Raw genomic sequence first — 57,671 nt, forward strand, 5'->3', positions numbered from 1 at the left:
GCGGCCGTGAACAAGCACATCGGCAACATCTTCAACAAGCTGGACCTCCCGGTGGCAACGGAGGGACACCGACGGGTGCTCGCGGTGCTGGCGTATTTGCGGGCCTGACACCACGGGGTGGGCCGGGACTGCTGCCGCCCGCGAACGTGACGTCTACGAAGGCCGAGCGGGCACCGGACCGCGTCGCACGCAACTTCGCCGCTGACGCCCGCAACCTCTCAGGAACCCAAGGGAGTTCACTCCACAGCGTTCCGGGGCCGGCGGTGCCCCTGCGCCCCAACGCCCCTGCGGCTACGCCTCGACGACCGCGCCTCCCGCGCCTTCGAGGGCAGCCGCCAGTTCGTCCGGGCAGGGGCCGTCGGTGATCAGCGTGTCGAAGCCGTCCAGGGCGCACACCCGGTGAACCGCGGTGCGGCCCAACTTGCTCGAGTCGGCGAGGACATACCGATGCCCGGCACCTGCGAGCATGGCCCGCTTCGTCGCGACCTCGTCCAGATGGAAGTCGGTCAGACCATACGGAGCGACGCCACCGGACCCGACGAACACCATGTCCGCCCGCAGGTCGCCGAAGAACTGCACCGTCTGCGCGTTGGAGCAGGCCAGGTCCCCGGGGCGCAGTCGGCCACCACTCACGAGGACCTCGACGCGCGGCCGCGTACTGACCTCCGCCGCCACGAGCAGCGAGGGGGTGGCGATGACACCGACATGGTCCGCGGGCAGCGCGCGGGCCACTTCGAGCGCCGTGGTGCCGACATCGATGACCACGGTCTGATGGGGCGCGATGAGCCTGGCGGCCGCCCGTCCGATGGCCTCCTTCTGCACCGTGAGTGTCCCGGTGCGCTCGCTGAAGGGCGCCTCTTCCCCGACCGGGGCCTGCGAGCCGGTCGCTCCCCCGTGCACCCGTGAGATCTCACCCCGCCCTTCCAGCAGCGCGAGGTCACGGCGGACCGTCTCCCGGGAGACCCCCAGCAGCTCGGTGAGGTCGTCGGTCGTGACGAACTTCTGCCGCCCGATTTCGGCCACGATCCTGCGATGACGCTCCGCAGCGAGCACTCCCCACCTCCGCCTAACTGTGACCGTTTCTGTGGATCTATGACTGCATCCTACGGGCAGACAGTCACCTCCACACACGCGACACCGCCTCACGCCGCCTTTGATCCTCGGCTGGATCACTGACAGGCGGCAGTTTCGGCACCCCACTGCCCTGCATTGCCCCCTTGACGCCGCTCGGGCATTGACCCACACTTACAGTCATTCGCAGGCAACATTCCACACATTCGGTCAACCTGATGCGGCCCCGGCGGTCCCCTGAAGCAGGGATACGAGTCATGGCAGACGCAGCTCCCACCGGGACGACACCAGCCGGTCAAGGTGACGCCGCCCCGCCCCAGCAGATGGCACGCGAACTGGGCTGGTACGCCTCGTTCTCCGTCGCGTTCGGCTTCGTGTCGATCGCCACTGGCATCTTCACCGCGTACGGCTCGGTGCTCGCGACCTCCGGACCGCGCGGCATCTGGGCGTGGCCGATCACGGTGATCGGCCAGCTCTCCATCGCCCTCGTCTTCGGCGCGCTCGCCGCCCGGATCCCGATCAGCGGCTACTCGTACCAGTGGGTGTCGCGCATCGTCGGCCCCGTCTGGGGATGGATCATGGGGTGGATCTCGTTCGCGTTCCTGGGGGTGGTCCTGGTCGCCGTGGACTACACGATCGCCTCGACGATCCTTCCCGAGCTGTTCCAGTACGTCGGCACGGTGCAGAACGCCTGGGTGATCACCGCCGTCGTCGTCCTGCTCCAGTCCGTACTGGTCGCCTCATCGACGCGCACGACGCATCGGGTCAACAACGTGGCCGTGACGGTGCAGCTCATCGGCATGATCGCGCTGACCGTGCTGCTGTTCGTGGTGGGCACCGTCACCGGCAAGCTCGACTTCGGCCACCTCTTCGACACCGCCACCGTCCCCGCGAGCGGCTACTACGCACTCGGCGGTGCCACTGAGGTCGGACCTTTCGCGCTCGCGTTCCTGCTGGGCGCGTTCACCATCGTCGGCTTCGAGTCCGCGGCGAACCTGGCCGAGGAGACCAAGAACCCGGCCCGTGTCATCCCCAAGGCGATGGTCCAAGCGGTGCTCTCGCTCGGCGTCTTGGGGTTTCTCTTCCTGGTGGCCATCACCGCGGCGGCCGGCCGGATCGACGGCGTCGCGGACTCGGCCACCCCCGTGGCCACCGTGATCACGGCGGTGCTCGGATCGGTCGTCGGCAAGATCCTGCTCGTACTGGTCGTGGTCTCGATCTTCTCCTGCGGCCTGGTCATCACCCTCAGCGGCACGCGTCTCGTCTACGCCATGTCGCGTGACGAACGCTTCCCCGGCTGGCGGCTGTTGCGCCGCGTCGACCGGCGGACCACCACCCCGTTGAACGCCTCCGTGTTCATGATGCTGATCGCTCAGATCATCCTGGCGGTGTTCAGCCGGTCCACGGACGCCCTGTTCCAGCTGTTCTCGGCGGGCACCCTGCTGCCCGCGCTGATCTACGCGGGCACCGTCGCGATGTATGCCCTCAAGCGCCGTTCGCTGCCCCCGTCGCAGGGATTCTCGCTGGGCCGCTGGGAGATCCCGGTGCTCGTCGTCGCCGCCGTCTGGCTGGTGTACGAGCTGCTGATCTTCCGCGACGCCTCGTTCCGCGCCCCATGGACGTACGTCCTGATCCTCTTCGCCATCGGTGCCGTCTACCTTGTCGGCCTCCTCGTCCGGCGCGGCCGTGCCGGACTGACCATGCCCGACATGGCCGATGTCGACCGCGCACTGGACAGCACGGATACAGCCGGGCCCGAGCCCACCGGCGCGACCGCGGAAGGGGCCGCCCGATGACCGCGATCCTCGCCATCGACCAAGGCACCTCCGGCACCAAGGCCGTCGTCGTCGACGAGGTGGACGGCGTCATCGCCATCGCCGAGGAGACCCTGCGTCCCGCCTACCTCAGCGGCGGCGGCGTCGAGCAGAACCCCCAGGAACTGCTCGACTCCGTTCTCAACGCCGGACGCCGGGCCGTCCACGACGCGGGCCACCCCATCGCCGCCGTCGCCCTGGCCAACCAGGGCGAGACGGTGCTGGCCTGGGACCCGGCCACCGGCACGCCACTCACCCCGGCGATCGTGTGGCAGGACCGGCGCTCCGAGGAGCTCGTCACCGAACTCGCGGCACACGCCGACCAGTTGAGGGAGCGCACCGGGCTCGTCCTCGACCCGTACTTCTCCGCCCCCAAGATGGCCTGGCTACGCCGCCACCTGACGCGGGACGGCGTGGTGACGACCACCGATACGTGGCTCATCCACCACCTGACCGGGCAGTTCGTCACCGACGCGGCCACTGCCAGCCGTTCCCTCCTCCTCGACCTTGACACGGTCACCTGGGACGAAGAACTCGTCGGCCTGTTCGGCCTGGAGGGCGAACAGCTGCCGCGGATCGCGGCCTGCGACGAGATCGTCGGCACCACCCGCGCCTTCGGTCCCGAAGTACCGGTCGCGGGCATCATCGTCGACCAGCAGGCCGCTCTCGTGGCCGAGGGCTGTCTGGAGCAGGGGATGGCGAAGTGCACGTACGGCACCGGGGCCTTCCTGCTGGCCAACACCGGTACAGAGGCGGTGCGTTCCAGCGCCGGTCTGACGACGTCGGTGGGGTGGCGGGCCCGCGGTGAGACCCCGTACTGCATAGACGGTCAGGTCTACACGGTCGCGTCCGCGGTGCGATGGCTCAGGGACCTCGGCCTCCTCCAGTCGGTGAACGACCTGGACTCCGTGGTCGCGACGGACGCCGAGGGAGTGCTGTGCGTGCCCGCGTTCGCCGGTCTGGCCGCCCCCTGGTGGGCTCCTGAAGCGACGGCCGCGCTGACCGGCATGACGCTGTCCACGCGCCGCGAACACCTCGTACTCGCCGTACTCCAGGGCATCGCCGCGCAGGTCGCGGAGTTGGGCACCCGGGTCGGCGCCGACGTGGGCCGTCCCCTGACGCGGCTGCGCGCCGACGGTGGACTCACCCATTCCGCGGCTCTGATGCAGGCGCAGGCGGACATCGCTCAACTCCCCGTCGACATCTATCCGCACGCCCACGCCACCCCGCTGGGCGCGGCCGCCCTGGCCCGCTGCGCCCTCGATTCCTCGCTCAGCCTCAAGGAGGCCGTCGGCGACTGGCAGCCGACCACCGTTTACGAACCGAGGTGGTCCGCCGATCGGGCCGCAGAGTTCCGCACCACATGGGCGCAGGCCGCAACTGCCTGCGCCGCCAAGGGAGAACACGCATGACCCGCACACCCCACCGCCCCCAGGACGGCGTCCATGACATCGCCGTGATCGGCGGCGGAATCGTCGGCGCCGCCATCGCCCGAGACCTGTCCGGCCACGACGTCTCGGTCGTCCTGATCGAGGCACGTGACGATGTGGGGGACGGCACCAGCAAGGCCAACACCGCGATCCTGCACACCGGTTTCGACGCCAAGCCGGGCACCCTCGAATCACGTCTGGTCTCCCGCGGCTACCACCTGCTCAGCGAGTACGCGAAGGCCACCGGCATCCCCGTCGAGCACACCGGCGCCATTCTCGTGGCCTGGAACGACGAGGAACTGGCAGCCCTGCCCGGCCTGAAGAAGAAAGCCGAGGACAACGGCTACGAGCACTGCGGCATCGTCGACGCCGACGAGGTCCACCGCCTCCTGCCCGACCTCGGCGAGGGCGCGCTCGGCGGCCTGACCGTCCCGGACGAGTCCATCATCTGCACCTGGACGACGAACCTCGCCCTGGCCACCGATGCCAAGCGGCGCGGCACCACCATCCTGCTGGAACACCGGGTGACCGGCATCGACCAGGACACGGAGACGACCACACTGCACACCTCGGCCGGTGATGTGCGCGCCCGCTGGGTCGTCAACGCGGCAGGCCTGGGCGCCGACCACATCGACCGCCTCTTCGGTCACGACCGCTTCACTGTCACCCCGCGCCGCGGCGAGCTGTTCGTCTTCGACAAGCTCGCCCGCCCCATGGTCAACAAGATCGTGCTGCCGGTGCCCAGCTCCCGCGGCAAGGGCGTGCTCATCTCGCCCACCATCTACGGCAACGTCATGCTCGGCCCGACCGCCGAGGACCTGGAGGACCGGACGGACACCGCCACCTCCGAAAACGGTTACGACTTCCTCCTCACCAAGGGCGAACGCCTGATGCCGCGCCTGCTGTCGGAGGAGGTCACCGCCAGTTACGCGGGTCTGCGCGCGGCCATCGACCACCCCGACTACCTGATCGAGGCCACGCCCGAGCAGCGGTACCTCCTGGTCGGCGGCATCCGCTCCACCGGACTGACCGCGGGCATCGCCATCGCCGAACACTGCCTCACCGTCCTCAAGGACGCGGGTCTCGCACTGGCCCCGCGCGGCGACCTCCCGGCCCCGCCGCAGATGCCGAACATCGGCGAGGCCGCACAACGCCCTTACCAGGACGCGGAGTTGATCGCCCGTGATCCCGCATACGGCAGCATCGTCTGCTTCTGCGAGCGCGTCACCGAGGGCGAGATCCGGGACGCCTGCCACGCCACCGTGCCCGCCCGCGACCTGGAGGGGCTGCGCCGCCGCACGCGCGCCATGAACGGTCGTTGCCAGGGCTTCTTCTGCGGCGCCGCCGTGGCCGCCCTGCAAGACAAGCACCGCTCCAGCGACGACACGAACAAGACCGACAGCTGCACCGGTTGCGCCGGCCGGCACAAGGACGCCTGATGAACACCCAGCCCCCCACCCTCACCCCCGACGTCCTCATCATCGGCGCCGGACCGGCAGGTCTGACCGCCGCCGCGGGACTCAAGCGCCAGGGCACCAAAGACGTCATGGTCGTCGACCGCGAGGAGAGCGCCGGCGGCATCCCCCGCCACAGCGACCACACCGGTTACGGTCTGCGCGACCTGCGCCGCGTGCTGACCGGCCCCGCCTACGCGCGTCTTCTCGTGCGCCGGGCCACCGAGGCCGGCGCCGACATCCGTACGCGCACCATGGTCACCGGCTGGGCCGATGACACCACCGACCACCTCACGGTGGATGTCACGAGCCCCGAGGGTCGCTACCAGATCCGGCCCCGCGCCATGGTGCTGGCCACCGGGGCCCGCGAACGCCCCCGCACCGCCCGCCGTGTCCCCGGCGACCGGCCGCATGGTGTCTACACCACCGGGCAGCTCCAGAACCTCGTCCACCTCCACCACCAAGAGGTGGGCAGGCGCGCGGTGATCGTCGGCGGTGAACTCGTCAGCTGGTCCGCCGCGTTGACCCTGCGCGAGGCGGGCTGCACCCCCGCTCTCATGGTCAGCCAGTACCAAAAGGCGGAATCCTACGGCGCCTTCAACGCGGCGGGGCGCACCGTCCTGCGCGTTCCGGTCGCAACCCGCAGCCGCGTCACCCGCATCATCGGCAAGGGCCGCTTGCAGGCCGTCGAGATCGAACACCTCGACACCGGCAAGCGCCGGACCGTCGACTGCGACACCGTCGTGTTCACCGGCGACTGGATCCCCGACCACGAACTCGCCCGCACCGGTGGCATCGCGCTCGACGAAGGAACTCTCGGCCCGCTGACCGACACCGCGCTGCGCACCAGCCGCCCGGGCGTCTTCGCGGCCGGAAATCTCCTGCACCCGGTCGACACCGCGGACATCGCGGCCCTGGACGGCAAGCACGTCGCCGAGCAGGTTCTCCACCACCTGCACAGCAGCCGGCCGCTCGACGACGGTGTCCGCCTGATCGCCGACGCCCCCTTCCGCTGGGTCGCGCCGCAGATCCTGCGCCAGGGCGACCCGGCCCCGGCGCGCGATCGCCTCCTGCTGTGGACGGACACCTTCGTGCGCTTCCCGAAGGTGACCGTCCGCCAGGACGGCCGGACCGTCGCGCAGAAGAAGCTGGCCTGGCCGGCGGCCCCCGGACGCGTCTTCCGCATCCCCTCCAGCGTGCTCGCCGAGGTGTCCCCCACCGGTGGCCCGGTACACATCGGCCTCAGCTGATCACACCGAACGACCAAGGTCTCCCCAGGCACCAACCACCCGGGGAGACCACCGCTTTCCCCGAGCGGTCGACCTGTCGACCTCAGTCGGCTTCGTGCAGGATCCCGTCAAGGAAGCCGGACAGCTGCTCAGTGGCGTCCAACGGCAGGATGTGGGCGACGTACTGGTCGGGGCGGACCAGCACCATGCAACCCTGGTCCCGGTCGATTCCACGCAGGTCGAAGACGTCACCCTGCTGCGGGTCGGGACAGAAGGCCTTCTCGTGGTCCGTCAGGGCCAAGCGGCCCTTGCGGGGGCGCAGCACCGCAGGCAGCGCGGTCGGCTCGAGGGTGCGGTGCGGCTGCTGCAGGATCGCGCGGACGTCGAGGACCGCATCCGGTTCGGCGCCCGCGGGGGTGAAGCGGGCCAGCGGGGAGGCAGCGGAGGCGAGATGGTCGCAGAGCCGGCGGAACGGCCCGTCGGCGGCCTGCGGTCCCACCCGGTCGGCGAAGAGGTACAGCCGCCAGGCGCCGTCGGCCCGGGCAGCGTGCCCCAGCTGTACGGGCCGGGCATCGGCGAGCCGCACCACCGGCGCGGAGTGGAAACGCATCCCGATCGGGAAGCCCTTCGCGAGGTGCTGGTGCTCGCCGGTTCCCGTGATCATCGAGGGCTCGTAGCGGACGGAAAGGCCTGCGGTGTAGCGGCCCTGGGCCAGGAAGTAGTCGGCGAACTGCTCCTCGTCGGCCTTCGATGTGACTCCGGGGGTGCCCGCGCCCGCGGCCATTTTGGAGGCGAAGTCGCGGTCGAAGTCGATGAGGTCCTGGGCGACCTGCTGCCGCTCGCCGGAGTAGGTGTGCAGCAGCTCGGGAGCGGCCGTGCCGGTCAGCACAGCGGCGAGCTTCCAGCCGAGGTTGAAGGCGTCGGCCATCGACACGTTCATGCCCTGCCCCGCCTTGGCGCTGTGGGTGTGGCAGGCATCGCCCGCGATGAAGACGCGGGGCAGCCGGTCGGCCGTCTCGGCTTCCGGCACGTCGTCGAACTTCGCGCACAGCCGCTGGCCGACCTCGTACACCGCCCACCAGCCGACGTCCTTCACGTCGACCCTGTAGGGCCGCAGGATCCGGTTCGCGGCCGCTGCCAGGACCTCGGGGGTGACGGCACGCTCCCGCAACAGATCCCCGTACCGCTCCGCGTCCAGCTCGATGTAGAGCCGCACCAGATAGCCGCCCTCGCGCGGAATGATCAGTAGCGCCCCCGCCTCGGACTGGACCACGGACTTCAGCCGGATGTCGGGGAAGTCGGTGTCCACCAGGACGTCCAGGACGCCCCAGGTCTGGTTCAGCGCGTCGCCCTCGAGCCGGCGGCCGATCGCGGTGCGCACCGCGCTGCGCGCACCGTCGCAGCCCACCACGTACTTGGCGCGCACCGTGGACGTGCCGCCGGAGTGCTCCAGGGTCACGGCGACCGGATACTCCCCCGGGTCCTGCCCTGCGTCCGCGCCATCGGTGATTTCCACCGCGCTCACCTGCAGCCCGTAGTGCGGGGCGAGGCGGGCGGCCGAACTTGCCATCTGCTCGCGCAGGAAGTCCAGCAGGCGGGCCTGGTTGACGATCAGATGCGGCATCTCGGAGATGCCGTCCTCGACGTCCTGGATTCGTCCGGTGCGGACGATCGCGGAGCGGTCGGTGGGGTCGGGCTTCCAGAAGGTCACCTCGTTGACCTGGTAGGCCTCCTTCTTCAGCCGCTCGGCCAGGCCGAAGGCCTCGAACATCTCCACGGTGCGGCAGGCGACCCCGTCGGCCTGTCCCACCTGCAGCGGCCCGTCCTTGCGGTCCACCACCACGGTCCGGATCCCGGGGAAGGCGGCCAGTTGCGCCGCCAGGACCAGGCCGGCCGGACCGCAGCCGACGATCAGTACGTCGGCGGTCTCGGGCAGGCCGGCCTCCGGGTCCTGGGCAGCGGGATGCGCCTCCTTCACCGAGGGGTCGCCGGGACGGTATCCGTCGAGATGGAACTGCACGATGTGAACTCCTGGACAGACGGGGCGGGCGGGATGACCACGATTCTCCGCACGTCCCACAATGAGGGATAGACTTTTCTGGTATGCAGAACAAACCCGCCTACGCCGTCGGCTCCGTCGACTCCGCCCTGCTGCTGGCGATCGTGCTGCGCCAGGAAGGCCCGATGCGGGTCACCGACGCCGCGCAGCGGGTCGGGGTGTCCGTCTCGACCGCGCACCGGCTGCTCTCCACGCTCGTGCACCGCGACTTCGCCGTGCAGCTGCCCGACCGCCGCTATGACGCAGGACCGCAACTGGGCCAGGCCCGCTCCCGGGCGCCCGTGGCCCGGCTGCGCGAGGCCGCCCTCCCGCAGCTGCGCGCGCTGCGGGACCACTGGCACGAGACCGCCAACCTTCTGCTGCTGGACGAAGAGGGCACCGGGGTCCGCTTCCTTGCCACCGAGGAGGCCGACCAGGTGCTCCGCGTCGGCGACCGCACCGGGCGCATCCTGCCCGCCTACGCCGCCTCCGGCGGCCGTGCCCTGCTCGCCCGGTACGACGACGCCGCCGTGGAAGCGGTCCTGGAGCGCTGCGGCCTCGACCCGGACCAGCGCGTCGTCCACCGGCGTGCCATCCAACGCGCTCGGCGCGAGGGCCACGCCCTCAACCAGGAGGCCACCGAGACCGGCCTCACGGCGCTGGGCGTCGCCCTGCCCACCGGCACGGCCGGCTACCCACCCGCCGCGATCTCGCTGTCCATCCCGTCGGCCCGCTGGTCCCGAACGCTCCTGCCCTCCTTGTCGACCGCACTCAAGTCCGCCGCAGCCCGCATCGCCGCCGGCTGAACCGGCTGCTGGACCAGCTGCTGAACCGGCTGCTGAACCGGCCCGGATGAGTTGTCGGAACCCGGATCGTCATGCTGGAAAGGTATGGCGGCGAAGGCCGCGGCGACGCGAGCGATGATGGCGCGGGTCTGTGGCTGGTGGGCAATCCAGGTGGGGAGGCGGAACTCCGGCTCGGCCAGGGGATGCCAGGTCCAGCCCGGCAGAAGGCGGTGGGCGCTGGGGCGGGTCAGCAGGGCTGCCGCCGCCTCGCCGGCGGTCGCGCAGGCCAGGGCGTTCTCGGTGAACCATGCAAAGATCCATTGGGGTTGGACTCCGCAGGCCGCCGCCGCGCCGAGTATCTGGTCGTGCTCCTCGGTGACCTGCTCGCGACTGTGGACAAGGACACGTACATCGTCCAGATCCTCAAGCCGGCATACGGTACGTGCCGCGAGGGGATGTCCGGGGTGGACGGCAAGGCCGATCCGCTGCTCGTACAGAAGCCGGGCGGTGAGCTGGGCGGGCGGACGCTGGTGGACCAGGGCGAGGTCGAGGTGGCCCTCGCGCAGCATGCGCAGCTGGCCGGTGCTGTTGGCGTCGGTGAGGACGAGTTCGGCCTCGGGGACCGTCTCGCGGAGCGAGGCCAGGACCCGGGTGAGCCATGGCGTCGGTGTGCCGGGCGGCAGTCCCGTACGGACGGATTCGCGGACCGGCCCGGCGGAGTGGACGACCTCGCGGGTGGTGTCGGCCAGACGCAACAGGAGCCGGGCGTGTCCGTAGAGAGCCTGGCCGGCAGCGGTCGGACTGACGCCCTGGGGCAGGCGCTCGAACAGCGCGGCGTCCAGGGAGCGTTCGAGCTGGCGCAGCTGACGGGTGAGCGCAGGCTGCGAGATGCACAGGTGCTCGGCTGCCCGTGAAACGGAGCGCTGCTCGAAGATCACAGTGAAGTAGTGCAGCTGCCGCAGATCCATCGCCATACCTTCAAGGTATATCCCCTCTGTCCAGTTGATATTGGCGCTCCCGCCCGGCCGCGGTGCCTACTGGTCGCGGTGCCTCCTGTTGCGGACGGCGCCCATACTGAGTGGAGAAGGTGGACGAGGACGATGAGTTCGACGGACATGGGCCGACCGGTGGCGCCGAGCGTCGGCCGTTCCCAACAGGACGCGGACGGCCGCGGCGACTACGACGTGGTCGTTGTCGGTGGTGGCGCGGGCGGCGTCGGGGCGGCGGTCGGCGCGGCGCAGAGCGGGGCGAAGGTGCTGTTGGTCGAGAAGTACCCGTTCCTGGGCGGGGCAGCCACGATCAGTTCCGTGCTGTCTCTGTGCGGCATCTTCGACCAGCGCGGCGAGAAGGTCGTGGCCGGTGTGACCGATCAACTCCTGGACCGGCTGCGTGAACACGGCGCCTACCGCGAGAAGACCATGGGCTGGACCGGCAACCGCATCGTCCTGCTGGACGCCGAGACGACCAAGCTCGCCTACGACGAGGTCACGGCGGCCGCCGGGGTGGACGTCCGCCTGCACTCCACGCTGATCGGCGCGGAGCGGCTCGGGGACCGCGTCACCGCCCTCGAACTTCACCACCGCGGCGGGCGCGAGACGGTTCGCGCCGCGGCGTTCGTCGACGGCAGCGGGGACGGCGCGCTGCTCGCCGAGGCGGGTGCCGAGTTCAGGGTGGAGCCCGTCGAACGGCGTCAGACCAGCTCGCTGGTGTGCCGGTTCGGCGGCGTCGCCGAGGACGCGGACCTGTCCCGCGAAGGCACCCGGACCGCGGTAGCCGAGTACGCCACATCCGGCGGCGTCCAACTCCCGCGCGATTACGGGATCATGGTGCGACTGCCGATCACCGGCGAGATCATGGCGATCCTGGTGGACGAGCAGGTCGACGCACTGGACGCGGCGGCCCTGAGCCGCGACGAGGCCGGCGGACGCCGCCAGTCACGGCAGTATCTGGAGGCGCTGCGCAAGCATCTTCCGGGCTGGTCAGGCGCCCATCTGATCGAGACCGGGCCCCAGATGGGCATCCGCGAGACCCGCCACTTGGTGGGCCGCGCGAGCCTGACCGCCGAAGACGTTCTCACCTCGCGCAAGCAGCCGGACGAGTCGATCGCCCGCTGCGGCTGGCCCGTCGAGGACCACGCCGGCCGCGGCGTCACCCGCTACGCGCCGCTCGCCGAACAGAGCTGGTACGACGTGCCGTACGGCGCGATCTGCTCGTCCGATACGGACAACCTCTGGGCGGTGGGTCGCCTGACCAGTGCCCAGGCCGACGCATACGCGTCGGTGCGGGTCATGGGAACCGCCCTGGCCACCGGGCACGCGGCGGGCGTCGCCGCGGCCCAGTACGCCTCCGGCCGCCCGCACGACCTGCCCGCGATCCGAGCCGAACTGCGCGGCCAGGGCGCGATCGTCTGAACCGGCCCACCTCATGCCACCGGCGGCCCGCCCGCCACGCCTCGCCTCTCGCCTCGCCAGGACCGGGCCCACTTGTCTGTGCCGGGTCCTCCGTAACCTCTCCTGGCCTGCTCCTTCCGTAGTCCCTCTTGCCGATATCGGAGTCTCGACGATGAGTTCCGCTTCTTCTGCCCCGCCTCGCCCTGGCACGGCCGCGCCCTCCCGCTACCGCTGGGTCGTGCTCCTGCTGTGCTGGGCCGGGTTCACCATGACGTCCGTCGACCGCTCGACCTGGGGGCCCGCCTCAGCAGCCGTCAGCGAGTCCTGGGGAGTTCCACTTTCCGCCCTCGGGATCTTCGCCACCTGCTACTTCATCGGCTACGCGGTCTCCAACGCCATTGGTGGATTCCTGACCGACTGGGTCGGCAGCCGCCTTGTGCTCGGCGTCAGCCTGCTGGCCTCCGGCTCGCTCATGGTGGCGTTCGGCTCCACCTCTTCCGTCCCGGTCGGGTTGGCGGTGCAGGCGGCGATCGGGCTGTTCGCCGGGGTGGAATTCTCCGCCGGCATGAAGCTGATCACGACCTGGATGCCCGCCCAGGAGATCGGCCGCGCCAGCGGCATCTTCATGACTGCGACGTCGCTGGGCACCGTCGTCGCCAACGCGGTGGTGCCCACCCTGTCCAGCAGCGCCGGCTGGGGCGCCTCGTACCACTTCTTCGGCTCCGTGACCGTGGTGCTGGCCGTGCTGTGCGCGGTGTTCCTGCGCAACGGCCCCGTCACGGCCGAGCCGGACATGCCGACCGAACAGAGCGTCCGCAGACGGGTGTTGCCCGACATCAGGCCGCTGGCCCGCAATCGGGACCTGCTCCTGCTCGGTGCCGCCGGATTCGGCGGCCTGTGGGGTACGTACGGCTTCGTCACCTGGTCAAACACGCTGATGATCAAGGGAAGCGGAATCGGTCCCGTGGACGCGGGGATCGTCGTCGTGATCTTCTCGTCGATCGCGGTCGTCGTGAAGCCGCTCATGGGATGGGCCACCGACCGACTCGGCTATGGAATGCGCCTGCCGACCATGGCGATCCTGCTGCTCTTCAGCGCCACCCTGCTGGTCTTCGGCTCGCTGCACAGCTACGCGTTGTTCCTCCTCGTCGCACCCCTCCTGGGTATCGGCGCCTATGCCTACTCCGCACTCACCGCCGCGATGATCCCCGCCCTGTCCGGCAAAAGGCTGGCGGGTTCGGCAGCGGGAGCCTGCAACGCCGTCTGGCAGCTCGGCAGTGTCACCGTCCCGGCGGTCATCGGCCCGGTGTTCAGCGCGACGGGCTCGTTCGGTGCGGCCTTCGCCGTCCTCGCCGTCGGCCCGTTCCTCGGGGCGGTGGTGCTGCTGGGCGTTCGCGACGACCGACCTGGTCACACGGCACGGACGAGCGAGTTCTCGGCCAACAAGGACGCTCACGCTTCAGGACCATCTGGCCACTTTTCGCGACGTTGATCAGTCCGGACTCGGCCGCCCGCCCAGCCAGAGGGAGCACACCACCCTTGCGCAGCACTGCTCCCCTGAGCGATCAGGACGGGGCAGAACCGCCATCAACTGCCGTGCGCTGACGCCTGTAGTGGCGAGCCGCCCGGGCGCGGTTTCCGCATGACGGCTTGCACCACTCCTGCCGACCGTGGCTCTTGACGAAGTAGCGGACGCAGCGGGGCGCGGTGCAGGACCGCAACTGTGTGCGCTGCGGGCCACTGAGAAAGTCGATGGAGGCCCGGGCCAGGGCCGCGACAAGCCGAACGTGCGGATCATTCTCCGCCGACAGCAGTCGGGCGGTCGGGATTCCTTCGACGGGCCAGTCGATCTGCGGGGCGACCGGTTCCCGCGCGGCAGCCGCATTGATGTGGGCTGTCGCCTGGTCGGCGGCCATCAGGCGATGGGCGTCCGCCGGGCTGGGGGGAGCGGGACTGACCACTCGGGCGAACAGGGCCCGGACTGCCTGGCGAAGCTCGACGATCCCGAGCCTGAGGTCTTCATCCGCCGCGAGCTTCCCAGCCGGAATGTGACCGGCCAGCAGATCCCCCTGCTCTTGGATCCAGAGCGTTGTTCCCTCGACCGTGGCGAGGTCGTCGGCGACGCCGCCATCTCCGTCGTGGCGAATCGTGCTCGCCAGTTCCAAGGCCAGCCAGCGCTCCACAACGCATCCCCTTCCCTCTCGGTGCCCGGTCGTCAACCACTTGAACACATCCCTGCACACACCCTAAGGTTCCTAACGGAAAATTGAAAACTTCCGTTAGGTGGCTGGGTGCGACACCCGCCCCGACACACGAGGAGACTGCGAAATGACGCTGCTCGCGCACATCAGCGACCTGCACCTGGACGGCAGCCAGAGGGCGACCCGCCGCGCCACCCGCGTCATGGACTACTTGCGAGCCCTGCCCCACCCGGTCGACGCACTCCTGGTCACCGGGGACATTGCCGACCACGGAGAGGAGGCCGAGTACGAGGAGGCAGCCCAGCTCCTGACCGCCCCCTTCCCCGTGCTCACCTGCCCCGGGAACCATGACGCGCGACCGGCCTACCGCAAGGTCCTGCTCGGAGAGGCACCGGAACACGGCCCCGTCAATCAGGCCCACCACATCGCCGGCACCACCATCCTGATGTGCGACTCCACCATCCCCGGCCGCGACGAGGGACGCCTCGACGCCCAAACACTCGCCTGGATCGACACCACCCTCACTGCCCGGACGCAGGACACCCCGGCCCTGATCGCCTTCCACCAGCCGCCGGTCGAGCTCCATCACCCCCTGCCCGACTCCGGCATGCTCGAAGAGCCCGGACAACTGGCCGACTTGCTCGACGCGCACCCGCAGGTCGCCGCCGTCCTCACGGGCCACGCCCACACCGCGGCCGCCTCGACCTTCGCCGCGCGTCCGCTGATCGTCGGACCGGCCATCACCTGGACCCTGCGCATGCCCTGGGAGAGCGATCAGGCCGCAGACCGCGACCAGCCGCCCGGCCTTGCGTTCCACATCCTGTCCGACGACCGGCGCCTGACCACCCACTACCGCGTCGTGCTCTGATCCCCTCGCACGATCGGGAGGCAGTGGTCCATCCCTACGCCGTCGTGCGCCCCCGCAATCGCGAGGGACTATTCGACGGTGCGTGAAAGGATGCCGAGCGTCGCTCGCAGACCGGCCTCCGGGATCACCGGGAAGACCCCCGCCTCGCGGTACTTGTCGTCGATCTGGCTCCAGTCGTAGTACGACGTGACGGCCGTGCCTGAACCATGGGGTTCGAGACGGTATCCGTAGAGGTGACGGATGGGCGGCTGGATGGTGCCCGAGATCGTCCATTCCAGGAGGGCATCGCGTTCGTAGCGTGTGATGATCACGGTCACGTCATAGCGGCCCATGGGCAGGTCCCCCAACGCCTCCCGGTCCATGTGGACAACGAACTCGTCCCCGACCGCCCCCACGGGACCGCCCTCCGCGGACTGCAGCATCCCGGAGCTGTCGATGCTCACATGCCCCTGCGGCGACCGCAGCACATCAAAGATCGCAGAGGGGGACGCGGTGATCTGACGCGTGACTTCAAACCGTTCTGTCGTCATACCACCACCCTTGCACGCCTGCCTCACACGTCGCCCACCCCGGAGCAGAACGGGACCGATCTACGGCGAGGATCGCCGGCGTCACCAGAGGCCACCTGAGTTCGATGCGGCGATATCGCCCTGAGGCTCAGGGGCGTATCTCGCACAGGGACAGCAAGCAGAGGTTGCCGCCCTGGACCAGGCCGACACCCCCCTGAGTGCGATCAGAGGATCCGACGGAACAGCGGGAAAGCAGACACAGGTTGAAGCCCTGCGTTCCCCGGTAGCCGTCTGTCGTCGTGGCGGTCCGCTGGGGCTGGGAGAGCTGCTGGGAACCCGCGGTTTCACCCTTCATCGGCGCCGCGGAGGCCGACGCGGCCGTGGCTCCGGCAAGGCTCAGAATGACCATGCCGCCCGTCACCGCCATGCCGCGAAGGGCCCTGATCCGTCCTGGACGCTGCATCTGAATACGCTCCTCTGTTCTGGAATGTGACGGCGCGTGCGCGCCGATGCCTCAGCTTTGATCCGTAGACCTCCGGGGTCCGGATGGGTGCCCGGAGCCCTGACGAAGCGCACGCCCGAAATGCCCTCCCCGTCAGTAGAAACAGGACTCAATACGCAGTAGTAACAAATGGTGTTCTGAGTCACAGACCAATCCGAAGCCTCACGCGTCACGGATTCCCCACGAAAGCCGATGCATCGAGAACTTCGCGTGTGCATCGATCGTGGCGAGATCGGGAGGGTGGTCGACGGTGTCGGCACGCAGCACGTGGACCAGGAGCGAGCACATGGCTGACGATGGTTCCAAGAGGCTTCCGTTGACCGTCGCGCAGGAGTCGCTGTGGTTCGCCCATCACCTCCACCCCGGGGGAACCGACTTCACCATCGCTGAATATGTCGATGTGCAAGGGGAGTTGAATCTCTTCCAGCTGCGCCGGGCAGTGACTTTGGTGACGCAGGAGACGGATGCCCTGCGCACCACCGTGACCGACGACCCGGACGGCGGGACGGCCAGTCAGGTCGTCCATGCCAATCGGCCCCTCGGTGTCTCCTTTGTCGATCTGTCAGCGAATGCGAACGCGGAAACCGACGTCCACGTGCTGATGCAAAAGGACCTGTCGGTACCCATCGACATCGTCCACGGGCCCGTCACGGCCTTCATGCTGTTCCGGCTCTCCTCCTCTCGCCATGTGCTGTACATGCGTACGCACCACCTGGTCCTGGACGGTTTCGGGGCCGCAGTGGCGCTGAGCCGCATTGCCGAGACGTACGCGGCCCTCGTCGCCGGAGTCGAGGTCGCGGCTGCCCCGCTCCCCTTGGAGCCCCTGGTGACCGAGGCACGGCAGTACGCGACGTCGACAGCCGGTGCCGAGGACGGGGCGTACTGGCGCGGCCAGTTGGACGGCACCGCGAGCGTGGAACGTCTTACGGACAGCGAGGCACGACCGGGTGCGAAAGTCCTGCGGTGCTCGGTCACGCTGGACGGCGTGCGGTGGCGGCGGTTGCGCGACGGGGCACGCCTCGGACGGGTGGCATGGCCGGCACTGTTCGTGGCCGGCATGGCCGTCTACACACACCGGATGCGAGGCGCGGAGGACCTTCTCCTGGGGATGCCGGTGACAGGCCGTCGAAGCAGGGTGGCGCGGCAGACACCGGGAATGATGTCCCAGATAGTGCCGCTGCGACTGCGCCTGACCCCGGCGGACACAGCCCGTGACCTGCTGCGCCAGGTGCACACCACCATGCGCGGCGCGCTGCGTCACCAGCGCTTTCCGACCGAGCAACTGCGCCGCGAGCGTGGCCTGGTGAGGGGCGAGCCGTTGACGGGGCCGTCCGTCAATGTCCTCGCCTTCGAGGAGAATCTCCAGTTCGGGCCCGCGACAGGAACCCTGCACAATCTGAGCCTTGGCCCGGTGGAGGACCTCACCCTCGCCGTTCACCCCGCTCCCGGCGGTCTCGGTGCCCGCGTCGACATGCTCGCCAACGCGGCGCTCTACGACGAGGAGGCGGTGGCCGGACATCTGGAGCGCGTCACATGGCTGGTCGAGCAACTCCTCGACGACCTGGACCGGCCGCTCGGCGGTCTGGAACTCCTCGGCGCCGAGGGGCAAGCCCGGTTGCTGGATCAGGGCACCGGCGAAGGCGCCGCACCGTCCTGTGGAACGGGTCGGAGCGGTCTGACCGACCAGGCCACGCTGCCGGAGGAACTGGCCCGGCTGGCGCGGGAGATACCCGAGGCTCCGGCCGTGGACGACGGCGTACGCACTCTGACCTTCGCCGAGCTGCATCAGGCAGTCGAAGCGGCGGCATCGGCTCTGCGGGCCGACGGGGCCGGTCCCGGCACGACGGTGGCGGTCGCCCTGCCGCGTTCGGTGGACACGGTGGTGGCGTCACTCGCTGTGCTGCGCAGCGGCGCCGCGTACATGCCGGTGGACGTGTCCTACCCGGTCGAGCGCATCGCCTATCTGCTGGCGGACGCCGAGCCCGTGATCGTGGTCTGCGAGCCCGACGCGGCCGTCGCGGGTCTGGCACCCGACAGCACCGTGGTGCGCGGTCCGTCGTGGGACCTCGACGCTGTGCCCGACGGCCCTCCCTTCGCGGGGCCGCGTGGCGGCGATGCCGCCTACCTCATCTACACATCGGGTTCGACGGGCCGGCCGAAGGGCGTCGTGGTCGAGCACCGCTCGATCAGCAACCTGCTGGCTCATCACCGCGGTGAATCGCATGCCCAGGCCGCGGCGGAGAAGGAAGGTCGGCTGCGTGTGGCGCTCACCGCGGCCACGTCCTTCGACGCGTCCTTCGATCCGCTGCTGTGGATGCTGAGCGGCCACCATCTGCACATCGTCGACGATGCCACGCGCCGCGATCCCGAGGCCCTGGTCCACTTCCTGCGCACCACCCGCATCGACGTCATCGAGACCACCCCCAGCTTCCTGCACCAGCTGCTGGCCGCCGGGCTCACAGCCGACAGCGGGGCGTGGGAGCACCGTCCCACGGTCATCGCACTGGGCGGCGAGCCGGTCCATGAGGAGCTGTGGCAACGCCTGGCCGCAGACGGGGAATTGCTGGTCCACAACTTCTACGGGCCGACCGAGACGACGGTGGACGCGGTCACCGCCCGCGTCGTCGGCGGAGTGCCCACGATCGGGCGGCCGGTCGCCGGCACTCGCGCCTACGTGCTGGACGCGGCGCTGCGCCTGCTGCCGCGCGGAGCGACCGGCGAGCTCTACCTGGCGGGCGCCGGAGTGGCGCGCGGGTACGCGGGCCGGCCCGGTCTGACAGCCGACCGGTTTCTCGCGGACCCCTTCGGCGGCCCGGGTGAACGCATGTACCGCACCGGGGATCTGGTGCGCTGGCACGAGAGCGGGTCCCTGCAGTTCGTCGGCCGCAGCGACGACCAGGTGAAACTGCGCGGCCACCGAGTGGAACTCGGTGAGATCGAATCGGCGCTCCTCGCGCTTCCGGGCGTCGCCGGGGCCGCGGTGACGGTGAACGCCGCGCGGCCCGGCGAGGAGTTGCTGGCCGCCTACCTCGTGCCCGCAGCGGACACGTCCGGCGCCCAGGTGCGCGACGACCCGGGTCAGCTGCGCGACGCGCTGTCGGCGCAACTGCCGCCTTACATGGTGCCCGCGGCCTACTCGGTCCTCGATCGGCTCCCTTTGACGCCGAACGGAAAGCTCGACACCGCAGAACTGCCGCAACCGACGGCAGCGGCGGCAGGCCCCCGGATCATGCCTCGCACCGCCTCCGAACAAGCTGTCTGCGCGGCGATGGCGGAGGTCCTCAACCTGACCGCGATCGGTCGGGACGACGACTTCTTCGCCCTCGGCGGTCACTCGCTCCTGGCCACTGGCCTGCTGTCCCGGCTGGCGGCACGGACCGGAGTCCGGCTGCCGGTCCGAGCGCTGTTCGAGGCTCCGACGGTCGCCGCCCTGGCCGAGCGCGTGGACACACAGACCGAACAGAGCCGGCGTACAAGGACGCAGCACGATCCGACTTTCGGGACGCGCCCTGCGCGGCTCCCCCTGTCCGCGGGCCAGCAACGTCTGTGGATGCTTGAGCAGATGGGCGAGGGCGGGGAGCGCTACCACATCCCCGTAACGGTCCGGCTCGACGGCGAACTCGACGTGGCCGCCCTGCGAGCCGCCTTCTTCGATCTGCTCGCGCGGCACGAGAGCCTTCGCACGGTGTACCGGGAGGACGATCAGGGGCCGCACCAGGTCGTACTGCCTGCCGAGGCGTGCGGCATCGAGCTGCTGTGCACCTCAATGCCCCTGGCCGACGGGGCTACACACGTGGCACAGCCCCGGTTCGACCTCGCCCGACAGCCTCCCGTGCAAGCCCTCCTGCTCACTCATGATCAAGGGGACGGCGCCGGCCGCACCCATCTCCTGGTGCTGACGTTCCACCACATCGTCACCGACGGCTGGTCGATGGGTCCCCTGGTACGCGATCTCAGCTCGGCCTACCAGGCGCGGGCCGGCGGAGAGCCGCCGCAGTGGCAGCCGCTGCCCGCCCAGTACCCGGACTACGCGCTGCGCCAGCGCGCCCTGCTCGGCGACCCGGACGCCCCCGACTCCCTCGCCGCGACACAACTGGTGGACTGGCGCGCGGCCCTGGAGGGGCTACCGCCCGAGCTACCTCTGCCCTGCGACCGGCCGCGACCGGAGCGCGCCACATTTCGTGGCGGCCGGGTCCCGATGCGGCTCGACGCCGCTGAGCACGGCGCGCTCGTCGCGCTCGCGCGCGAGGCGCACGTCAGCCCGTTCATGGTCCTGCACGCGGTGCTCGCCACTTTGCTGCATCGCTTGGGTGCGGGTGACGACATCGTCGTCGGCACTCCGGTGGCAGGACGCGACGAGGAAGCGTTCCACGATGTCGTGGGCTTCTTCGTCAACACCCTTGTCCTGCGGGTCGACGCGGCAGGCGACGTCGCCTTCCGCGAGCTGCTGGAACGGGTGCGGGAGACGGACCTGGGCGCCTACAGCCGTCAGGATCTGCCCTTCGAACAGCTGGTGGAGGCTCTCGCCCCACCGCGGTCCCTCTCGCGCCATCCCCTCTTCCAGGTCATGCTCGCCCTCAACAACACCGCCGCTCCGCGGCTCGACCTCCCCGGGGTACGAGCGGCGGTGCTCCAGCCCGAACGGACGACTGCGAAGTTCGACCTCACCTGGGACTTCACCGAGCTGCACGATGCGGACGGTCTCCCCGTCGGCCTGTCGGGCGAACTGGAGTACAGCGCCGAGCTGTTCGACGAAAGCACGGTCCGGCGCTTCGCGGACCACTTCGTGCGTCTGCTGCGCTCCGCTCTCGCCGCTCCCGGGCGACGGCTGAGCGAGCTGGAAATGCTCACGGCCGACCAGCGCCACGCGGCTTTGGACACGGCCCGGACGCCTGGTGCCACGGCCCAGGGGCCCCAGCTGGTGCACAGTATCTGTGACGTGCTGGAGACGCAGGCCGCCGTCACGCCAGGGCGCATCGCCGTGGCCGACGGTCGGCACACGGTCTCCTTCGGTGAACTGACAGCCGAACTGCACGGCATCGCCCGGCGTCTGATGGCCGAAGGGGTGCGTCCAGGTGATCGCGTCGCGGTGGCCCTGCCCCGTTCCGTACGTCAGATCGCGGCCGTCTTCGGCGTCCTGCGGGTCGGCGCGGTGTACGTTCCCCTCGATCCCGCGCACCCCAAGGAACGCAACGCGCAGATCCTTCGGTCCGCGCAGCCCGCGCTCCTGATCACCGAACGGGCCGTCGCCGCCGGCCTGCCGGCCTCCGGTACGCCCGCGCTATATCTGGACGAGACGCACGCCGACCCTGCGGAAGATGTGCTGCCGCTGGACGGGCCCCGGGGCTCCGATCCCGCGTACGTGCTGTACACCTCCGGCTCCACCGGCAGGCCCAAGGGTGTGGTCGTCGAACACCGTGCGCTCGCGAACCTGCTGCGCCACCACGGGCGCACGCTGATCGAGCCCGCCGAACGGGCCAACAACGGTCGGCCCCTGCGCGTGGCCCTGACCGCGGCCGCGACCTTCGACGCGTCGTGGGATCCGCTGCTGTGGATGGCCGCCGGACACGAGCTGCACCTCGTCGACGACCGGAGCAGGCGGGACCCGGAGGCGCTGGTTCAACTGCTGCACGAGCGGCGGGTCGACGTGATCGAGACGACGCCGTCCTTCCTTGAGCAGCTGCGGATGTGCGGCCTGTTCGCACCCGGCAGGCCCTGGCCGCGCGTGGTGGCGCTGGGCGGCGAGCCGGTGCGGGAGAAGCTGTGGCGGGAGCTGGCGGAACTGCCCGGTGTGGCCGTGTGGAATCTCTACGGGCCGACCGAAACGACCGTGGACAGTGTCATCGCCCGGGTCACCCCCGGTTCCGCACCCGGCATCGGCCACGCGGTCTCCGGAATGCGCGCCCGGGTCCTCGACGCGCGGCTGCGCCCCGCGGCGCCGGGCGTCACGGGTGAGCTGTATCTGGCCGGTGCCGGCGTGGCCCGGGGCTATGACGGCGCGACCGGCCTGACCGCCGACCGGTTCCTCGCCGACCCCTACGGTCCTCCGGGCAGCCGGATGTACCGGACCGGCGACCTGGTGCGCCGTCGGCCGGACAGTTCGCTGGTCTTCTTGGGCCGAACCGACTCCCAGGTCAAGGTGCGCGGATTCCGTGTCGAGACGGGAGAGGTGGAGGCCGCCCTCACAGCCCATCCGGCTGTCCGGCAGGCCGTCGTGACCGTCCTCGACGCTGCGGACGGTGCCAGGCTGGTGGCCTGGGCCGTGCCGGAGACCGGCGCGGAGCCGAAGGCCGCCCAGCTGCGCGCGTTCGTCGGCGACCGGCTCCCGGCCTATATGACGCCCTCTCACATCGTGACGGTGGCGAACATCCCCCTGACGGTGCACGGAAAGACCGACTTCGCGGCCCTTCCCGCGCCGGACGCCGCGGCGGACGAGCAGGGCGAGGCTCCGCGCACTCCGCAGGAGGAGATTCTCTGCGCGTTGTTCGCCGAGTGCCTGGGCACCGGGTCCCTGAGCCGGGACGCGGACTTCTTCGCGCTCGGCGGCCACTCGCTGATGGCCACCCGCATCGTCAACCGCGTCCGGAACGCCTTCGGCGTCGAGATCCCGGTCCGCGCCCTGTTCGAGGACCCCACACCGGCCGGACTGGCCCGGCACCTCGACGGCGCCGCACGCGGCCGTCCGACCCTGCACGCCCGGACCGACCGCCCGGCGGACCTGCCCCTGTCCTTCGCGCAGCAGCGGCTCTGGTTCCTCAACCGGATGGACTCCGGCGACGCCTCGTACAACCTGCCCATGGCCGTGGCTCTGCGGGGGCGGCTGGACGTGCCCGCACTGCGCGGTGCGCTCGGCGACGTGGTCGTCCGGCACGAGAGCCTGCGCACGGTCCTGCGTGACGGATCGGGCCGGTCCGGGAGCCCGGCCCAGCGCATCCTGTCCCCCGGGGAGGCCATGCCCGACCTCCCTGTCACCTTCACCGATGCCGACCAGGCGCCTGAGCTGCTGCACAGGGCGGCCCGCAGGGGCTTCGATCTCGCTACAGACCTCCCGGTGCGCGCCGAGCTCGTGCGGACCGGCGCCAAGGAGCACGTTCTTCTGTTGGTCGTGCACCACATCGCGGCCGACGGCTGGTCCATGGGGCCGCTGGCCCAGGACCTGGCAGCCGCCTACGCCGCACGAATAGCCGGCCGTACCCCGGACTGGACTCCGCTTCCGGTCCAGTACGCGGACTACGCCCTGTGGCAGCGCGAACTGCTGGGCAGCCCCGACGACCCCGACAGCGTCCACGCACGCCAACTCGCCCACTGGCAGCAGACGTTGACCGACGCCCCCACCGAACTCGCCCTGCCCACGGACCGGCCGCGGCCCGCAGTGGCCTCGGGGCACGGAGGTCGCGTCGCCCTGCCCCTCACCAGGGATGACGGGCGACGGCTGACGGAGCTGGCCCGCCACGAGGGCTCCAGTGCCTTCATGGCCCTGCACGCTGTGCTCGCCGCGTTGTTGGACCGCTTCGGCGCGGGCGAGGACATCGTCGTCGGCACACCCGTCGCCGGCCGCACCGACGAGGCCCTCACCCCACTGGTGGGCTTCTTCGTCAACACACTGACCCTGCGGGTCCACACCGACGGCGACCCGGACTTCCGTGGTCTGCTGCACCGCACCCGCGAAGCCGATCTGGCCGCTTACGCGCACCAGGACCTGCCCTTCGAGTCGCTCGTGGAGCACTTGGCGCCACCGCGGTCCCTGTCCCGGCACCCGCTCTTCCAGGTCATGCTCTCCCTGAACAACGCCTCGCGCCCGGCACTTGACCTTCCCGGTCTGCACGCCGCAGTGCAGGGCGTGGACACAGCCGCCGCCAAGTTCGACCTGTCGTTCAACTTCTCGGAGCAGGCCGGCAACGGAGAACTGACCGGCGAGCTGGAGTTCTCACACGGCCTGTTCGACACGGCGTCGGCGCAGTTGCTGGCCGACTCCTTCGTCGCTCTGCTGCGGCTCGTCGTCGCGGAGCCGGACACCCGGTTGTCCCGGCACGATCCCCTCGACCGGGACACCGAGCGGCCGGGCACATCTGGGCCGCAGTGCGCGCCCCGGCATCCGACGGTGGTGGCGGGCTTTGCGGCGACGGCGGCCACGATGCGCAGCAGCGACATCGCGGTGCGCTGCGGCAGCCAGGCGCTGTCCTTCGCGGAACTGTCCCAGAACAGCGCCCGACTGGCCCATCTCCTCCGGGCGCACGGCGTGGGCCCGGACCGTACCGTCGCGGTGCTGCTGCCGCGCTCCACCGAATCCCTGAGCGCTCTGCTCGGTGTGCTGGCGGCCGGCGGCACGTACGCGCCGCTGGACGACGCTTTGCCGCACGCGCGCGTGGCCGCCGTACTGGAGGATGCTCAGCCCGACGTGGTGCTGGCAACCAGTGAGACCGCCGGCCGGGTTCCCTCCGGGTCGTGGCAGGTGGTCCTGCTGGACTCCCCCGACACCCGGACGGTCCTGGCCGCTCTGCCCGGCGAGGCCCCGCCCGAGAGTGCGCCCGGCCCCCGGGACGCGGCCTACGTGCTGCACACCTCGGGCTCCACCGGGCGCCCCAAGGGCGTCGTCGTCGAACACCGGTCGCTGGCCCAGCTGTGGGAGCACCACCGGCGAACCCTGTTCACGCAGGCGGCGCCCGACGGCCGCAGGCTGCGGGTGGCGCTGACCGCCTCGCTGTCCTTCGACGCCTCCTGGGATCCCGTCCTGTGGATGCTGGCCGGACACGAGCTCGTCGTCGTGGACAACGACACCCGCCGCGATCCGGCCGCCCTCGTACGGGCCGTGCGCGAGGAGCGCATAGACGTGCTGGAGACCACGCCCAGCCACGCGGCCGCGCTCCTGGACGCCGGACTGTGCGACGCCACGGAATCCGCACACCGCCCGGCCGTCCTGGCGCTCGGCGGCGAGGCCGTGCCACCCGGCCTGTGGCGGCAACTGCGCGAGGTGGCCGGCCTCACCGTCTGGAACCTCTACGGTCCCACCGAGGCCACTGTCGACACCTTGTACGCTCCCTTGCACGAGACAGAGCGGCCTGTGCTCGGCCGCCCTGTCGCCGGGACCCGCTGCTACGTCCTCGACCGTCACCTGCGGCCCGCCGCACCCAACGCGACCGGCGAGCTGTACCTCGCGGGCGCCGGTCTGGCACGCGGCTACCTCGGACGTCCCGCCGAGAGCGCCGCGCGCTTCGTCGCGGATCCGTTCGGCCCGCCGGGCGAGCGGATGTACCGCACCGGTGACCTCGTACGCCGCTGCACCGACGGCCAACTGGAGTTCACGGGCCGGGCCGACGGCCAGCTGAAGGTACGCGGTTTCCGGGTGGAGCCCGATGAGATCGTCGCTGTACTCGAGCGACAGCCCGGCATCGCACGGGCGGCAGTGGTGCTGCGTTCGGTGGGCGCTCAGGAGGCGCACGGTACGGAGCAGTTGGTCGCCTACGTGGTGCCCCACGACGACGCCGGGCCACTCGGTCCGGACGGCCACGACCTGGACCGGTTGCGCGCGGCCGTCGCCGCCGAACTGCCCGGGTACATGGTCCCTGCCGCGTTCGTCCCGCTCGGTTCGCTCCCCCTGACCGCGAGCGGCAAGCTCGACCGTCGAGCCCTTCCGGCACCCCGGGACGGGCAGGGAGCCCGTGGCGCGGGTCGGCCTCCGGCCGGGCCTCGTGAGGACCTTCTGTGTGCGCTGTTCGCAGAGGTTCTGGGCATGGAACGGTGCTGGGCCGACGACGACTTCTTCGCGCTGGGCGGCCATTCCCTGCTGGCAGCACGTCTGTTGGCCCAGGTGCGTGACGCCACCGGCACGGACCTGGGCATCCGGGCGCTGTTCGAGGCTCCCACCCCGGCCGGTCTCGCGACCGCGCTGGCTCGACGCGAGGCGGAGTCCGGCGACGCCCGCGCGGAGGCGGACCTGGACTCCCTGCTGCCGCTGCGCGTCAGCGGCAGCCTCGCGCCACTGTTCTGCGTGCATCCGGCCGGCGGTCTGGCCTGGTCCTACGCCGGGCTGCTGCAGCACGTCGCCGACCGGCCGGTCTACGGACTCCAGACACCCAACCTGGATGGCACCCGGCCCTTCCCCGAGAGCATCGAGGCGATGGCCGCCCATTACATCGACCAGGTGCGCACCGTGCAGCCGCACGGCCCCTACCGGCTGCTCGGCTGGTCCTTCGGCGGCAACGTCGTCCAGGAGATCGCCGTCCAACTCCAGGCAGCAGACGAGGAGGTGGCGCTGCTGGCGGTGATGGATGCCTTCCCTGTGCCGCCCGCCGACGGTCTGGAGGACGCCGGCCGCGATGTCGTCTTCCGCGCCCTGCTCACCGCGCTCGGCCTCGACATCTCCGCCTGGGACGCCGACGCCCCGCTCGACGCGTCAGCAGTGCGGGACGCGCTGCGGGACACCGGCAGTCCTCTCGGCGCCTTGGAGCCGGCCACCATCGAGGCGATGGTCGGCAACTTCGCCGCCCAGGCCCGCCTCATGCGCAGTTACGCACCGCGCGCCTTCCGCGGTGACGTGCTCTTCTTCCGCGCCACGGAGGAAGACCCCGCGAACGGTCTCGTGCCTGCCCTGTGGGATCCGTACATCGACGGAACCCTCCAGGTGCACGACGTGCCGTGCGGCCACGCCCAGATGCTCCGCCCCGACTCGCGGGCCCTCATCGGCCCCGTCCTCGACGCGGCACTGCGCGCCACCTGAACCACTCACTCCACCGTCACGAAAGAGAGCCCCCCAGATGACCAACCCGTTCGACAACCCCGCCATCCAGCACCGTGTCCTGATCAACGACGAGGGCCAGCACTCCCTGTGGCCCGAGTTCGCCGACGTCCCCGAGGGCTGGCACGTCGTCCACGGACCCACGACCCGCGAGGCATGCGTCGCCTACGTCGACGTCCACTGGACGGATCTCACGCCCCGCAGCGCTCTGGCATCGCGGTGAGCGCACAAGGAACGCGTCTGCTCAGCCCGCTCAGGCAGCCCCTCCCGCACCACGAACACACGGGTCGGGGGGCGGCACGCCCCAGAGGGCAGGACACCATTGTGGCGGAGGGCCTCACGCGCAGTTTCGGGAACCGCCAGGCACTCGCGGGCATCGACCTGCGGGCGCCGGCGGGCAGCGTACTCGGCCTCCTCGGCCCCAACGGCGCGGGTAAGACCACCACGGTGCGCATCCTCACCACCCTGCTCCGCCCGGACGGGGGCCGTGCCCTCGTCGCCGGCCACGACGTGTGCGAGGCACCGGAAGCCGTGCGCGAACGCATCGGCCTGTCGGGGCAGTACGCCGCCGTCGACGAGCGGCTCACCGCCCGCGAGAACCTCTACCTCGTGGCCCGGCTCTACGGCATGGGCCGCACAGCAGGTCGCCGCCGCGTCGGTGACCTGCTCGACCGGTTCACGCTCAACGAGGCAGCCGACCGGCCCAGCGGCAGCTTCTCCGGCGGCATGCGCCGCCGTCTCGACCTGGCCGGCGCTCTCATGGCACGCCCTGCCGTCGTCTTCCTCGACGAGCCCACCACCGGGCTCGACCCGCGCGGCCGCACCGACACCTGGCAAGCCGTGCACGACCTGGTGGCCGACGGCACCACCGTCCTGCTCACCACCCAGTATCTGGAGGAAGCCGACCAACTCGCCGACTCCATAGCCGTCATCGACGACGGCCGCGTCATCGCCCGAGGCACCGCGCACCAGCTCAAGGACGCCGTCGGCGGAGACCGCATCACCCTCCGCCCCGCCGACGCACGAACCACCGCGGCGATCGCCGAACTCCTGGCAGGGCTGAGCCCGTACCAACCGGAGGTGGACCGACGGACGGGGCTGGTCTCCATAGCAACCGACAACGGCGCCGCCGACCTGCAACAGGCCCTTACCGCCCTCCAGTCGGCACGGCTCACCGTGCGGGACGTGTCGCTGGCGCCCCCCACCCTCGATGACGTGTTCCTCGCACTGACCGGCAAACCTCAGACCCGCCCCACCTCCACGGACATGCCGGATGCAGAGGAACTCGTACAGCTCGACGGACCCGGCGGAAGCGCACAGCCGGAAATCCGCGACGGACGACGGAGCCGCACCGGCCGCAAGAAGGGAGCCCACGCATGGCGACGATGAACCTGGCCCCGCACAAACGGACCGGCCTGCTCCGCCCGGCCCGTGACGGCCTGTTGATCGCCGAGCGCAACCTCATCAACCTGCGCCGCACACCGGGAGCGGTCATCGCCGCACTCATCCAGCCACTCATGTTCGTCCTGCTGCTCGCCTACGTCTTCGGAGGCAGCCTCGGTGGCGCCCAGTACCGCACGTTCTTGATGGGCGGCATCTTCGCCCAAGCCGTGACGTTCAACGCCTCGTTCACAGCCATCGGGCTCGCCGCCGACATGGACAAGGGCATGATCGACCGCTTCCGCGCACTGCCCATGCCGCGCGGCTCCGTCATCCTCGGCCGCACCCTGTCCGACCTGGCCATGAGCACCGTCACCCTCATCGTCACCTCCCTGTGCGGACTGCTGGTCGGCTGGCGCATCGAGGGCTCCGTCGCAGGGGCTGTGACCGCCTACGCCCTGATCCTGCTGTTCGCCTTCGCCATGTCCTGGGTCGGAGCGACCATCGGGCTCATGGCCCGCAGCGTCGAAGTCGCACAGAGCGCCGGACTCATCTGGCTGTTCCCCGTCACCTTCGTCTCCGGCGCCTTCGTCTCCATCACCACGATGCCCGGCCCGCTGCGCACCATCGCAGAGTGGAACCCCGTGTCGGCGACCGCCACCGCGACCCGTTCCCTCTTCGCGAACGAGGCGCCGGCGGCGATAACGCCACCTCATTCCTGGCCCGTCCAACACGCCACCGCATACGCCCTGTTGTGCGCATGCGCCATCATCGCGATCTTCATGCCTTTGGCGATCAGCAGGTACCGGAGGATCGCTCGACGCTGACGGAGGTGGGCGTCGCGGGCCAACACCCCTGACGCAGCGCACCTGGGCCGACAGCCGTTCACAGGAGGGCGACAGCTTGCTCATACCCTGTGCATGGACAGGTCAAGAACGCTGCGGGCATGCATGGACACGTACCCCGCAGCCCTGAAGTCGAGCGCACCCGCCGCTGGTTCATGAACAAGGCACTGCTCGCCGGCGGTGTGGCCGCCGTCGCCACCATGACCGGCTGCTCCGCGAACTCCTCCGACTCCGCGCAGGCCTCCGCGTCCTCCGGTCAGCCCTCGGGGATGCCCTCGGGCGGACCGGGCGGGCCGGGAGGCGGCGCCGGCGGCATGGGGCCGGGCGCCGCCGAGGTGAAGTACGACGACTTCAAGGGTCTGACCACCGATGGCAAGGTCGTCGACGACCTGTACTCGGTCCACTCCACCGGCGTCTCGACGACGGCCGTGGTGCAGGCCGCGCAGAAGCTCCTCGACGGGCTCTCCGCGAAGCAGCGCCGCTCGTGCACGTTCGACGTGGACGACGACGAGTGGCTGGCCTGGAGCAATGTCGACGGGTACGAGCGCGAGGGCGTCCGCATGGGCGACATCACCGCCGCTCAGCGGAAGTTGGGTTACGCGTTGCTCGGCAAGGCCCTCTCGGCCGACGGTCTCACGCAGACCCGCAACATCATGAAGCTCAACGGCTTCCTCGGCGAGTACAGCGGCGGCAACAAGGACACCCTCACCGAGGGCGCGTACTTCTTCACCTTCATGGGCACCCCGTCGACCACGAAGCCGTGGGGTTTCCAGTACGAGGGCCACCACGTCGTGATCAACTACTTCGTGCTCGGTGACCAGGTCGTGATGACGCCGACGTTCATGGGCTCCGAGCCGACGAAGGCCACGTACAAGGGCGAGAAGATCCAGCTCTTCAAGCCGGAGACGCGGGCGGGGCTCACGATGATCCGCTCGCTGTCCCAGGCGCAGCGCGCCAAGGTCATCGACTCCAAGAAGGAGAAGAGCGGCACCGACATGATCGCGGGCGCAGGCCAGGACAACCTGAAGCTCGCCTACGCGGGTCTGCCCGGCTCGAAGATGACGAGCGCGCAGCGTCAGAAGCTGCTCGACCTGGTCGGGGTCTACATCGGTTACATGGACGAGGGGCACGCGGAGGTGAGGATGAAGGAGGTGGAGGAACACATCGAGGCGACCTACTTCTACTGGCTCGGCAGCACCAAGGACTCCTCGGCCTTCTACTACCGCGTGCACAGTCCCGTGGTGCTCATCGAGTACGACGCGCAGTCACCGCTCGCGTACGGCACCAAGTCCGGTGCCCAGTCGGGCTCCAAGCCCGGAGACGGGAACGCCGGCGGCCCGCCAAGTGGTGAGCCCAGTGGTCAGCCCAGTGGTGCACCGTCCGGCGGGCCGGGTGGTGGTATGGGGGGAGGTAAGCCGACGCAGCAGCACATCCACACCATCATCCGGACTCCGAACGGCGGAGACTACGGCGTGGACCTGCTCAAGCTCCACCTCGAGACCGACCACTGAGCCACTGACACCTTCGGCGATGCATCGGCGCGTAGAGATCGTGCAGCCGGTCGGCCTGGTGGTGGTCCACGAGATGGGCGTGCTCGGCGACCGGCGCCTCGATCTGCGCACGGGTCGCGGCTTCGACGGCCGCCTGTCACGCGGCTCACGGCAGGGGCGTCCGTTCCAGCGGACGCCCTTAATGCGTTGACAGCGCCGGATGCCACTTGGAACATCGCCCCTGCCCAACCATGCCGTGCCCACCTGAGAGAAACGGACTTCATCATGCGCCAACTCGTGTGCCCCGCCGTCGCCGTCGACCTGCACACGAGGAGCCATGAACCGTCCGCACTCTCCCGCCCCAGCACACCATGACACCGGTCCCGCCGACGCGGAGCCCAGCGCCCGGCGGCTCAATCTGGGCGTGGTGGCCCACGTCGACGCAGGCAAGACCAGTCTGACCGAGGCGCTGCTGCATGTCGGCGGTGCCATCGAACAGGTCGGCCGGGTGGATGACGGCACGACCCAGACCGACACCCTGTCCCTGGAGCGGCAACGCGGCATCACGATCCGCTCCGCCGTCGCGGCCTTCGCGATCGACGACGTCACCGTCAACCTCGTCGACACCCCGGGCCACCCCGACTTCATCGCCGAGGTCGACCGCTCGCTGGCTGTCCTCGACGGCGCGGTCCTGGTGCTGTCCGCCGTGGAGGGCGTGCAGGCCCAGACCATCGTGCTGTACCGGGCGCTGCACCGTCTCGGCATCCCCGTGGTCTTCTTCGTCAACAAGATCGACAGGGCCGGCGCCGCGCCCGAGAGGGTCCTGGAGGGAATCCGGAGCCGTCTGAGCACGGCTCTCGTACCGCTCGGCCACGTGCACGCCCCCGGCACGGCCGCAGCCGAGGCCACACCATGCGCATGGAAGGACCCCGTCGAGTCGGAGCGCCTGACGGAGTTGCTCGCGGACCACGACGAGGATCTGCTCGAGGACTGGCTCGCCCGCGATCGCCCCATCGGAATGCAGCGGCTCCGTGCAGCCCTCGGACGCCTCGCTCGTGCCGGTGTTGTCCACCCGGTTCTGTTCGGCTCGGCCCGGACCGGTGCGGGCGTCCGTCCGCTGATCGAATCCGTCACCGACCTGCTGCCGGTTGCCGCCGCCGACGACCACGCACCGGCGGCGGCACAGGTGTTCAAGGTCGAACGCTCGAAAGGGCAGCGCGTGTGCACGGTGCGGATGCGTACCGGGACGCTCAAGGTCCGCGACCGGGTGTCGCTCGGCGATGACCGGGCGGCCACCGTAACGGGCATGGAGGTCTTCAAACCCGGCGGGGCCATGCCGTGCGACCATGCGACGGCCGGTGAGATCGTCCGGATCCGGGGCCTCGACGGCGCTCGGATCGGAGACTGGATCGGGCGCCGCCCACCTGCCGCCTCCGCGGCGACAGCACTGCCGGAGCCGGGCTTCGAGACCAGAGTGGTTGCCCAAGACCCCGCCCGGCAGGGCGAGTTGCACAGGTCCCTGGCCGAACTCGCGGACATCGACCCGCTGATCGGCCTGCGGCCCGAGCGCGGTGCCGCACGGATCAGGATCTACGGCGAGGTGCAACAGGAGGTCCTGGCGGACACACTCGCGGCCGAATACGACATCGCCGTCGACTTCCGGGACACCGGCGTGGTCTGCGTCGAACGACCGTCGGCGACCGCCAGCGCCGCGCTGCGCATGGGCGACGCCGGCCACCGGTACAGCTACACGCTCGGCGTGACCGTGGAACCGACCGCGCCCGGCACCGGAGTCGAACTCGTCGTCGCCGCGGCCCGGTCCACGCTGCCCCTGCACGTGTACGGCAACGTCGACGGTTACCGGACCGCACTGCTGGAGTACCTCCACGAGCCCTTGGCGGTCGGCCCGCACGGCTGGCGGGTGACCGACGCACGGATCACCGTCACCGAAAGCGGCTACCAACCGCCGGCACCGCAGGCCGCAGAGGTCAGACGCACCACCAACCTGGTGGTTCGCGAGGCACTCCAACGGGCCGGGACGAACATCTGTGAACCCGTCGACCGGTTCGTCCTCGAAACTCCAACAGAGGACCTGTCCCCCGTACTCGCTCTGCTGGCCCACCACAGCGGTGTCCCCGAGACACACCAGACCACCGGCCCCCTCACCGTGGTCACTGGAACCCTGCGGAAGGCGGAAGTGCACGCAGTACGCGGAGGGTTGCACGGCGCGGCTCGCGGCGAGGGCGTTCTTGACTCCGTCCACGACTCCTATCGGCCCGTACGAACCACTGGAAGAAGGCATGACTGACGCTCCCAGAGCGGCGCCCTGACCCACCTCGGCGCACACTCGCGCATCGGTCAGATGACCGATGTCGTGCCCTGCGGCCAGACCTACTGTCCCCTGCATGAACAGCAGCAGGAGTGGTGGCCATGGGCTGGACGGCAAAACCGCAGTGATCACGGGTGCGGCCGGCGGTATCGGTGCCGCCGCCGCTGAGCGGCTGGCACGCCTCGGAGCCCTCGTGGTGCGTGCCGACGTCCAGTACGCGGAGGGCGGAGAGCGGCCGGACCGTGTGCACCTCGATGTCACCGATCCCGCGTCGTGGAACCGGTTGCGTGACATTGTCCGCCGCGAGTTCGGGCCGGTCGACCTGCTGGTGAACAACGCCGGTGTCAGCGCGCGGGCGGACCTGCTCGGCACCAGCGACGAGGACTTCACGCGCGTGCTGGCGGTGAACGCGTTCGGCCCGTGGCGAGGCATCAAGACCTTCGCCGACGACCTGGCCCGTACCCGAGGTGTCATCATCAACGTCGGCTCGATCTACGGTGTCACCACCCCACCCGCCGGCGACGGCACGGTCCCGTCCTCGGTCGCGTACCAGATGAGCAAGGCCGCGGTGCACCAGCTCACCAAGGTGGCCGCCGTCGAGCTCGCTCCGCGCGGCATCCGCGTCAACGCCCTGCTGCCCGGTGTCTTCCGCACCGCGCTCCTGGAGGACCTGCCGCCTCAGGCCCTGCGGGCGCGCGTCGACGGCGCCCCGATGACCCGGCCTGGCGAGACCGACGAACTGGCACACGCACTCACGTTCCTCGCCGGGCCCGAGTCCTCGTTCATCACCGGCGTGCTGCTGCCCGTGGACGGCGGTTATCTCGCCGCCGCCTGACCTGCGCCGCGTTCCCCCGCATTCCTCAAGTGCCCCTCTGCGCCCCCTCAAGAGACCCTCGCGAGAAGAGAGATCATGAAGGCATCAACGACCGAGGCACCAGCCGTCGACACCGGCCCCAGAACCGGCCTCAAGCTGCGAGCGGTCGTCTCCGGCAGCATCGGCAACCTGCTCGAGCAGTACGACAATCTCGTCTACGCCTACTCGGCGGTGTATCTGAGTGCCGCGTTCTTCTCCGGCGGTGGCTCCGTGTCGTCGATGCTCTCGACCTTCGCCGTGTTCGCCGTCGGTTTTCTGGCCCGTCCGCTCGGCACGGTCTTCTTCGGGCACATCGGCGACAAGATGGGCCGTCGGCCCGCCCTGCTGGCCAGCGTGATCCTCATGGGTTCGGCGACGGTCCTGATCGGGCTGCTGCCCGGTTACCGGACCATCGGGGTCGCCGCCCCCGTGCTCCTGGTGGTGCTGCGGCTGTTCCAGGGCTTCGCCGTCGCCGGTGAGTGGGCCGGGTCCGCGGCCATGCTGGTGGAGTACGCGACTCCGCGCACTCGCGGCAGGTTCGGCAGCCTCAATCAGGTCAGCACCGCTGCCGGGTTCCTGGTGGCCGCCGGTGTGGTGGCGCTGAACTCCCTGTTCTGGAGCGAGCAGGGCATGCGGGACTTCGGCTGGCGGGTGCCGTTCCTCGTCGGCGCTGTGACCGCCGTCGTGGCTCTGCTGCTGCGCTTCGGTCTGGAGGACACCCCTGCCTTCCGCGAGCAGGAGGCCGCCGGGGAGACCAGCGCGAGCCCCCTGCGGCTGGCGCTGCGCACCCAGAAGAGCGCCATGGCCCGTGGCTTCTTCTTCACCGTGAGCTGGACCGTCGCCTACTTCTTCTTCCTCACGTACCTGCCGACACATCTGCGTGAGCAGGTCGGGATCGACTCCGCGATCGTCGAGGCGTCGAACATCGTGGGGCTGGTCGTGCTGACCGTGGCCATCTTCGGATTCGGCATGCTGTCCGACCGGATCGGCCGCAAACCGCTGCTGCTGATCGGCTCCGGCGGCCTCGTGCTCCTGAGCTATCCCGCCATGCTGGTGTTCCAGACGGGAAGCACCGCAGGTGTGTTCCTCGGCCAGATCGTCATCGGGCTGATCATCGCGGCGTTCTCCGGGCCAGGTCCTGCCGCGCTCGCCGAACTGTTCCCCACCAACGTCCGCTACTCGGCGTTGGGCATCGGCTACAACTTCTCGGTCATGGCCTTCGGCGGCACCGCCGGCTTCATCGCGACGCTGATCATCGACCGCACCGGCAACGCCGTCGCCGTGGCGCTGCTGCCGACGATCGCGGCCCTCATCACCTTCGTCACCGTGTGCCGCATGCCCGAGACCTACCGCTCCGAACTGAAATGAGAGATGCCATCGTGTCCGCAGCGACCCCGACCTCCCACCAGGACCCGCGGCTGATCGTCGTCCAGGGCAGCTACCGTCAGATGGGCGAGGACCTGGGCCTGGCCACCGCCGACCTCATCGCCCGCAGCCTCGACACCTACATGGGCCGGTTCCGCGACGACGCCGGGCTCAGCGACGCCGACATCGACGGCTGGGGACGGATCTACCTGGACATCGCCGCGTCGTACTCCCCCGAGATCGCCGCGATGCTCGAAGGCATGGCGACCGGCGCCCGCCAGCCCGCCCACCGGCTCGCCGCGCTCAACGCCCGCACGGAGATGCTGTACGGCACCGGCTACCGCGACGAAGGTTGCACCTCCCTGTCGGTGCTGCCGCGGCACACCGAGAACGGGCACACCCTGCTCGCCCAGAACTGGGACTGGCACCCCGAACAGGCCGAGGTCACCTTCCTGCTCGCCACCCGCGACGAGACCGGGTTCAGTGTGCTGTCCCTGGCCGAGGCGGGCATGCTCGCGAAGAGCGGCCTCAACTCCGCCGGGCTCGGGGTGTGCGCCAACCTGTTGGTGTCCGACCGGGACCAAGGCGGCGCCGGAGTCCCGTACCACTACCTGCTGCGCGGGGCGTTGCAGGCACGGACGATGTCCGGCGCGCACAAGAAGCTGCTGCCCGTCGAACGGATCTCGTCCGGCAACATCATGCTCGCCGACGGCACGGGCGGCGAGGCCGTCGACTTCGAACTGGCACCGGGCGTCTTCGGAACGTTGCTGCCCGAGAACGGGCTGATCGCCCACGCCAACCACTTCGAGTCACCCCTGCCGCTGCACGACAAGAAGGCGGCGACCAGCGCACTCACCGTCCTGCGTTCCGTACGGGCCAGGCACCTGCTGGAACCCGCGCTCGACGAGCGCCGGGTCGGCGTCGCCGATCTCGTGACCACCCTGCGCGACGAGTGGTCCTTCCCGGACGGCATCTGCCGTCACCCCGACCCCGACGTCCCGGAGGGCGAGCGCAACGCGACCGTCTACTCCGTGGTCATGGACCTGACCGACCGGGTGCTGTGGATCGCGCCGGGGCCGCCCAGCCGGCACGGATACGCACGCTGGGAACTGGACACCCTCTTCCAGGACCAGACCCCGGCGCCCCTGGAGTTCCTTCCGAAGGACACCCTCAACGCCCAGAGCGAGGAGACGTACGCATGAGCCGCGGAACTGTCTGTCTGACCTTCGACTTCGACGCCATATCGCTGTGGATGGCGCGCGGCCAGACCACGCCGGGCCCGGTCTCCCGGGGCGAGTTCGGCGCCTACGTCATCGATCGCATCCTGGCCCTGCTGCGCCGCACGGAGGTACCGACCACGTTCTTCATTCCGGGCCACACCCTGGAGACGTATCCGGCACAGAGCGCGGCGGTCGCCGAGGCCGGGCACGAGATCGCGCTGCACGGATACGCCCACGAACCGGTGTCGACGCTGGACCGGGACACCGAACTCGCGGTCAACCGCCGTTCGGCGGCGCTGATCGAGAAGCTGACCGGTGCCCCGCCTGCCGGGCACCGCACCCCCAGTTGGGACTTCACCGAGCACACCGTCGACATCCTCACTGAGCTGGGCATTGTCTACGACTCGTCCCTGATGGGCACCGACTTCGAGCCCTACGTCGCGCGCTCCGGCGACCGCTGCCCGGCCGACGGTCCGTTCCGGTTCGGCCCCGACTCGGCCGTGGTCGAACTCCCAGTGTCCTGGACGCTGGACGACTATCCGCACCTGGAGTACGTCCGCACCCCGCAGCTCCTGATGCCCGGACTCCAGGACGCCGACGCGATGTTCGACCGGTTCCTGCGCGATGTGCGCTACATGACGGAGACCGTGCCCGACGGGGTGGTGACGGTGACACTGCACCCGCAGGTCGTGGGCCGGGGCGCGCGGATGGCAGCTCTCGAGCGCTTCATCACCGGCTGCCAAGAGCTGGACGTGACGTTCGAGCGGTGCGTCGACGTGGCGCGCCGGGTGCGGCCCGCGCTGGTCGGGGCGTGACGGCTGTGCGGCGTTCGGTGCTGGTGATCGGCGCGAACGGGGGCATCGGGCGCGCCGTGGTGGACCGGCTCACGGCAGACGGCTGGTCGGTCACGGGCACGGATCTCCCGGAGATCGACCTGGCCCGTAGCGGCGTGGTGGCGGAACATGTCGCGCGACTCTGGGCCGAGCAGGGTGGCTTCGACGCGCTGGTGCACGCGGCAGGCGTGTTCCCCGCCGTGCCGGTCACGGAGAGCGATGAGGAGCTGTTCGACCGGGTCATGGCCGTGAACACCCGCTCGGCGCTGGGCGCGGGAGCCGAGTTCGTGCGCCGCTGCCACGCCAAGGGCCGGCCAGGGACGCTGCTCTTCGTCAGCAGCGGGGCCGCCACCAGAGCCAGGCTCGGGACGGCCGTCTACGCCGCGTCCAAGGCGGCGCTCGACGCGCTGGTCCGCGGGTTCGCGCTGGAGCACGGCCGCGACGGCATCCGCTGCTGCGCGGTGGCACCGGGCTTCGTCGACGTGGAGTCGGCCGTGAACCCCGTACCGCGGTCGTACGTGGAGGCGCTGACGCAGGCTTCGGTGCGCGGGCGGGTCGGGCGCCCCGACGACGTCGCCGCGGTGTTGAGCTGGCTGCTCGGGCCGGACGCGAACTGGGTCAACGGGCGGACCGTTCCAGTCGACGGCGGCGACGGCATCGGGGCGCTCACCGCGCCGAACTGGCTCAGCTGACGAGGGGTGGCGTGGAGGGCGCCAGCCGCTGATTGACGCCACCGCTGATCCGGTAGATGAGGTGCGGGTGGCCACGGGCAGGGTCGCCCGTCTCGTCCGGATAGCTCAGGCCGCGCTGGCCCCGCCCCACGAACTGGTGGGCCCCCGTCACACCGAACGACGTCGACGTACGCAACTGCTCACGGACGGCGGCGAAATCCCACGGTCGGCTGGCCCGGCTCCACGCCTGCGCCAGCACATTGACCATGTCGTAGTGGACGGCCGCGGCGGCAGGCCCCGGGTCGGCACCGAACGCGGCACGGAACCGCTGCTCGAACGCCATGCACAGCGGGCCGTCCACATTACCGATCACCGTCGACCACAGCAGCCCCTCGCTCAGGCCTCCCAGCCGCCGCGAGAACTCCGGGGCGGCCGGCGACCACGCCGCATGGAACGTGGCGCTTTCCCGGAGCCCGGCGGCGGCCTCCAAGAACGCGCGCAGGGTCGGTTCCGGGAAGATCGACAGCGACACCAGGTCGGGATCCGCCAGCTCAAGGCGGTGGACGACATCCGCGAAGTCCAGCGCGTCGTCGGCCACCGACTCCAGGAACACCAGATCCCAGTCGGCCTCGGCTGCCTGCCGCTGCACACGCTCCACGAGGCCCGGGTCGAAGGTGCTCGCCCGCTGCAGCACGGCCAGCCGCCGACGCCGCGGCCGGAACGCACCACTGTCCTCCAGATCCCGGACGGTGCGCAGCAGCCCGGGTACGTACGCGGACTCGGTGGAGCAGACCTGGAAGACGGCCCCGAGACCGGCCGGGTCCGCGCGCACCCCCTCGGACAGCGCCTGCCCGGTCATGCTGTGCAGCACCGGGGTACCGGACGCATTGGCCGCGGCGAGCGCCGGCAGAGCGATCGGCAGCGGGAAGTTCCCGAACACGATGCCGTCCACCCCGCGCTCCGCCAAGTCCCTTACCGTTCCCAGGAGTTCACCCGGCGCCGCGGACACGGTCACATGCTCGACCTCACGACCGGACACCCCACCACGCGCCGCGATCTCCCCCACCGCCAGACGTGCGCCGCGCCGCATCGCCAGCACCTGGGTACCGGCCAGAGGGTCGGCCGGGTACACGGAGGCAAGGAGCGCGGGCCGCCGCACGGGCGGCCGGGTGACGGCCGGGCGCGGCGCCGGTTTCCGGTCACCGAGTACACCGAGCAGCGCCGGGGGCAGCACGAGGGCGGAGGTCGGCAGCGGGGCGACGTAGGCGTCCTCCGCCGCGATCAGCGTCGCCACGGACGCACGGGTCCGCACCCCGAGCTTCGCGAATATGTGCTCAAGATGGGTGGCGACGGTCCGCCGCGAACAGGCCAGCACGGCCGCGATCTCCTGGTTTCCCAGCCCGCCGGCGACGCAGGTGGCCACCTCCAGCTCCCGGACGGTGAGCCCGAACGGCGCCTCGGAGTCGTACACGTCGAGCCGCACCACACCACGCCCGGCGTCCGGCACGTCGAGAGCGACGCGGCGCACCGTGTTCCCAGTGATGTCCAGGTAGCGCAGCCCCCGGCCGGGCAGAGCATCTGTCGCACGCCGGGCGACGAGCACCAGATCGGGCCGCGCGGCGAAGAACTCCGGGTCGCTCCCACTGCCCGGCCCGTTCACCGGCTGCAACCACCGCCGCGACCCGGGCAAGGGAGCGGCCGACTCATCCAGCCTTCTCACCATGGATCTCCTCTCCACGCCCGCGCGTGGGCCGGTCGAGGCATCCGCCGGTACCGATAACACCTGCACACCACGAACCAGCCCGGGGAACGGTGTCCAGGCAACGATCTTACCGGTCATGGCAACTGGGGCATTCGGCAAGAACTACGGCGGTGGCACCGGTTCTCGCCCGATGCGGGAGGGGCAGATCGGGTGTCAGGGCAAACGAAGAAGCCGTTCGAGAAGCTCGGCGTCATAGCGGGCGATGAACGCGTCGACCTCGCCCAGCAGCCGGTCGAGGTGGTCCCGCATCAACCCGGCAGCGCCTTCCGCGTCACGCCCGGCCATCGCCTCGACGATGGCTTCGTGCTCGGACACGCTGAGGGCGCCGTGGTGATGCGTCTCCAGGATGATGTCCAGGGCCGCCTCGACGCGGTCGTGACTGGTGTCGAGCACGATCGAGATCATCGCCTGCACCAGCGGGTTCCGTGCGGGGCCGCTCACCAGCCGGTGGAACGTCAGAGCGATGTCGCGGGGAGGGCGCTTCTCCCCCTTGGCACGGTCATGGTGCTCGGCCACGACCCTCCGCAGGACGTCGAGATCGACATCGGAGATCCGCTCCGTGGCGTCGCGCACCGCCTCGGGTTCGATGGCGCGCCTGGCCTTGAGCAGATGGACCACGTCCTGAGCCGTGCGGACCTCGGATGCCGACGCGAGACTCGCGCTCCGCGACACTCGGCGGAGGCGCTCCACCGCCCGGACGCCCTCCTCGGTGAGGACACGCCCCTTGGCCCCCAGCTGCACGGTCAGCTCGCGGGCGTCCAGGTGACGCAGTCGGCGCGCCACGCTGGACTCGGAAACTGTCCGGCCGCGTGCGGCCAACGCCGCGCTGATCTGCCGAGCGCCCACCGGGCTGTCGGCTTCGTGGATGACGACAAGCAGCGCGTCAGCAACGTTGTCGTCAAGCGGGTCCGGCATCGGTGACGCGCCACGTACCGATTCGCTCACAACACTCCCCATTCGGAGACGGCAACGGGCATGGGCCCGTGCCTCCAACCACTCGGACGCCAGTATGCCAGCCCTGGTTGCCGTCCCCCACAGGCGACCGATGTCCGTCACCATTGACGGACATCGGTCGTCCGAGGCAGACTCCCCGCCATCGAAAGGCCGCCTTCTCGCGGAATCGGCGGTTCCGGTGGTCGCCTGACGTTGGCACGGTCCATGTGGCCCTGTGGCAGCTCAGACGTCCCTCTCCAGAAGGAGAAGCGATGACTACTTCGGTCGGGGCTGCCACCGCCCCTCCCAACCAGCGCCGTTCCCGCGTCAGATGGGTCATGATCTGGCTGGCCTTCGCCGGCCTGCTCATCTCTTACGTGGACCGGGCCAACCTCTCGGTCGCCCTGCCCTACATGACCCACGACCTGAACATCGACCCGGCTCTCTCGGGGCTGCTCCTCGGCGCCTTCTTCTGGACGTACTCCCTGTTCCAGATCCCGATGGGCTGGCTCGTCGACCGCTTCGGCAGCCGCATGCTCTACGCCGCCGCCGTTGCCTGGTGGTCACTCATCACGGTCGCCATGGCCGCCGTCCGCGGTCTCGGCACCCTGATCGGTGCCCGGCTGCTGCTCGGCATCGGTGAGGCGGCCGCATTCCCGGCGTGCACGAAGGTCGTGGAGCGGTGGTTCCCCCGCCAGGAACGCGGCACCGCTTCGGGGATCTACGACAGCGGGGCACGAGGCGGCACGCTGCTGGCCACCCCCGTGGTGACCGCGCTGATCGCGGTCGTCGGCTGGCGCGGCTCGTTCGTCATCACCGGGGCGCTCGGCCTGATCTGGGTGGTGTTCTGGCTCAAGATGTACCGCGAGCCCCGCGAGCATCCCAAGGTCAACGCGGCGGAACTCGCCCACATCGAAGCCGGCCAGGCGCAGGAGACCGACGCCCCCGCAGACGCCCCCCAGCCACGCTGGCAGGACCTGCTGCGGTACCGAACGATCTGGGGAATGGCGTTGGGCTTCGCCTGCCAGTCCTTCGTGATCTATTTCTTCATCACGTGGTTCCCGTCCTACCTCGTGGAGGCCCGCGGGTTCTCCCTGCTCTCCCTTGGCATCCTCGGCATGATCCCCGCGATCACGGCGTTCATCGGCAATTTCGTGGGCGGTTGGGCCACGGACGCGCTGGTCCGGCGCGGTCACAGCCTGACGCTCGCCCGTAAGTCCTGCATCGTGGCGGGGATGCTCGTCTCGTCGGTCATCGGTCTGGCGGCCGTGGTCGACAGCAGTGCGATGGCGCTGATCCTGCTGTCGCTGTCCTTCGGCGGGGTCACGTTCGCGACCTCCAGCATCGTGACGCTGCCGGCCGACGTCGCCCCGGTGTCGACCCGGCCGTGGGCCTCCACCATCCAGGGCTTCCAGAACTCGCTGTCGAACCTCGCCGGTGTCGCCAGCCCGTTCGTCATCGGTCTCCTCTACAGCCGGACCGGCTCCTTCACCGGAGGCCTCGTCGCAGCGGCGGGCGTCGCCGTCGCCGGCTGCCTCGTCTACCTCTTCATGGTCGGCGACATCGAGCCCCTCAAGGTCAAGGGGCAACCGGAGACCGCACCGGCGCCCCTCAACTGACCCTCGATCCACCACAGTTCCGCTGAACATCTGGAGATTCACCGTGTCCGAAGCCAAACTCAACCTCCCGTTCACCGGCATCCCGTCCTTCATGCGGGCCCCGATCGTGAACGACCTCGACGAACTCGACGCCGACATCGCGATCCTGGGCGTACCCAGCGACGAGGGCTCCCCCTGGTACCCCGGCGCCCGCATGGCACCACGCCAGATCCGTGAAATGTCCGTCCGGTACGCCGAGTACGGCCCCACTCAGCGCCACGGCGGCTATTACGACCTCGACGAGGACCGCCGGTACCTCGTGCACGAGACGAAGAACAACCGCATCGTCGACTGCGGCGACGTCGACATCGTCTACACCAACCCCGAACAGACGATGAGCAACGTCACCCGCTCGGTGCGCAAGATCCTCGATGCCGGCGCGCTACCGGTCGTCTACGGCGGTGACCACGCCATCTCCTACGGCGTCGTACGCGCCTACGAGCAGCCGGTCATCCTCATCCACTTCGACGCGCACCTCGACTTCCGGCCCTTCGTCCACGGCGCCCACTACGGCAACGGCAGCCCGGTGCGGCAGATGGCATCCCTGAAGCAGGTCGGGCAGATGGTGCAGGTCGGCATGCGCAGCATGCGGATGAGCCAGGACGATCTGGCCGACGCCCGGCAGCACGGCAACGACGTCATCACGATGAAGCAGTACCGCCGGCACGGTCTTGAGCGGCTGCTCGACAGGATCCCCGAGGGCGCAGCCGTGTACGTCAGCATGGACATCGACGTGCTCGACATGCCGCTCGTCCCGGGATGCGCCTCTGCCGAACCCGACGGGTTCGGCTACGAGGAGATGAAGCAGACCCTGTTCGGCATCGCCCGGCACGCCGACGTCGTCGGCTTCGACATCGTCGAGATCAACCCGATGATCGACGTCCGGTCCAACAACACCTCCCTGCTCGGAGCCCAGTTGGGCGTGGAATTCATGGCACGCGTGGCCGACAGCGATCCGTTCCTGCGCAGGAACGGCCGACTCCCGGCCGCCGAAGCCACCCCTGCCAACTGACCCTGGGCCCGGGCAGCGCGGCCTCGGGGCGCCTGACCGGCGGCGACCACAGCGGAGTCGCCGAGTCAGTCGACCGCGGCGGCGAGGGCGTGGTTGGTGTCGACCGCGTGAACTGTTGAAGCTGATCGGCGACGTTCTCGACCTCGTCGACGGTGACCGCGTGACCTGGGCCATGGACATCAGCACACAGGAGGGCGCGGGCGGATGCTGAGGAGCGTTGATGATGACGACGTCGCAGTGCGGCACCAGGTCGGCGGCGACTCGTGGAACACCAGGCCCAGTTCGCCCTCGATGTCGGCGGACAGGCGGTGGTCTGTCGGTCTAGTGCAGGTTGACGTCGAAGGGAGCCAAGTGTCGCAGTACGGCCTGGCCGATGCGGCCGGCGATGTTCCACCCTCCCTCCCGTGCGATGTGGTGGGAGGGCAGGTGGTCGCGCACCAGCGCCAGGATCGACATCACGACGTGCTCGGCGACGCTGATGCTGTTGGAGGACGCGACCTCGGCGACGGCCACCGTCATGGGCGATGGCGGCATCGAGGTCGACGTGGTCGGAGCAGATGCCGGCGGTGATGGCCAGCTTGAGGTTCTTGACGGCTGAGATGCGCTCGGCAGTCAGGTAGGCGGGCCAGAACGGCTGAGAGATCGCCACGTCGGCGTCGGGCAGCGCACGGTCGAAGACGCTGCCGTCGCTCTCCTTGTCAGAGGTGACGGCCAGGGTGTGGCCGCGGCTTTCCAAGAAGGCCCGCAGGCCGAGTTGGCCGGAAACGCTGCCGAGCAGGTGACCAGGAGCGAAGTCGGTGCCCAGGGGTATCGATGGTGGTCTCGGAGAGTGCTCAGGCAAAGGCCCGCAGGAGGACGAGAGAGCCGCGGTAAACGGGGCGGCTGCGCAGGTGGCCGAAGGCTTCGTCCCATGCGCCGGAGCCCAGGGCTCGGCGCAGCGAGATGTCGAACTCCTGACGTGCGCGGTCGTCGATGAAGCTCCATGCCGAACACGCCTGGCGGGCCGCAGGGTCGAGGAGTATCTCAGGGCGGCCGTAGTACGCCTCGTTGAAACCGTCGGTGCAGTCCAGCGGAATGGGGACGGCCTCGACGGTCACGGTGCCGCCGAGGGCTTCGGTCAGGGTATTCAGGGACGGGTAGCGGCGGGCCTCGGTGTCGAGAACGTCGGGCGCGTAGTCGTAGAGCCAGAAGTCGCGTACGAGGGTGGGGTCGCAAGTGAGGACGACGACCGGGCCGCGGGTCACGCGGCGCATCTCCCGCAGACCCGCGGCGGTGTCGGACCACTGATGGACGCTGAAGAGGGCCATGGAGGCCTCGAACTGATCGTCATCGAAGGGCAGGTCCTCGGCGACGGCGTCGATGGCGGTGGCCAGTTGGGCCGGACGCTGGGCGCGCATGGCCAGGGACGGCTCGACCGCGGTGACGGTGTGCGCGGGGTTCTCGTAGGAGCCGGTGCCGGCGCCGACATTCAGGACCGTGTCGGCGCCGCCCAGGGCCCGGGCGATGACGTGGGCGATGCGTGCATCGGGGCGGCGGAAGGAGGAGTAACCGGAGCCGATGGCGCCGTAGTCGACATCACCGGCACTGCCGTCGTGAGTTCGAATGACCATGAAAGACCTCGCCTTGTGGGCCTGGACCTGACCGGAGCGGTCACACCCCCACCGCACCGAACTACGCCTTCATCTTGCATCTGCTAGGCAGACTTGTGCATAGGACTGGCTCATGCTTGGTGGAACATTCAGATCACTTGCATCTGCGACCCTGTTCGGTTTGTAGGTTGTGTCGGCGCTTCTTCGCCGCCCGGCCGCCCTTCACCCTCCTCCTGGTGGGAGTAGCGCTGACCGACCCACGGGTCGGCCAGGTTGTGAAAGCCGCGCTCCTCCCAGAATCCGCGCCTGTCCTGCGTCATGTACTCGATCCCACGCAGCCACTTGGGGCCCTTGTAGCCGTACAGGTGCGGCACCACGAGACGCAGCGGGAAACCGTGCTCGGCGGTGAGCGGCTCGCCGCCGTGATGGGTCGCCATGAGCGTGGTCTCGGCGGCGAGGTCGGCAAGCCGCAGGTTGGCGCTGTACCCGTACTCGGCCCAGGCCATGACGTGCTCAACACCCTCGGCCGGTGGAGCGAGGTCCAGCAGGAGACGGGCGGGCACGCCGAAGAAGGTGTGTCCGATGGTGCTCGTACCCGAAGCGCAGTGCAGGTCCGCGTGCACGGTGTCCCTGGGCATGGCAGTGACCTCGTCGAAGGTCCAGGAATGAGTCCCGCCGCTCGCCGTCGCGCCGAAGACCTGCAGCCTCCAGCGATCCGGACGGAACCGTGGCACCGGCCCGTAGTGCGAGACCGGCCACCCTTTGGCCAGGCGCTGACCGGGCGGCAGCATGCCTTCCTTCATCGACAGCCCCACCATCTACATAGGTCGCAAATTCCAGGAATAATCCTACGTGTAGCCAGCACATGCGAGCCACATTGAACCGTGCGGTGGGAATTTGCCGAAACCTGTCGCGATGCCGGAGGGGCTGTACCGCACGATCCGCGGCTCGCGGCACAGCCTCGGCAGGCGATCAACCGGGAGACGCAGCCGCTGGTCCGGCCCAGGCCGGACCAGACGCGGTCGACGTGCACGTTCGTCGACTTCACGCGCGCCGTGGCCCGCATCCCCACCTCGAGGCCGAGTTCTTCGACGGCCTCCCTGGTCACGAGGGACACCAGCCGGTGCGGGCCGGCCTGGATCCCGACCTGGGCGATCCCGCCACGCGCCATCGCAGCCGCGAACGCCGCGAGGTCGCGTCCCTCAATGAGACGGTTCCAACGGGACATTCACGGACGTACTACGTTTACGGTGGTGGCCCGCCACCGCACCCTCATCACCATCCCCAGACCTGTGAGGCAACACCCCATGAGTTTGAGCATCCGCAACCAGCTCCCGGGAACCATCACCTCCGTCACCACAGGCGAAGCCATGGCGACCGTCAAGGTTCGCCTGGGCGGCGGACAGGACATCACGGCAGCGATCACCACCGAGTCCGTGAAGGACCTCGGCCTCGCCGAAGGCGCCGAAGTCAAGATCCTCGTGAAGTCCACCGAGGTCTCGCTGGCCACCGGCCCCCTCCAGGGTCTTTCCATCCGTAACCAGATCGCCGGGACCGTCACCGACATCGCGGTCGGCGGCGCCATGGCCTCCGTCAAGGTCGATGTCGAGGGCGGCACACTCACCGCGGCCATCACCAGGGACGCCGTGGCCGACCTCGCCCTGGCTGCAGGCTCTCCGGTCGTCGCGCTGATCAAGTCCACCGAGGTCTCCCTCGCCGGCGTCTGATCCAGACGCCGAAGCAGTGGCCCGCGCCCTCCACGGTGCGGGCCTGCGGGCCTGGAGTGCAGCCACTGATCCACGCGATCGCTCAGGGGGGCGGGGCATGTGCTGCGGCAACTCGAGTACCTGGTGGCTCTCGCCCGGGAGCAACACTCGGCCGCGCTGCTGAGGTGTGCTTCGTCTCCCAACTCTCTCTGTCTGCCGGCCTACGCAAACTCGAGAGCGAACTCGGCATCCCCCTCATCCGCCGCGGCGCCCGTTACTGGTGTGGGCGCACCGCATGCTCGCTGAGCACGCCGCACTCACCGTCGCCAGCCTGAAAGACGGGCGAGGTCCCGATTCCGCAAGTAGTGTCCGTGGCCTCCCGAATGCTGGCCCTGGGCTGCACCGAACTGTCGCTCGGCGACACCATCGGGGTCGCCACGCCCGGCAGGGTCTCCGCATTGCTGGACGCCCTCACCGCGAGCGGCCTGCCGGTGGAGAACATCGCGGTGCACTTCCACGACACATACGGTCAGGCCCTCTCCAACACCCTGACGGCTCTGCGGCACGGAGTGACCACGGCCGACGCCTCCGCCGGCGGCCTTGGCGGTTGCCCTTACGCGAAGTCCGCCACCGGCAACCTGGCCACCGAGGATCTGCCGTGGCAGCTCGCGGGTCTCGGCATCGACACCGGCGTGAACCTGGACAAGCTCGTCGAGACGAGTACCTGGCTCGCCGGCCTGCTCGGCCGGCCCAGCCCCTCCCGCACCGTCCGTGCCCTCGCCGGCAGCTGATGCGGGAGTTGCGCCGCCCGCCGGGCCTCCGGCGTGCGGCGGAGGCCCAGCGCGTTGGGGATGCGGTTACAACTTCTCGTCCACGACCCGGTTGTGGGTCTTGCCGATGCCTGTGACCTCGACGGTGATCTCGTCGCCGGAGTGGAGGAAGAGCTGAGGGTCACGGCGGTGGCCGACGCCGCCGGGGGTGCCGGTGAGGATGACGTCGCCGGGCTGGAGGGCCGTGAACCCGGAGACGGTGCTGATGAGTTGGGGGATGGAGAAGATCAGGCGGTCGAGGGTGGAGGACTGGAGGACTTCGCCGTTGAGGGTGGTGGTGATGCGCTGGGAGTCCAGATCGATCTCGTCGGGGGTGACCAGGCAGGGGCCGAGCGGGGTGGAGTTGTCCCAGGCCTTGCCCTGGAGCCACTGGTGCGTCTTGTACTGGAAGTCGCGCATGGTGATGTCGTTGGCGACGCTGTAGCCGAGGATGTGGCGGGGGGCATCCTCGGGGGTGATGCGGCGTCCGGGGCGGCCGATGATGACGGCCAACTCGCCTTCGTAGTCGACTTGTTCGGACTCAGGGGGCAGGGGGATGTCGTCGTGGGCGCCGATGAGAGCGGAGGCGAACTTGGTGAACAGCACGGGGTAGGTGGGCAGTTCGCGGCGGGTCTCTTCAACGTGGGCGTGGTAATTGAGGCCGACGCAGAAGACGCGGCGCGGGTCGGCGACAGGGGCCAGGCGGCGGGCTCCGGCGGGGAAGCGTGCGCCGGTGTCGCGGTCGGCGGCGGCGAGGCGGTCGGTGTCGGTGGTGGCGTCGATGGTGGTGATGTCAGTGAGCGGGGTGACGTGGTCGCCGTTCAACTCGCCCACGCGGATGGTGTCGTTGTCGTCGTAGTAGCGGACGTAGCGCATTGCTCTCCTTGGGTCGGGCGGAAGGGGCTTCGGGGTTCAGACGCCCACGAGCGGGCGGGGCCGCGGGGCGTCGGTGGTGGTGCACCAGCGGGTGAGCCAGGTGTGGAGCTGTTCGTCATCGCCCGGCGTCCAGGTGGCGGCGATGAACCGGTCGGGGCGTACGAGGAGGAACCTCCCGCGGTGCGGGGCGAATTCACGCAGGAGGCCGCCGTCGACGTCGACGGCCAGGGTGGTCCCGGTGTCACGGGGCAGGGTCTGGTCGGCGACGACGTGGAGGGGGTGGGCTCGGACCGGTGCTGCGGCTTGCCGGGCCACGGGCCAGGCGTGGGCGGGGACGTCGACGCCGATCAACGCCCATTCGTTGCCGAGGAGTTCGTCGAGCATGCGGACGCGGCTGGTGCCTGCGTCGAAGGCGCGGGGCTGGCCGACGGCGGTACCGGCACCCGGGTCGCCGGTACGGGAGAGTCCGTCGGTGGCACTCGTGGCGGGGCGGTAGCGCATCTCCTCGAGCCAGTTGCGGCCCTCGTCGGTCTCGAGCATGCGGCCGATGATGCGGTCGCGGGCGGCGGCCAGACGGTGGGAGGTGGTCATCACCACCCGGCCGAGGCGCTGGGAGGTACGGATGGTGGCGGCGACGTGGGGGCGGCGCTCGGAGCCGTAGGTGTGCAGGGCTCTTTCGTGGAGGGTGCCGTCCAGGACACCGGCGATCTTCCAGCAGAGGTTGGCGGCGTCCCGGACACCGGAGTTGAGGCCCTGCCCGGCGAAGGGCGGCATCATGTGGGCGGCGTCGCCCATCAGGAAGACGTTTCCGGCCTGCCACTGGCGGGCGTTGAGGGCGTGGAAGCGGTAGACGACGGCACGTTCGAGCTGCTCGGGAGTGAGCGTGCGGTGGGGGGCGAGGAGCTTCTCGATCAGGGCGAAGTCGGGATCGGTCCCGGGGGCTGCCTCGCCGGGCTTGAGGCGGAACTCGTAGCGGCAGCGGCCGTTCAGGCCGGGGACGATGACGTGGGGACGTTCGGGGTCGCCGTGGTGCATGGCGTAGCGCTGGGTGTGGGGGTCCTCCAGGGTGTCGGCCACCAGCCAGCTGTCGGAGTAGGAGCGTCCGTCCATGTCAATTCCCAGGAGGGTGCGCACGGTTGAGCGTCCGCCGTCGGCGCCGATGACGTAGCGGCCGCGCACGTGCCGGGTGCCGCCGGCTTCGACGGTGGTGACGCGGATGTCGTGACCGTCGCGTTCGAGACCGGTGACGCGGGAGCCGAAGCGCACCCGGATGTGCGGGGAGGCTGCGAGGACCTGGCGCAGGACGTGTTCCAGGTCGGGCTGGGCGAAGGGGTTCTTGAAGGGGAAGCCCAGGCGGTAGGGCGCAGGTCCGGTGGCCTGGAAGAGGGGGCTGCCCTCGGTGTCGTAGTAGACGGTTCCGGTGCCGGGGACGACGATCTCCAGGATCCGGTCGGCCACGCCTGCGGCCTGGTAAGTGCGCAGGGATTCGTCGTCGATGCTGATGGCTTTGGGTTCGGGGACGGGTTCGGCCTGAGCTTCCAGAACGAGGACGGAGAGGTTGCGGGCCGCCAGGAGGGCGGCTGCCGTCATACCGACGGGGCCGGCTCCGACGACGACCACGTCGACGGTCGGTTCTTCGCGTTTCACGAGGGGTTTCCCTTCTCCGTCGTGCCGTGGGGAGGGTGTACGCCGCGGCACGGAACAGTGTCCCGTAATTCAGGAACGCAGTCTCTGTGTACCGGACACTCTTGGCCAGATCAAGGGTTGACCGCCCCTGCCGGGCTCCCTACTGTACTGATTGCTAGGTCAGCCGTCCTATAAAAGGAGACACCATGGCCATCGTCGAGCTCGGACACACCGGCTTCTGGGTCGAGGACCTGGAGAAGATGCGCGACTTCTACACCCGCGTCCTGGGACTGACGGTCACCGACGAGGACGAGGAACTCGGCATCGTCTTCTTCTCCTCCCGCCCCAAGGAGGAACACCACGAATTCGTCCTCGCCAAGGGACGCACCGCCCCCATGGGGACACTGCTCACCCACCAGGTCTCCTGGCGCGTGGACTCCCTGGAGACGATCGTCGACTACCACCGCCGCTTCCGCGCCGAAGGCGTCCAGGTCCAGCAGGAAGTCACACACGGCAACGCCATCGGGATCTACTTCTTCGACCCCGAGGGCAACCGCAATGAGGTCTACCTGCGCATCGACAAGGACGTGCGCCAGCCCTTCCGCAAGTCCCTCGACCTCGACCAGGACCTGGAGCAGATCATCGCCGAGGCCGACCGGCTACTGGCAGAGGGCGGCGCCTCCTACCAGCCCGTCACCACCCAGCCCGACATGGCCGGTTGACGGCTGCGCCACGTCACTTCCCGGCCCCTCCCCCGTCGCCGAGCAGCGCTCCGCGGCGGGGGATGCGTTGTAATGAAGACCTGCGCTTCTCAGGCCGTGGCCAGCTCCAGCTGCGTGGTGACCTGCGCGGCCGCCTCACGCACCGCGCTCACCACCTCCTCCAGCCGGCTGTCGGGCACCCTCCGCTCCAGTGCCGCGATGCTCAGGGCGGAGACGACCGAACCCGAGGCGTCGAAGACAGGAGCCGCGACGCCCAGCACGTCCTCGTCCAACTCGCTCCAGGTCACGCACTGCCCTTCCCGGCGGATCGTCGCCAATCGCGCCTGCAGCGCGTCGACATCCGTGAGCGTGCGGGCAGTGAAGCGCTGCAGCGGCTCGCTCTCCAGCAGTCGGCGCGCCTCCTCCTTCGGCAGCCACGCCAGCAGCACCAGCGCCGCGGCGCCGGCATTGACCGGCAGAACGCCGCCGCGCTCGTAGGAGATGCGCACCGCGTGCCCGGCCTCGCACTTCTCCAGACAGATCGCCCTGGTTCCCGAGCGGCGGGTCAACAGCACGGTCTCCTGCACCTGCTCGCACAGCTTCTCCATGACCGGCACCGCGATCTCGGACAACCCGTAGCGCCTGCGGGCCAGGCGGGCCAGCTCCAGCACCCGCATCCCCAACCGGAACCCGCCGCGCGGGTCCTCCTCGAGAAACCCGCCGGCCACCAGACTCTGCAGGTACCGGTACGCGGTCGACCGCGCGGTGCCCAGCGCCTGCGCCACCTCCTGGCCGGACAACGACAGCCGCTCGTCGGAGAAGAGCCCAAGGATGTCCAGCGCCTTGTCGGCGGTGGAATTGCGCTCCCGGTACTGCCCGGAGGAGGCGGCGGGCACGGCACTCGACTCACGTCCTGTCATGCAGGACATGCTACCGGGAAACACTGCACGGGTAGACAGCGGGCCTCAACCGACCTCGCGGATCACCGTCGCCGGGAACACCCGCTACAGGGGACGGGCCGGTTCAACTCCCGTTTTCGGACAGAACCATTCGCGCAAACTCCTGCCCCGCATAGGAGAGTTGATCTTTTCGGTACAACAACGAATAGGTCCGCGTGATCGGGATGTCGAGATGGCGGGTAGTAACGCCCAGCCGGTGGAGAGTCTCGACAATCTGCAGGGGCAGCAAAGCGCAGCCGGCACCGGCCGCCACCAGCGATGCGAAGGAATCCATCAGCTGTGTCTCGACCGCCACGGTGAGGACCTGATTCGCATCGGCGAATGCACGCTCGACCACACGTCGCATGGACGTGTTCGGGGGGCTGACTATGAGCGGATAATGAGCGAGCTGCTCGATAGTGATGAGAGGGGCGTCAGGAACCACCATGTTCGGCGGAAACGCCACCACCATACCCTGCATTCCTGCCGAGAACTTTTGGATCGAACTCGGGGTCGCGTTGTCGTAGTGACTGATCACCAGTTCCACTGGGCCACGATCAAGGAAACGCTCGATGGGCTCTTCCCCGGTGAACGGTCCGAAATGTACGGAAAGTTTAGGGTACCGCTCCCGGAACCGAGCGATCCACTGAGACACGGGAACGGCCGCGAGAGCGGGCATCGCGGCTATATGGAATTCCCCTCTTGGAGAGTCCTTGATACCGTCAATCGCGGCTTTCGCACGTATGCCTGCGTCCACGAGCCTGCGGGCGGGTTGCAGCAGCGCCTCACCCGCAGTGGTCAATCTCATCCCTCGAGTGAATCGCTCGAACAATACTGCGCTGACTTCACGCTCCAGAGCCACAAGCGACTGTGAGAGTGCGGGTTGGGAGAGGTGTAGGTGTTCGGCAGCCCGCCCCATCGTGCCATGATCTGCGATAGCCAGAAAGTGGCTGGCCTGGCGGACTTCCATGGAACTGCCTCCTCAAGTTTTCGCAGTGACACCGCCCTCTACAGGGACAGCCGGCGATCGATCTCACGAAAGGCGAGACCCTCGGTCCTCGGGAGGGATTGCGCCGCAATCAAACCGACCACCGCGAAGAACATGACGTAGAAAGCCGGGATGTCGATACCCGGAAACCACATCGTCAACTGGGCGATAACATACGGGGCAGTTCCACCGGCGAGGATGTTCGCGATGTTGAACCCTAGCCCCATTCCCGTGGCACGGACAGATGTCGGGAACGATTCAGGCATGGCCGCACTGATGACCGGCATGAGGCCGCCGGCGAGGACACCCAGGCAGGCGTGAGCGGCTATCGCCAACGGAATTGAGCCGACTTGCATCACCTTGATCAGCGGCCAAACCAGTACGAACAGGGCAATCGCGGAGGCGTTGAAGGTCCTACGGCGGCCAAAGAGGTCGGTGAACTTACCGAACAGGAGCATCGCTCCCGCCGACACCAAAAGACAGACCGTGGTCGAGCCCATGGCCACACCTAGACTGTAGTCAAGGCTTTTCTGCAGGTAGACGGCCATGTAGACATATACCACCCAATAGCCCGCAACGCTCGTGGTCGCAATGCCGATCGTGCGAAGCAGCGCGCCGCGGTGGTTCTGAAGCAGTCCCCTGACAGGCAGGGGCGGAGTCTCTTTTGAGGCAATCGCACGCTTGAAATCGGGAGATTCTTCCAATTTAAGGCGTACATAGATTCCTATAGTACCCATCGGAACGGCCAGCAGAAAGGGTATCCGCCACGCCCAATCAACTGTCGCCTGTTCCGACGCCACGGCTGCGATGACGGCAACTGCCGCAGAGCCGAAGAGTGTTCCTATGACCACCCCGAGCTGAGTGAACCCGGTGTAGAAACCCCGTCGGCGCGGCTCGACGTGTTCGCCCACGAAGCAGACCGCCGCTCCAATCTCGCCACCGGCGGACATCCCCTGGATGCAGCGCAGTAGCACAAGCCCGACGGTTGCCATGACCCCGATACTCGAGTAGCCGGGAAGCAGACCGATTGCGACGGTCGAGCCAGTCATCACCAGCAGAGTGGAAAGCAACGATGTGCGTCGTCCCCATCGGTCTCCGACGTGGCCGAACACGATCGCGCCGATCGGTCGCACCGCGAACGCCACGGCCAGTGTCGCGAGAGTCCCCATCAGTGCCGTTGAGGAGTCGCGCTGAGAGAAGAACACGAGAGCCAAGGTCGTCGACAGGTAGCCGTATACGGCGAAGTCAAAGTATTCGACGACAGTGCCGACCGTGGCCGCTGTCACGACCCGCCGGGTCGTGGAGACATCACTCGTTGGCTCAGAATCGATGGTCGTAACGCTCATCAACCCTCCCTAAGATATGCCTGTGCAGCACTTGAGAATTCTCATGGTTGGCCAATACGGTGCGCCGCGCCGCCCATCGGAGGATGCAGGCCACACGCCCCTCTGGGGACTCCCGTTCATCAGAAGGGGTATGGGGCGGTAGTTGGCCGCATCGTGAGCCATTGCGTCTCGGTGAATGCCTCGATGTTCGCGCCCGCGCCGCCGAATCGGGCTCCATTCCCCGATGCGCGAGTGCCGCCGAACGGTGCATTGGACTCGTCGTTCACCGTTTGCTCGTTGATGTGAATCTTGCCGGAGTCGATCCTGTCGGCGAGGGTCATGGCATCGTCGACGTTGCCGAGGATTCCGACCGAAAGCCCATACTCACTGTCGTTCACGAGATCGACGGCTTCATCGAGGGAGGAGAATGTGAGGACAGGGGCTACCGGCCCAAAGACCTCCTCGCGCCAGGCCGGATTGTTCCGGGTAATGTCCACCATCACAGTGGGCGCGTAGAACAATCCGTCGAATGTGCCGCCTGTTGCGATTCGTCCACCTGCGCGCTCCGCACGTCGCACGATCTCGTCGATTCGAGACAACTGACCTTCGTCGATTATCGGACCCAGGTCGGCGGACGTAGCGGCAGGGTCGCCGACCGACAGCTTCTCCGCCTTTTCGACCAGCGCCGTCACATACTCGTCATAAAGCGACTCATGAACAATGTGACGGCCGGTGCTCATACAGACCTGCCCCTGGTGGTTGAACGTTCCGAAGGCGCCCGCGGACGCCGCCTTGGGAACGTCTGCTCCAGGCAGAACCACGAGCGCGTTGTTTCCCCCCAGTTCGAGGTGGGCGCGCTTGAGGAGTCGGGCAGCGGTCTCACCGATCTTTCGGCCGGCCGGTGTCGAGCCGGTGAAGGAGATGATGCGCACCTCCGGCGCCTCGACCACCGCTGCTCCAACATCTGCGCCCCCAGGCAGCAACTGGAGCAGGCCCGCGGGCAGCCCTGCCTCTTCGAAGACGCGCAGAAGTACCACTCCGCCGCACATCGTGGTTCGCGGATCCGGTTTGAGCAGCACGCTGTTCCCCAGCGCAAGTGCAGGTGCGATTGATCGCATTGCCAGTAGCAGCGGGACGTTGAACGGGGCGATGACACTGACCACGCCGGCCGGCCGGCGACGCGCGAAGGACCACCTGTCCTCGTTGGACGTCAGCACCTCACCTGCCGGATGGCTCGGCAGTCCCGCGGCGTCGAAACACTCCGCGGCCGCGGAGCGTGTCTCGTGCTCTGCTTTGGCGGAAGCGGATCCGCTCTCGCGGATGATCCATTGCGCGATCTCCGCGGCGTTCTCTTCGATGATCGAGCCGGCTCGGCGCAGGATCGCTGCTCGTTGCTCCGGGGGCAACGCGGCCCATGACCGCTGCGCCTCGGCGGCGGAAGTGGATGCACGAAAGACATCTTCCACCGACGCATTGCCGCACCGTGCAATCCGGTTTCCCGTGGCTGGTTCGACGACGTCGCGGGTGCCACCGCCTCCGACAGACCAACCGTCCACGAAGATTTGTCCTGCCCAAGCGGCAGTATCGGACAGCAACATGTACATCTCCTCGATGACGTTGGGGGACGTCCGACTCAGACGCTTGCCAATTCCACACCACGCTCGGCAAGTTCATCGGCGAAGAGCGGCATCACGAGCCGGCCGAAGCGCTCTGCTTCCTCGGCGTGCGGGTAACCCGACAGGCAGAAACTTGAGCACCCGGCCGCCATGAACTCGCGAATTGTGGCGGCCACCTGTTCCGGGTTGCCCACGATGGCCACGCCCGACCCCTCACGAACACTGGCGATTCCGCTCCACAAGTGGTCTGCGATCAGGTGATTCTCTGCCTTTGCCAGTTCCTTCATCCGAAGATTGGCCGTGGACTGGTCCCACTTGACGCTGGTCTCGCTGGGACCGTCAGCGGCGTTGGCGATAATCGCGTGCGCGGCATTCCACGCCTCGTCCTCGGTCTCTCGCACGACGACATGCAAGCGCATCCCGTACCGGAGGGAACGCCCCTCGGCCGCGGCGCGCTCGTCCATCTCTGCTACCAGCTTGGCGATGTTGTCCGGAGTGTCGCCCCAGAACAGATGCACGTCCGCGTGCTTCGCGCACAGCTCCTTCGCCGCCGGCGAGAGCCCGCCGAGATACAGGGGCGGGTATGGCGTCTGGTACGGCTTGGGGAGGACATTGACACCGTTGGCCTTGAAGAACGTGCCATCGACGTCGAACGGCTCGGTTTCCGTCCACGCCTCCTTCATGACCTCGAGCGATTCGGTGAGTACCGCGTAGCGTTGGTCATGGTCATGGAACATCCCATCAGCTGCCATCTCGACAGAGCTGCCGCCGGTGATGAGGTTGATGCGAACACGTCCCTGGCTGAGCTGATCGAAGGTAGAGATCATCTTGGCCATCAGTGTCGGTGCCATGAATCCTCCGCGGGCTGCCAGCAGAGGAGAGATCTTCTTCGTCTTCGCCGCGACCATGGCACAAGTGATGTAGGCGTCGTAGCAGTTGGTCTGCACGGGGACGAGAATGTATTCGAATCCTGCGTCCTCCGCGGTTTGTGCAACGTTCGTGAACAGTTCGATACTCTGAGGGATGGCTGCCTCGGCCACTCCGTGTGCGGCAGTGTCGCCCATTGTGGGAATGAACCAACCGAATTCAACTGTCATGAGTGCTCCTGCTTTCTATAGGAGGGAGTTTGAGTGACGGCGGATGACACCGTTGGCGGGCGACGGCCAGGGGTCGTGGGGGCGGCACAGTCAGGGCGCCACGCTCCGGGTGCTCCCGGAGGGCAACAGGGTGCCGTGGCAGGCTAGTTCGTCCTTGGGCGGGGACTGGATCCAGGCGTAGACGGCCTCGTGCGAGAGGGTCTGTCCGCCGGGCGACAGGACGCCTTCCACGACGGATACGGTGGCGTCTTCGAACTCCCGCTTCAAGCGGCCGGCGACCTGGTTCGGACTCTGGCCCCACCGCAGGTCACGATGTCCCGCTCCATGAGGCGTCGTTGAGGGCGCCGGCACAGCTGAGCGGCCCGTCGGTCGGGGATCAGCGTGCGGCCAGGCCCGCGTACCCGCGATCGTGGAAAACCAGCGGGTCCGCGATTTCGCCTTCGGACAAGCCGACCACCCTGACCAGGACGAGTTCGTGGTCTCCCGCCGATGACACCTGTTCGACTCGGCACTCAATGTGCGCGACCGCTCCCGGAAGGAGCGGAGACCCCAACGGCCCATGTGTCCAATGCACTTCATCGAATCGATCCTCGTGCTTGCGCACGATTTTGTCGCACATGAAATGCTGGCGGGACGAAAGAACACTGATCCCGAGAATTTCAGCAGCCCGTAGTTTGGGCCAGCTGGTCGAGGATCGGTCCACGAAGAATCCGGCCAGCGAAGGCTCCAGCGAAACGGACACAAAGGAGCCAACGACGATCGCCGCCCGACCATCCGGGTCTCCGGCCACGACTGCGACACTGGTCGGAACCTTCGCCATGGCAGCGCGCATGCGATGGGGTTCTATCGGGTGAAGTGAGGAATTCAAGGTGGCCATGTCGATCTCCTCCGGCTCGATATGTGCTGTGAGACACAAGCTAGAAGCTGCCGCCCGATCGAGTCCAAGTCGCTTTCCGTATGCTCTCGATAAGAGGCACTTATGGCTCTGCCTTAACCCCTGTGAGCTGCCACAACAGTCGAATG

Annotated in this window: 44 protein-coding genes and 4 pseudogenes; 27 read left to right on the top strand and 21 right to left on the bottom strand. The window is 69.1% G+C overall.

Features of this window, described 5'->3' with window-relative positions; genetic code table 11:
- Window positions 1-108 (top strand): annotated as a pseudogene (locus ACWD2L_RS30955) (DNA-binding response regulator); the annotation flags it as partial.
- 183 nt (window positions 109-291) lie between these two features.
- Here ACWD2L_RS30955 and ACWD2L_RS30960 read toward each other — a convergent pair.
- Complete coding sequence (locus ACWD2L_RS30960; protein ID WP_351335644.1) at window positions 292-1,053, bottom strand: DeoR/GlpR family DNA-binding transcription regulator; 762 nt, start codon at window positions 1,051-1,053, stop codon at window positions 292-294.
- A gap of 275 nt (window positions 1,054-1,328) precedes the next feature.
- Here ACWD2L_RS30960 and ACWD2L_RS30965 point away from each other — a divergent pair, with 275 nt between their 5' ends.
- From ACWD2L_RS30965 to ACWD2L_RS30980, 4 genes are read left to right on the top strand one after another with little or no spacing between them, the layout of a single operon-like run.
- Window positions 1,329-2,867 (top strand): APC family permease, encoded by a 1,539-nt coding sequence (locus ACWD2L_RS30965; RefSeq protein WP_351335647.1) that lies wholly within the window; start codon window positions 1,329-1,331, stop codon window positions 2,865-2,867.
- Complete coding sequence (locus ACWD2L_RS30970) at window positions 2,864-4,297, top strand: FGGY family carbohydrate kinase (protein WP_351335649.1); 1,434 nt, start codon at window positions 2,864-2,866, stop codon at window positions 4,295-4,297. The genes ACWD2L_RS30965 and ACWD2L_RS30970 overlap by 4 nt, the downstream gene beginning before the upstream one ends.
- Complete coding sequence (locus ACWD2L_RS30975; protein ID WP_351335652.1) at window positions 4,294-5,754, top strand: NAD(P)/FAD-dependent oxidoreductase; 1,461 nt, start codon at window positions 4,294-4,296, stop codon at window positions 5,752-5,754. The genes ACWD2L_RS30970 and ACWD2L_RS30975 overlap by 4 nt, the downstream gene beginning before the upstream one ends.
- Window positions 5,754-7,019: an NAD(P)/FAD-dependent oxidoreductase gene (locus ACWD2L_RS30980; RefSeq protein ID WP_351335654.1), complete on the top strand. Its 1,266-nt coding sequence runs from the start codon at window positions 5,754-5,756 to the stop codon at window positions 7,017-7,019. Before ACWD2L_RS30975 ends, ACWD2L_RS30980 begins: the two co-directional genes overlap by 1 nt.
- Before the next feature lie 82 nt (window positions 7,020-7,101).
- Here ACWD2L_RS30980 and ACWD2L_RS30985 read toward each other — a convergent pair whose 3' ends face one another.
- Window positions 7,102-9,018, bottom strand: coding sequence for an FAD-dependent monooxygenase (locus tag ACWD2L_RS30985; protein WP_351335657.1), 1,917 nt, complete (start codon window positions 9,016-9,018; stop codon window positions 7,102-7,104).
- 83 nt (window positions 9,019-9,101) lie between these two features.
- Between ACWD2L_RS30985 and ACWD2L_RS30990 the strand changes: the two genes are divergently transcribed.
- Window positions 9,102-9,842 carry an IclR family transcriptional regulator gene (locus ACWD2L_RS30990; RefSeq protein ID WP_351335660.1) on the top strand — a complete coding sequence of 247 codons (741 nt, stop codon included), beginning with the start codon at window positions 9,102-9,104 and terminating at the stop codon, window positions 9,840-9,842.
- On the opposite strand, the gene ACWD2L_RS30995 is transcribed toward ACWD2L_RS30990, so the two are convergent.
- Complete coding sequence (locus ACWD2L_RS30995; protein WP_351335663.1) at window positions 9,728-10,795, bottom strand: LysR family transcriptional regulator; 1,068 nt, start codon at window positions 10,793-10,795, stop codon at window positions 9,728-9,730. The genes ACWD2L_RS30990 and ACWD2L_RS30995 overlap by 115 nt on opposite strands.
- 126 nt (window positions 10,796-10,921) lie before the next feature.
- On the opposite strand from ACWD2L_RS30995, the gene ACWD2L_RS31000 reads away from it, so the two are divergent.
- Together ACWD2L_RS31000 and ACWD2L_RS31005 are read left to right on the top strand one after the other, a co-directional pair.
- Window positions 10,922-12,232 carry an FAD-dependent oxidoreductase gene (locus tag ACWD2L_RS31000; RefSeq protein ID WP_351335664.1) on the top strand — a complete coding sequence of 437 codons (1,311 nt, stop codon included), beginning with the start codon at window positions 10,922-10,924 and terminating at the stop codon, window positions 12,230-12,232.
- 151 nt (window positions 12,233-12,383) lie between these two features.
- The gene (locus ACWD2L_RS31005; RefSeq protein WP_351335667.1) at window positions 12,384-13,703 is read left to right on the top strand and encodes an MFS transporter; all 1,320 of its coding nucleotides are present in this window, start codon (window positions 12,384-12,386) and stop codon (window positions 13,701-13,703) included.
- 73 nt (window positions 13,704-13,776) lie between these two features.
- Here the strand turns inward: ACWD2L_RS31005 and ACWD2L_RS31010 are convergent, their stop codons facing one another.
- On the bottom strand, window positions 13,777-14,394 hold the full coding sequence (locus tag ACWD2L_RS31010) for a CGNR zinc finger domain-containing protein (protein ID WP_351335669.1): 618 nt from the start codon (window positions 14,392-14,394) through the stop codon (window positions 13,777-13,779).
- Window positions 14,395-14,539: 145 nt separating this feature from the next.
- On the opposite strand from ACWD2L_RS31010, the gene ACWD2L_RS31015 reads away from it, so the two are divergent.
- Complete coding sequence (locus tag ACWD2L_RS31015) at window positions 14,540-15,280, top strand: metallophosphoesterase (RefSeq protein ID WP_351335672.1); 741 nt, start codon at window positions 14,540-14,542, stop codon at window positions 15,278-15,280.
- 68 nt (window positions 15,281-15,348) lie between these two features.
- Here ACWD2L_RS31015 and ACWD2L_RS31020 read toward each other — a convergent pair whose 3' ends face one another.
- Window positions 15,349-15,810 carry an SRPBCC family protein gene (locus ACWD2L_RS31020; protein ID WP_351335673.1) on the bottom strand — a complete coding sequence of 154 codons (462 nt, stop codon included), beginning with the start codon at window positions 15,808-15,810 and terminating at the stop codon, window positions 15,349-15,351.
- Window positions 15,811-15,937: 127 nt separating this feature from the next.
- The gene (locus tag ACWD2L_RS31025) at window positions 15,938-16,252 is read right to left on the bottom strand and encodes a hypothetical protein (RefSeq protein WP_351335676.1); all 315 of its coding nucleotides are present in this window, start codon (window positions 16,250-16,252) and stop codon (window positions 15,938-15,940) included.
- A gap of 325 nt (window positions 16,253-16,577) precedes the next feature.
- Here ACWD2L_RS31025 and ACWD2L_RS31030 point away from each other — a divergent pair, with 325 nt between their 5' ends.
- The 12 genes from ACWD2L_RS31030 (at window position 16,578) to ACWD2L_RS31085 (ending at window position 38,033) form a co-directional block, all read left to right on the top strand.
- The gene (locus ACWD2L_RS31030) at window positions 16,578-27,008 is read left to right on the top strand and encodes an amino acid adenylation domain-containing protein (RefSeq protein ID WP_351335679.1); all 10,431 of its coding nucleotides are present in this window, start codon (window positions 16,578-16,580) and stop codon (window positions 27,006-27,008) included.
- 37 nt (window positions 27,009-27,045) lie between these two features.
- Window positions 27,046-27,249, top strand: a complete 204-nt coding sequence (locus ACWD2L_RS31035; RefSeq protein ID WP_351335682.1) for an MbtH family protein — start codon at window positions 27,046-27,048, stop codon at window positions 27,247-27,249.
- 98 nt (window positions 27,250-27,347) lie between these two features.
- Entirely contained in the window at window positions 27,348-28,415 is a 1,068-nt protein-coding gene (locus tag ACWD2L_RS31040) for an ATP-binding cassette domain-containing protein (protein WP_351335817.1), read from the top strand.
- The gene (locus ACWD2L_RS31045) at window positions 28,403-29,233 is read left to right on the top strand and encodes an ABC transporter permease (RefSeq protein WP_351335685.1); all 831 of its coding nucleotides are present in this window, start codon (window positions 28,403-28,405) and stop codon (window positions 29,231-29,233) included. The genes ACWD2L_RS31040 and ACWD2L_RS31045 overlap by 13 nt, the downstream gene beginning before the upstream one ends.
- A gap of 119 nt (window positions 29,234-29,352) precedes the next feature.
- A complete protein-coding gene (locus ACWD2L_RS31050; RefSeq protein ID WP_351335687.1) occupies window positions 29,353-30,762 on the top strand; it encodes a DUF3500 domain-containing protein in 1,410 nt (469 codons plus the stop codon).
- A gap of 19 nt (window positions 30,763-30,781) precedes the next feature.
- Complete coding sequence (locus tag ACWD2L_RS31055; RefSeq protein WP_351335689.1) at window positions 30,782-30,952, top strand: hypothetical protein; 171 nt, start codon at window positions 30,782-30,784, stop codon at window positions 30,950-30,952.
- A gap of 126 nt (window positions 30,953-31,078) precedes the next feature.
- On the top strand, window positions 31,079-33,049 hold the full coding sequence (locus tag ACWD2L_RS31060) for a GTP-binding protein (protein WP_351335692.1): 1,971 nt from the start codon (window positions 31,079-31,081) through the stop codon (window positions 33,047-33,049).
- Between the two features lie 97 nt (window positions 33,050-33,146).
- A complete protein-coding gene (locus ACWD2L_RS31065; RefSeq protein WP_351335695.1) occupies window positions 33,147-33,905 on the top strand; it encodes an SDR family NAD(P)-dependent oxidoreductase in 759 nt (252 codons plus the stop codon).
- Window positions 33,906-33,980: 75 nt separating this feature from the next.
- Entirely contained in the window at window positions 33,981-35,291 is a 1,311-nt protein-coding gene (locus tag ACWD2L_RS31070) for an MFS transporter (RefSeq protein ID WP_351335698.1), read from the top strand.
- An 11-nt stretch (window positions 35,292-35,302) separates the two neighbouring features.
- Window positions 35,303-36,490 carry a C45 family peptidase gene (locus ACWD2L_RS31075; RefSeq protein ID WP_351335701.1) on the top strand — a complete coding sequence of 396 codons (1,188 nt, stop codon included), beginning with the start codon at window positions 35,303-35,305 and terminating at the stop codon, window positions 36,488-36,490.
- The gene (locus ACWD2L_RS31080) at window positions 36,487-37,323 is read left to right on the top strand and encodes a polysaccharide deacetylase family protein (protein WP_351335704.1); all 837 of its coding nucleotides are present in this window, start codon (window positions 36,487-36,489) and stop codon (window positions 37,321-37,323) included. The genes ACWD2L_RS31075 and ACWD2L_RS31080 overlap by 4 nt, the downstream gene beginning before the upstream one ends.
- Window positions 37,320-38,033 (top strand): SDR family NAD(P)-dependent oxidoreductase, encoded by a 714-nt coding sequence (locus ACWD2L_RS31085; RefSeq protein WP_351335707.1) that lies wholly within the window; start codon window positions 37,320-37,322, stop codon window positions 38,031-38,033. Before ACWD2L_RS31080 ends, ACWD2L_RS31085 begins: the two co-directional genes overlap by 4 nt.
- Here the strand turns inward: ACWD2L_RS31085 and ACWD2L_RS31090 are convergent.
- On the bottom strand, window positions 38,026-39,735 hold the full coding sequence (locus tag ACWD2L_RS31090) for an ABC transporter substrate-binding protein (RefSeq protein WP_351335709.1): 1,710 nt from the start codon (window positions 39,733-39,735) through the stop codon (window positions 38,026-38,028). The genes ACWD2L_RS31085 and ACWD2L_RS31090 overlap by 8 nt on opposite strands.
- A 192-nt stretch (window positions 39,736-39,927) precedes the next feature.
- A complete protein-coding gene (locus ACWD2L_RS31095) occupies window positions 39,928-40,689 on the bottom strand; it encodes an FCD domain-containing protein (protein ID WP_351335711.1) in 762 nt (253 codons plus the stop codon).
- A gap of 290 nt (window positions 40,690-40,979) precedes the next feature.
- Here ACWD2L_RS31095 and ACWD2L_RS31100 point away from each other — a divergent pair, with 290 nt between their 5' ends.
- On the top strand, window positions 40,980-42,326 hold the full coding sequence (locus ACWD2L_RS31100; RefSeq protein WP_351335713.1) for an MFS transporter: 1,347 nt from the start codon (window positions 40,980-40,982) through the stop codon (window positions 42,324-42,326).
- A 43-nt stretch (window positions 42,327-42,369) separates the two neighbouring features.
- Complete coding sequence (locus ACWD2L_RS31105) at window positions 42,370-43,377, top strand: arginase family protein (protein ID WP_351335721.1); 1,008 nt, start codon at window positions 42,370-42,372, stop codon at window positions 43,375-43,377.
- Window positions 43,378-43,578: 201 nt separating this feature from the next.
- On the opposite strand, the pseudogene ACWD2L_RS31110 reads toward ACWD2L_RS31105, so the two are convergent.
- The 4 genes and pseudogenes from ACWD2L_RS31110 to ACWD2L_RS31125 all read right to left on the bottom strand — a co-directional run.
- A pseudogene (locus ACWD2L_RS31110) lies at window positions 43,579-44,185 on the bottom strand (NAD-dependent formate dehydrogenase); the annotation flags it as partial.
- Between the two features lie 25 nt (window positions 44,186-44,210).
- The gene (locus ACWD2L_RS31115) at window positions 44,211-44,987 is read right to left on the bottom strand and encodes a class I SAM-dependent methyltransferase (RefSeq protein WP_351335723.1); all 777 of its coding nucleotides are present in this window, start codon (window positions 44,985-44,987) and stop codon (window positions 44,211-44,213) included.
- A 128-nt stretch (window positions 44,988-45,115) separates the two neighbouring features.
- Window positions 45,116-45,769 carry a molybdopterin-dependent oxidoreductase gene (locus ACWD2L_RS31120; protein WP_351335726.1) on the bottom strand — a complete coding sequence of 218 codons (654 nt, stop codon included), beginning with the start codon at window positions 45,767-45,769 and terminating at the stop codon, window positions 45,116-45,118.
- Between the two features lie 212 nt (window positions 45,770-45,981).
- Window positions 45,982-46,179 (bottom strand): annotated as a pseudogene (locus ACWD2L_RS31125) (TOBE domain-containing protein); the annotation flags it as partial.
- 94 nt (window positions 46,180-46,273) lie between these two features.
- Between ACWD2L_RS31125 and ACWD2L_RS31130 the strand changes: the two are divergent.
- The 3 genes and pseudogenes from ACWD2L_RS31130 to ACWD2L_RS31140 all read left to right on the top strand — a co-directional run.
- Window positions 46,274-46,693, top strand: coding sequence for a TOBE domain-containing protein (locus tag ACWD2L_RS31130; RefSeq protein WP_351335729.1), 420 nt, complete (start codon window positions 46,274-46,276; stop codon window positions 46,691-46,693).
- Between the two features lie 164 nt (window positions 46,694-46,857).
- Complete coding sequence (locus ACWD2L_RS31135; RefSeq protein WP_351335731.1) at window positions 46,858-47,007, top strand: hypothetical protein; 150 nt, start codon at window positions 46,858-46,860, stop codon at window positions 47,005-47,007.
- A 6-nt stretch (window positions 47,008-47,013) separates the two neighbouring features.
- Window positions 47,014-47,463 (top strand): annotated as a pseudogene (locus ACWD2L_RS31140) (hydroxymethylglutaryl-CoA lyase); the annotation flags it as partial.
- 66 nt (window positions 47,464-47,529) lie between these two features.
- Here the strand turns inward: ACWD2L_RS31140 and ACWD2L_RS31145 are convergent.
- Both ACWD2L_RS31145 and ACWD2L_RS31150 read right to left on the bottom strand, forming a co-directional pair.
- The gene (locus ACWD2L_RS31145; protein ID WP_351335734.1) at window positions 47,530-48,357 is read right to left on the bottom strand and encodes a fumarylacetoacetate hydrolase family protein; all 828 of its coding nucleotides are present in this window, start codon (window positions 48,355-48,357) and stop codon (window positions 47,530-47,532) included.
- Window positions 48,358-48,393: 36 nt separating this feature from the next.
- Complete coding sequence (locus ACWD2L_RS31150) at window positions 48,394-50,004, bottom strand: bifunctional 3-(3-hydroxy-phenyl)propionate/3-hydroxycinnamic acid hydroxylase (RefSeq protein WP_351335736.1); 1,611 nt, start codon at window positions 50,002-50,004, stop codon at window positions 48,394-48,396.
- 185 nt (window positions 50,005-50,189) lie between these two features.
- Between ACWD2L_RS31150 and ACWD2L_RS31155 the strand changes: the two genes are divergently transcribed.
- Window positions 50,190-50,705 (top strand): VOC family protein, encoded by a 516-nt coding sequence (locus ACWD2L_RS31155; protein WP_351335739.1) that lies wholly within the window; start codon window positions 50,190-50,192, stop codon window positions 50,703-50,705.
- Between the two features lie 89 nt (window positions 50,706-50,794).
- Here ACWD2L_RS31155 and ACWD2L_RS31160 read toward each other — a convergent pair whose 3' ends face one another.
- The 7 genes from ACWD2L_RS31160 to ACWD2L_RS31190 all read right to left on the bottom strand — a co-directional run bounded on the left by ACWD2L_RS31160 (window position 50,795) and on the right by ACWD2L_RS31190 (window position 57,525).
- Window positions 50,795-51,604, bottom strand: a complete 810-nt coding sequence (locus ACWD2L_RS31160; RefSeq protein ID WP_351335742.1) for an IclR family transcriptional regulator — start codon at window positions 51,602-51,604, stop codon at window positions 50,795-50,797.
- Between the two features lie 103 nt (window positions 51,605-51,707).
- Window positions 51,708-52,592: a LysR family transcriptional regulator gene (locus ACWD2L_RS31165; protein ID WP_351335745.1), complete on the bottom strand. Its 885-nt coding sequence runs from the start codon at window positions 52,590-52,592 to the stop codon at window positions 51,708-51,710.
- A gap of 38 nt (window positions 52,593-52,630) precedes the next feature.
- Window positions 52,631-53,956: an MFS transporter gene (locus ACWD2L_RS31170; protein WP_351335748.1), complete on the bottom strand. Its 1,326-nt coding sequence runs from the start codon at window positions 53,954-53,956 to the stop codon at window positions 52,631-52,633.
- A gap of 119 nt (window positions 53,957-54,075) precedes the next feature.
- Window positions 54,076-55,533, bottom strand: coding sequence for a benzaldehyde dehydrogenase (locus ACWD2L_RS31175; protein WP_351335750.1), 1,458 nt, complete (start codon window positions 55,531-55,533; stop codon window positions 54,076-54,078).
- A 35-nt stretch (window positions 55,534-55,568) separates the two neighbouring features.
- The gene (locus ACWD2L_RS31180) at window positions 55,569-56,648 is read right to left on the bottom strand and encodes an LLM class flavin-dependent oxidoreductase (protein WP_351335752.1); all 1,080 of its coding nucleotides are present in this window, start codon (window positions 56,646-56,648) and stop codon (window positions 55,569-55,571) included.
- Between the two features lie 90 nt (window positions 56,649-56,738).
- On the bottom strand, window positions 56,739-56,879 hold the full coding sequence (locus tag ACWD2L_RS31185; RefSeq protein ID WP_351335755.1) for a hypothetical protein: 141 nt from the start codon (window positions 56,877-56,879) through the stop codon (window positions 56,739-56,741).
- 145 nt (window positions 56,880-57,024) lie between these two features.
- Window positions 57,025-57,525 (bottom strand): flavin reductase family protein, encoded by a 501-nt coding sequence (locus ACWD2L_RS31190; RefSeq protein WP_351335758.1) that lies wholly within the window; start codon window positions 57,523-57,525, stop codon window positions 57,025-57,027.
- Window positions 57,526-57,671 lie beyond the last annotated feature (146 nt).

The sequence above is a fragment of the Streptomyces sp. NPDC002754 genome (assembly GCF_053592315.1).

What these genes read in the sequence shown, in the direction of transcription:
- ACWD2L_RS30965 (WP_351335647.1), top strand. Translation starts at nt 1,329, where the DNA reads ATGGCAGACGCAGCTCCCACCGGGACGACACCAGCCGGTCAAGGTGAC.
- ACWD2L_RS30970 (WP_351335649.1), top strand. Translation starts at nt 2,864, where the DNA reads ATGACCGCGATCCTCGCCATCGACCAAGGCACCTCCGGCACCAAGGCC.
- ACWD2L_RS30975 (WP_351335652.1), top strand. Translation starts at nt 4,294, where the DNA reads ATGACCCGCACACCCCACCGCCCCCAGGACGGCGTCCATGACATCGCC.
- ACWD2L_RS30980 (WP_351335654.1), top strand. Translation starts at nt 5,754, where the DNA reads ATGAACACCCAGCCCCCCACCCTCACCCCCGACGTCCTCATCATCGGC.
- ACWD2L_RS30990 (WP_351335660.1), top strand. Translation starts at nt 9,102, where the DNA reads ATGCAGAACAAACCCGCCTACGCCGTCGGCTCCGTCGACTCCGCCCTG.
- ACWD2L_RS30995 (WP_351335663.1), bottom strand. Translation starts at nt 10,795, where the DNA reads ATGGCGATGGATCTGCGGCAGCTGCACTACTTCACTGTGATCTTCGAG.
- ACWD2L_RS31000 (WP_351335664.1), top strand. Translation starts at nt 10,922, where the DNA reads ATGAGTTCGACGGACATGGGCCGACCGGTGGCGCCGAGCGTCGGCCGT.
- ACWD2L_RS31005 (WP_351335667.1), top strand. Translation starts at nt 12,384, where the DNA reads ATGAGTTCCGCTTCTTCTGCCCCGCCTCGCCCTGGCACGGCCGCGCCC.
- ACWD2L_RS31015 (WP_351335672.1), top strand. Translation starts at nt 14,540, where the DNA reads ATGACGCTGCTCGCGCACATCAGCGACCTGCACCTGGACGGCAGCCAG.
- ACWD2L_RS31020 (WP_351335673.1), bottom strand. Translation starts at nt 15,810, where the DNA reads ATGACGACAGAACGGTTTGAAGTCACGCGTCAGATCACCGCGTCCCCC.
- ACWD2L_RS31025 (WP_351335676.1), bottom strand. Translation starts at nt 16,252, where the DNA reads ATGCAGCGTCCAGGACGGATCAGGGCCCTTCGCGGCATGGCGGTGACG.
- ACWD2L_RS31030 (WP_351335679.1), top strand. Translation starts at nt 16,578, where the DNA reads ATGGCTGACGATGGTTCCAAGAGGCTTCCGTTGACCGTCGCGCAGGAG.
- ACWD2L_RS31035 (WP_351335682.1), top strand. Translation starts at nt 27,046, where the DNA reads ATGACCAACCCGTTCGACAACCCCGCCATCCAGCACCGTGTCCTGATC.
- ACWD2L_RS31045 (WP_351335685.1), top strand. Translation starts at nt 28,403, where the DNA reads ATGGCGACGATGAACCTGGCCCCGCACAAACGGACCGGCCTGCTCCGC.
- ACWD2L_RS31050 (WP_351335687.1), top strand. Translation starts at nt 29,353, where the DNA reads ATGCATGGACACGTACCCCGCAGCCCTGAAGTCGAGCGCACCCGCCGC.
- ACWD2L_RS31055 (WP_351335689.1), top strand. Translation starts at nt 30,782, where the DNA reads ATGCATCGGCGCGTAGAGATCGTGCAGCCGGTCGGCCTGGTGGTGGTC.
- ACWD2L_RS31060 (WP_351335692.1), top strand. Translation starts at nt 31,079, where the DNA reads ATGAACCGTCCGCACTCTCCCGCCCCAGCACACCATGACACCGGTCCC.
- ACWD2L_RS31065 (WP_351335695.1), top strand. Translation starts at nt 33,147, where the DNA reads ATGAACAGCAGCAGGAGTGGTGGCCATGGGCTGGACGGCAAAACCGCA.
- ACWD2L_RS31070 (WP_351335698.1), top strand. Translation starts at nt 33,981, where the DNA reads ATGAAGGCATCAACGACCGAGGCACCAGCCGTCGACACCGGCCCCAGA.
- ACWD2L_RS31080 (WP_351335704.1), top strand. Translation starts at nt 36,487, where the DNA reads ATGAGCCGCGGAACTGTCTGTCTGACCTTCGACTTCGACGCCATATCG.
- ACWD2L_RS31090 (WP_351335709.1), bottom strand. Translation starts at nt 39,735, where the DNA reads ATGGTGAGAAGGCTGGATGAGTCGGCCGCTCCCTTGCCCGGGTCGCGG.
- ACWD2L_RS31095 (WP_351335711.1), bottom strand. Translation starts at nt 40,689, where the DNA reads ATGCCGGACCCGCTTGACGACAACGTTGCTGACGCGCTGCTTGTCGTC.
- ACWD2L_RS31100 (WP_351335713.1), top strand. Translation starts at nt 40,980, where the DNA reads ATGACTACTTCGGTCGGGGCTGCCACCGCCCCTCCCAACCAGCGCCGT.
- ACWD2L_RS31115 (WP_351335723.1), bottom strand. Translation starts at nt 44,987, where the DNA reads ATGGTCATTCGAACTCACGACGGCAGTGCCGGTGATGTCGACTACGGC.
- ACWD2L_RS31120 (WP_351335726.1), bottom strand. Translation starts at nt 45,769, where the DNA reads ATGAAGGAAGGCATGCTGCCGCCCGGTCAGCGCCTGGCCAAAGGGTGG.
- ACWD2L_RS31130 (WP_351335729.1), top strand. Translation starts at nt 46,274, where the DNA reads ATGAGTTTGAGCATCCGCAACCAGCTCCCGGGAACCATCACCTCCGTC.
- ACWD2L_RS31145 (WP_351335734.1), bottom strand. Translation starts at nt 48,357, where the DNA reads ATGCGCTACGTCCGCTACTACGACGACAACGACACCATCCGCGTGGGC.
- ACWD2L_RS31155 (WP_351335739.1), top strand. Translation starts at nt 50,190, where the DNA reads ATGGCCATCGTCGAGCTCGGACACACCGGCTTCTGGGTCGAGGACCTG.
- ACWD2L_RS31160 (WP_351335742.1), bottom strand. Translation starts at nt 51,604, where the DNA reads ATGACAGGACGTGAGTCGAGTGCCGTGCCCGCCGCCTCCTCCGGGCAG.
- ACWD2L_RS31165 (WP_351335745.1), bottom strand. Translation starts at nt 52,592, where the DNA reads ATGGAAGTCCGCCAGGCCAGCCACTTTCTGGCTATCGCAGATCATGGC.
- ACWD2L_RS31170 (WP_351335748.1), bottom strand. Translation starts at nt 53,956, where the DNA reads ATGAGCGTTACGACCATCGATTCTGAGCCAACGAGTGATGTCTCCACG.
- ACWD2L_RS31175 (WP_351335750.1), bottom strand. Translation starts at nt 55,533, where the DNA reads ATGTTGCTGTCCGATACTGCCGCTTGGGCAGGACAAATCTTCGTGGAC.
- ACWD2L_RS31180 (WP_351335752.1), bottom strand. Translation starts at nt 56,648, where the DNA reads ATGACAGTTGAATTCGGTTGGTTCATTCCCACAATGGGCGACACTGCC.
- ACWD2L_RS31190 (WP_351335758.1), bottom strand. Translation starts at nt 57,525, where the DNA reads ATGGCCACCTTGAATTCCTCACTTCACCCGATAGAACCCCATCGCATG.